This is a genomic window from Micromonospora sp. NBC_00330 (genome assembly GCF_036136635.1).
GTDB lineage: Bacteria > Actinomycetota > Actinomycetes > Mycobacteriales > Micromonosporaceae > Micromonospora > Micromonospora salmantinae.
This window is the reverse complement of the sequence record NZ_CP108012.1, coordinates 6,576,552-6,634,222: the sequence shown is the minus strand read 5'-3', so window position 1 is coordinate 6,634,222 and position 57,671 is coordinate 6,576,552. Positions and strand designations below refer to the sequence as shown.

Genomic DNA, 57,671 nt, shown 5'->3' with positions numbered 1-57,671 from the left:
ACACACCGCCCGCAGCCGCCACGGGGAGGACGAGTGCTTGTGACACGAGAAGTGCGGGTGGGCGGACGCCCGCCGGACCTACCGGGAACCGCAACCTCCACGTCGGCAGAGCTGGTTTTCGACGACTTCTACCACGCCCACTTCCGGGGGCTGGTGGTGCAGTTGACCGCGTACACGGGTGACCGTGGGCAGGCGCAGGAACTGGTTCAGGAGGCGTTCTGTCGGGCGTACGCCCGCTGGGACCAGCTCGTCGGTTACCAGGACCCCCTGGCCTGGGTCCGTCGGGTCGCCTGGAACCTGGGTCACAACCGCTGGCGACGGCTGCGGACCGCCCAGCAGTGGCTGCTGCGGCAACGGGAGACACACGTCGCCGAGCCGAACCCGGACCGGGTCGCCCTCGACGCCGCGTTGGCGAAGCTGCCGCCGAAGCAGCGGCGGGCCGTCGTCCTGCACTACCTCGCCGACCTGACGGTCGCCGAGATCGCCGCCCAGGAACAGGTCGCCGAAGGGACTGTCAAGTCCTGGCTGCACCGGGGCCGCACCGCACTCGCCACACACCTGCGCGACACCAATGAGGAGGTGCGGGATGTCTGAGCAGGAGATTCTTGACCTCGCCGAAGAGTTCGCCCATTACCGCCGTACCGCGCTGGCGGAGGTGGAGGCGCCGGGCCCCGCCGCCGTTCGACGGACCGTACGAGGCCGCGGCCGACGCCGGTTGGCTGCCAGCGCCACGACGGCGCTCGCCCTGTTCGGGGGGTCGGCCGTCGGATACGCGGCGTTGAGCGGCCCGGACCACCGGCCCGGTCCGGTCGACCCGACGCCGAGCATCTCGGCGTCACCGACGCCGACGTCGACGCCGACGAGTCCGACCCCCAGCCCTGCCGGGACCAGTGCCAGCCCGACCACCCCCGCGCCGGACGGCCGGTTCAGCCGGGCCCAACTGTTGGGGGTGCCGGTGACCCTGCCGGCATGGCGGGCCGGGCCAGGCTGCCCGACGTCGCAGACGCGGCTCACCGCCGACGCCCGGGAGGGCGCGAACTGGCTCCTGGCGCTCGACCACGGCGACATCGACGGCGACGGCGCGGTGGAGACCGTGGCTCTCGTGCAGTGCGTGCTCGGCACCCGCGGGCCGATGCAGGTGGTCGCCTTCGACCGCGACAAGGAAGGAAAGGCGACGACCGTCGGCCGGGTGGTCGTGACCACCATCGACAAGCCGGAGTGGCTGTTCGCGCTGGATGTCGTGGGCGACGGCACGGTCCGCGTCCAGGTCGGTGACATCGCTCCCGGCGGTGGCTGGAACGCCAAGTGGTCACAACGGCAGTGGCGGGGCTACCGCTGGAAGGGTGACACCTTCAGCCAGGTCTCCGGGCCGACGAGCTTCGGTCCGAACCCGAACCTGGCGGACGTCGCGGTCACCACTGGCGACCTCGTGCTGAGAACTGCCGACGACGGCTCCCGGACAGGTACGGCCACGGTGCGGATTCGTAACCGGGGCACGGGCCCGGTCGCCCACGTGGTGCTGCGGTTGGGCGTGCCCGCTGTGGTGCGCGCGGACGTCGACGGGTGGAACACGTGCGCGGGCGTCCACGACAGCGTCGAACCGATCACCTGCCGCCTGGGTCAGCTGGCCGCCGGGGCGGAGATGCGGCTGGACCTGGACTTCCGGGTGCTCGAAGGGATCACGCTGAGCACTGACAAGGCGGACGTGGAGGTCCAGCCGATGGACGGCGAACGTGACGTCCTGCCGGACGTCAACAGAACCGACAACCTGGTTCAGATGAGGATGATCTACGGCTGACGGTCACCGGCCGCGTCGTACGCCACGGGGGCGCACGACGCGGCCGGCGCTCGCTCACCACGCGGGCGCTGACCCCGCATCCGACCCCGCTTCGCCACTCAGTCCCCCACACGACAGTCGACCGCAGCGTCGGGCTGCAACCCCGAGGCCCGTTCGAGGCTTCTAAGGGGGTACGGCACGCCGAGCAGCAGCGCCGACAACGGGGAGCACGGGAACGACCCCGACGAGCGAGTGGTACGACCGCCTCGGGTACGGGCCCGAGGCGAACGGGGAGGGGCAGTGACAGTGATGACGGGAGCCCGTGCCAACGAGCCACCGGGGGCGATTGCCGCGATGGCCGGGGAGCGCACCACGACAGTGAGCTTCGACGACTTCTACCACGCGCACTTTCGCAACGTGACCAGCCAACTGGGCGCCTACGTGGGCGACCTCTCACAGGCCCAGGACCTCGCGCAGGAGGCGTTCTGCCGGGCCCTGGCCCGGTGGGACCGGCTGGCCCGGTACGACGACCCCGTCGCCTGGGTCCGGCAGGTCGCCTGGAATCTCGCCCGGAGCCGTTGGCGGCGGCTCCGGACCGCGCGCAACCACCTGCTCCGGCAGCGGCGGGCCGAGGCAACGATGGCCGGGCCGACGCCCGATCGGGTGGCGATCGACGCCGCGCTGGCCCAACTGCCCGCCAACCACCGGCGGGCCGTCATCCTGCACTACCTCGCCGACCTGCCGGTCAACGAGATAGCGAGTCAGGAGGGGGTGGCCGAGGGCACCGTCAAGTCCTGGCTGCACCGCGGCCGGACAGCGCTGGCGGGGCTGCTCGACGAGAGCACCGAGGAGATGGGCAATGTCTGACATCGACCCGCGGCTACGGGAGCGGTTGGCCGCGTACCGTGCCGAGACGATCTCCCAGATCGCCGGTCCGGGACCTGACCAGGCCCGACGTACTCTTCGTCGGCGTCGGCAGGCGAGGGCTGCGGCGGTGGCCGTGACGGCGATCGTCCTGGCTGTCGCACCGATCGTCGCCAACGCCGCCCTGCGAGATGACGGATCGGTTCCGACTCCGGCACAGACCGGCGAGCCGACCACACTGCCGCCGAGTGCTCCCGCACCGACGCCGTCGACCCCGCTGACGCCCAGCACCACCACGACCACGAGTCCGGCCGCGCCGGACGGCCGGATCAGCCGGGCCCAGTTGCTGGCCGCCCGCGTCGACCTGCCGGCCTGGCCCTCGTACGCGTCGCACTGCGCCACCTCGGACGTTCGGCTGCGGCCTTCGGGACGCGACACAGGTGTGTCGACGCTGGCGGACCTGGACCTGGGCTACACCGACCTGGACGGCGATGGCGCGACCGAGACGGTCGCCCTGGTCACCTGCCGGCTCGGCGAGGCCTCGGCGAAACAACTCGTCGCGTTCGACCGCGACGGGCACGGTCGGATCGTGACCATGGCTCGGGTCGTCGGCACGAAGGAAGGGCTCGACGACATCACTGACGCCGCCGTCACCGAGGACGGGAAGGTGCGGGCTCAGGTGGCCGACCTCCAGCCCTGCTGCTCGATGCCGAGTTACTGGGCGCAGAACCAGTGGCGGACGTACCGCTGGGACGACGGCCGGTTCACCCAGAGCGACGGGCCGAGGTCCTTCGGCACTGACCCCCGGCTGACCGACCTGGTGTTGACCGGCGGCAACCTCGTACTCGGGCCGGCCGGCGCCGACGGGAAGCGGCCGGGCACCCTGAACCTGAGCCTGACCAACACGGGGTCGGTGGACGTGGCCCACGTCGGCTTCGCCGAAATTGGCCACATCGGGGCGATGAGCAAGGCCGACTCGTCGATCTGCGTGCCGTGGCGGGGAGGCGACGACTCGGGGGTCACCTGTCGCGCAGCAGGCCTGCGGGCCGGGGAGCGCCGGGCGTACACGTTCCATCTGCTCGTCGATCCCACGGCGCTGAGACAGCCCAGCGTCCGGGTGGTGCACTTCGACGACCAGGACCGGCGCTGGCAGGACCTGACCTTCAAGAACAACTTCGTGGAGGTGCGGGTGAGGCCCTGATCCGGCCGATCGGGCCCGGCCGGCACCGACGGCCGGGCCCGTTGCCGCACGGTCAGCTCGGCGCCCAGCTGGGGCGTTGCAGCAGACTGACGAATTCCACGAGCAACCGCTCGCGCAGCGCCGACGGCGCGGCGTCGAGCAGGGTGTTCACCAGCGCCATCCGCTCCGGCAGCGGTCCCGAGTCCGACCCCGCCTCGCCGCCCAGGCCCAGCCCGGCGGCCAGGCCGACGATCAGGTCCGGGGTCAGCGCCTCGGGGGTCAGCGCGCCGACCAGGGCCGCCAGCTCGGCGGGCAGCCGCACCGGGCCGGCGGCCCTGGCCGCTGCCACCGCGTCGGTCAGGTCCGGCCCGAACTCGGCGACCCGGGGCGCGACCGCGGCGGTCACCGTGAGGTGCACGCTGGCGGGCAGGCCGTCGTACGAGAGCTGGGGTTGGGTGTGCCAGCCCCGCGCGGTCAGCTCGTCGACGAGAACGAACAGGTCGGGGCCGCCGTCGGTGGCGGTGAAGCAGACGACTGTCGACTCCGGCTCGGCCATCAGCCGCAAACCGTCGACGGCCCGGACCGCGTCGGCCAGCCCGGTCACCGCGTCCCGGGTGACGGCGGCCAGCCGCAGGTAACCCTCGTCGCCGAGGTGCCGCACCGTGGCGTACGCGGCGGCGATCGGGCCGCCCGAGCGGGTGGACGCGATCACCGGGTTGATCATCGTGTAGCCGGGCCAGTCGGCGTACGCGAAGTACTGCGGCGCACGGAGGGTGGCGTCGCGGTGCAGCAGCACTGACACCCCCTTCGGCGCGTACGCGTACTTGTGCAGGTCGACAGAGATGGAGGTGACCCCGGGCACCGCGAAGTCGAACGGCGGCACCGGCTCCCCGAGACGGCGCAGGTAGGGCAGGGTCCAGCCGCCGAAGCAGGCGTCCACGTGGCAGCGCACACCGGCCTCGGCCGCGGCGGCCGCGATCTGCGTGACCGGGTCCACCACCCCGTGCGCGTACGACGGCGCGGAGCAGGCGACCAGCACCGTCTCCGGGCGGATCGCGGCGGCCATCGCTGCCGGGTCGGGACGCAGCGTCTCTGGGGAGACGGGCACGACGTCCAGCGCCACCCGTAGGTAGTGCGCCGCCTTGGCGAATGCGGCGTGCGCGCTCGACGGCACCACGATCCGGGGTGCGGAGATCTCCGGGTGGGCGTCCCGGGCGGTCTTGACGGCGAGGATCAGTGACTCGGTGCCGCCGCTGGTGACGCTGCCGACGACGTCCGGGGCGGTGGTCCCGGGGCCGGCGCCCAGCACCCGGCCGGCGGCGCCGACCAGCGCGTTCTCCATTGCCAGCAGGGACGGGAACGCCGTCGGGTCCAACCCGTTGACGTGGGCGCTCTCCCGGTGGGCGGCGGCGGCCAGCTCGTCCAGGCCGGGCACCGCCGGGTCGTAGACGTACGCGAACAGCCGTCCCCCGTGGGTGGGCGCGTCACTCGCCCGCAGCTCCCGCACCTCTTCCAAAACCCGTTCCGCCGGAACCCCGGTGGCGGAAAGCGCCCCAGCCTCAACCCTGTTCTCGTCGATCATGGAGTTACGGTGCCCTTCTCGTGACGGTCAACGGCTTTCGTCCCCCAGCACAACTCCATGATCGACCAGGTCGCTGTGGGCGGTGAGGGTGTACTGGCGGAGCAGGAGGATCGGAGGGGCGATCAGCAGGGCCGGGATCAGCGTGAAGCCGAGGAGCACGCCCAGCCTCGCCGTGTCGGACTGGGCCGCCGCCGAGCCGGTGTCGGAGGACACGTAGCCGGAGAGCTGGAGCACCAGTCCGTAGATGCCGGGGCCGAGCGCCAGGCCGAAGGTCTCCCCGGCGGTCCACAGCCCGGTGAAGACGCCCGCCTGCCGTCGACCGGTACGCGCCGTCTCGTGCGCGATGCAGTCCGGCAACATGGCCAGCGCGAAGACCTGCTGCCCGGCGTACCCCACGCCGATCAGCGCGACCACGAGATAGACGGCCACCGCCGGCAGCACCGGGGCGGCGACCAGGGCGAACGCACCGACGGCGAGGATCAGCGAGGCGACGACCAGCGCGGTGCGCTTGCCCAGCCGGGCACCGAGCCGGCTCCAGATCGGCATCACCAGCAGCGCCGGCCCGACGAAGCAGACGAAGAGCAGTGTCGGCCCGCTCTCCTCGTCGCGCAGGATCTGCCCCGCGAAGTAGTTGACACCGGCCAGGATCGTCGCCACACCGGCGGACTGCACCACGAAGCAGATCAGCAGTGCCCGGAACGGGCGGTTGGCACCGGCCACGGCGAGCTGGGCGCGCAGCGTCGGCTCGCTCTCGCCCACCGTGCCGGTCGGCGCGGACCGGGTGCCCAGGAACGCGCCGAGGGCGCCGAGGGCGATCAGCACCGCCACGAACAGGCCCATCCAGCGGTGCCCGGCCACGCCGTCACCACCGGCGCTCACCACCAGCGGCGCGACGGCGCCGGAGACCAGGATGGCCAGCGCCAGCACCGCGATCCGCCAGGTCATCAACCGGGTGCGCTCGGCGTAGTCGCCGGTCAGCTCTGCCGGCATCGCCACGTACGGCACCTGGAAGAAGGCGAACGCGGTGGCGGTGGCGAGGAACGCGAACGCCACGTACGCCACGGCGGCCGGACCGTTACCGAAGGGCGCCGCGAAGATCGACGCGAACAGGACGGCGAGGGCGAGTCCGGCGACGAGCAGGTACGGCCGGCGGGCGCCCCACCGCGACCGGGTGCGGTCGGAGATCCGCCCGGCGACCGGGTTGACCAGCACGTCCCAGGCCTTGGGCAGCAACACCAGCAGGGCGGCCAGGCCGGCGGCCACGCCCAGGGTGTCGGTCAGGTACGGCAGCAGCAGCAGGCCGGGCACGGTGCCGAATGCTCCGGTCGCCAGGGAACCGAGCGCATAGCCGGCGTGCACCGAGCGGGGCAGCGAGCCGGTGGCTGACGAGCCGGCGCCCGGCGGCGTTTTCATGGGGCCGAATGTTACTCACGTTAGGACGCCGGTCACATCCCCTCATCAGGCGACCAGCCCGCCGCCGCGATGTCCACACCCTCGCCGCGCAGCGGCACTCCCTCGGCCCGCAGTCGGGCCCGCGCCTCCCGCTCGTGCCCCGGCGGCAGTCGACCACTGGCCGCCACCACCCGATGCCAGGGCACCGAGCCGCCGTGCCGGGCCATGATGTTGCCGACCAACCTGGCCGAGGCGCGTCCCGAGCGCTCGGACAGCGCGTCGGCCACCCCGCCGTACGACATGACCCGGCCCTCCGGGATCCGCTCGACCAGGTCGAGAACCGCCTCGACGTACTCGTCTGGAGTCACAATCCGCCACCATATGGGAAGGCCGCCGGGCGGTGCGGCAGTGACCACGCAGAATGGTCGGGTGCGCGACGCAGTCACGACGGCCCGGCGGGTCGTCGTCAAGATCGGATCCTCCTCGTTGACCACCGCCACGGGCGGGTTGGCCGACGAGCGCGTCGACACGCTGGTCGACACCCTCGGTCGGCTCACCGCCGAAGGGCGCGAGGTGGTGCTGGTCTCCTCCGGCGCCATCGCCGCCGGGCTCGCCCCGCTCGGGCTGTCCCGACGCCCGCGCGACCTGGCCACCCAGCAGGCCGCCGCCAGCGTCGGGCAGGGGCTACTGATCGGCAGGTACGCGGCCAGCTTCGCCCGGCACGGCCGCACCGTCGGGCAGGTGCTGCTCACCGTCGACGACGTGACCCGGCGAGCGCACTACCGCAACGCGTACCGGACGCTGCGCAAGCTGCTCGACCTGCGGGCGGTGCCGATCGTCAACGAGAACGACACGGTCGCCACCCAGGAGATCCGGTTCGGCGACAACGATCGGCTGGCCGCCCTGGTGGCCGCGCTGGTGCACGCCGACCTGCTGGTGCTCCTCTCCGACGTGGACGCCCTCTGGACCGGTGACCCCACCAACCCGCGCTCGACCCGGATCGCCGAGGTGCGCGACGACGCGGACCTCGCCGGCATCACCATCGGCGGGGCCGGCCGCTCCGGCGTCGGCACCGGTGGCATGGTGACCAAGGTCGAGGCCGCCCGGATCGCCACCGGCTTCGGCATCCCGGTGGTGCTCACCGCCGCCGACCTGGCCACGCCGGCGCTGGCCGGCGAACCGGTCGGCACGCTCTTCCACCCGCAGCGGCGACGGCCGACGGCCCGGCTGTTCTGGCTGGCCCACGCCACCTCGCCCCGGGGGCGGCTGCACCTCGACCCGGGCGCTGTCGCCGCCGTCGTCGGGCGGCGCAAGTCGCTGCTCCCGGCCGGCATCACCGCCGTGGACGGCACGTTCACTGCCGGCGACCCGGTGGACCTGGTGGACACCGCCGGCGCATCGGTCGCCCGAGGGCTTGTCAACTACGACGCGGTGGAGCTACCCGGGCTACTCGGTCGCTCCACGTCCGAACTCGCCGCGGCGCTCGGCCCGGCGTACGAACGAGAGGTCGTCCACCGCGACGACCTGGTGCTGCTGTGACCCGAGGACTTTCCCACCACCACCGAGGAGTGCTGGCATGAGCGAGCGTCAGCGAGCGAATCATCGATTCAGGGCGCTGGTGCCTCAGGCCGGCACGGAGCGCAGCGGAGTGTCGGCATGAGCGTCGTTGAGCAGGCGCGACGGGCGAGGGACGCCGCCGCGGAGTTGGCGGTGGCCACGCGTACGGTCAAGGACGCCGCGCTGGTGGCGATGGCCGACGCGCTGGTGACGCGTACCCCGGAGATCCTGACCGCGAACGAGACGGACCTGGCGGCCGGCCGTGAGGCCGGGCTGACCGCGGCCGTGCTGGACCGGCTCGCGCTCGACGCGGGTCGGGTGGCCGGCATCGCCGACGCGCTGCGTGAGATGGCCGCGTTGCCCGACCCGGTCGGCGAGGTGGTCCGCGGGTCCACACTGCCCAACGGCCTGGAGCTGCGCCAGATCCGGGTGCCGTTCGGGGTGGTCGGCATCATCTACGAGGCGCGGCCCAACGTGACTGTGGACGCCGCCGGGATCTGCCTCAAGTCCGGCAATGCGGCGCTGCTGCGCGGGTCGTCGTCGGCGGCGCACTCGAATGCCGCGCTGGTCGCTGTGCTGCGCGACGCGGTCGCCGGGGCCGGTCTGCCCGCCGACGCGGTGCAGTTGCTCGACGCCAGCTCCCGTGACTCGGTCAAGGAGCTGATGCGCGCCCGGGGTCTCGTCGACGTGCTCATTCCGCGCGGTGGCGCGTCGCTGATCCGGACCGTGGTCGAGGAGTCGACAGTGCCGGTGATCGAGACCGGGGTGGGCAACTGCCACGTCTACGTCGACGCCGCCGCCGACCTGGCGAAGGCCGTCGCGGTGACGCTGAACGCCAAGACGCAGCGCCTGTCCACCTGCAACACCGCCGAGTCGCTGCTGGTGCACGCGGGCATCGCCGACGCGTTCCTGCCGCCGGTGCTGGCCGCGTTCGCCGAGGCGGGGGTGACAGTGCACGGCTCACCCGAGGTGGCCGCCCACTCCGCCGCCGTGGTTGCGGCGACCGAGGAGGACTACGCCACCGAGTACCTGTCCGCCGACATCTCGGTGGCGGTGGTCGACTCGCTGGACGCGGCGGTCGCGCACATCCGCCGCTTCGGCACCGGGCACACCGAGGCGATCGTCACCGACTCGGCGAGCGCGGCCCGTGACTTCGTCGCGAGGGTGGACGCGGCGGCGGTGATGGTGAACGCGTCGACCCGGTTCACCGACGGGGGCGAGTTCGGTTTCGGTGCGGAGATCGGCATCTCCACCCAGAAGCTGCACGCTCGCGGTCCCATGGGCCTGCCCGAGCTGACCAGCACCAAGTACGTCGTCACCGGCGACGGACACGTGCGCTAGCGACGGGGGCGGCTCAGCCGCGCGGGGTGGGCCGGGCCGCCCGGATCGCGGCCAGCGTGGCGTGCACGTCGAACTGGTGGCCGTCGTCGCTCTCCCAGCCGCCGTCGCTGCGCTGGGTCTCGGTCAGCCGGCGCAGCGCCCGCACCATGATCCAGTCCTGTGGGTCGACGCCGGCGCGGCGCAACGTGGCCGCCAGCCACGCCACGTCCCCGGGGGACATCTTCGGCATCCGCTCGGCGAGCACCACCTGGATCCGGGCGGACTCCTGGAACATCTCCTGCCGGTGCAGCACTGCCGCGCTCAGCCAGCCGGCGGCGAGGTACGACGGCCAGCTACCGTCCGGGCGCAGCCGCGCGGCGAGCGAGTGGGCCGCCGCCTGCACCACCCCGGCGTACGCCCCACCGACCCGATGGTCGAGCGGACCCGAGGCCCGGGCGTCCAGGCCGGCGACGGTGAGCCAGAAGCCGGCGTTTGCCGACACGAGGAACCCGGCCTCCGGGTCGCCGGGACGGGCCCACTCCGGTGCCGAGTCGGCCAGTGACGCGTCCTCTTCCCAACCGCCGTCGGCCTGCTGCCGGGACGCCAGCCAGTCCAGGGCGCGGCGGGCGGCGGGACGGCCGAGCCCGCCCAGGTCGTCCAGCTCGACGAGCCGGAAGCAGGTGGCGTCGATCGAGGCGACCTCGCCGCCCCAGGTGGCCGGCCAACCGCCGTCCGGTGACTGGCCGACCTCGGCCGTCTCCAGCAACTCGGGGGGCACTGCGGTGCCGTTGCGGAGCCAGGAGAGGCGGGCGCGTTCCACCGCATCCCCATGCGCCACGACGAACCCGATCGCGGCTTCCAAGTCGACCACGGCGGAGACGCTACCTGCGCAGACGCGCTGCCGCCTCGGAGAATCGGCCAGCCCGGAATGGCTGCGTCGCTCCGGCCGGACGGCCGCTCGGCGTCATCTGCGTCGATTTGCCGGAACGGTCGCCTGGGCCACCCCGGCGCGGCGGCGTGGCCGCGCCAGGGCCGCCCCGGCGCGATCGGTCAGTACGCGGGCAGCGACGGGTCGATCTGCTTGATCCAGGAGAGCACGCCGCCCTGCACGTGCACGGCGTCCTTGAATCCGGCCGCCTTGAGCGCGGCGAGCGCCTCCGCCGAACGGACGCCGGACTTGCAGTGCAGCACGATCTGCCGGTCCTGCGGCAGCTTCGCGAGGGCCTCACCGGAGATGATGTCGCCCTTGGGGATCAGGGTGGCACCGGGGATCTGGACGATCTCGTACTCGGCCGGCTCGCGTACGTCGACGAGGAAGATGTCCTTGCCGGCGTCCTGCCACTCCTTGAGTTCAAGGGCGGTGATGGTCGAGTCGAGCGTCGCCTCCTGGGCCTCCTCGGAGACCGCGCCGCAGAAGTCCTCGTAGTCTTCGAGCAGGTCGGTGACCGTCGGGTTGTCGCCGCAGAGCGCGCAGTTCGGGTCCTTGCGGACCTTGATCTTGCGGTATTCCATCTCCAGGGCGTCGTAGACCATCAGGCGGCCGACCAGCGGTTCACCGATGCCGGTGAGCAGCTTGATCGCCTCGTTCACCTGGATCGAACCGATCGACGCGCAGAGCACTCCGAGCACGCCGCCCTCGGCGCAGGAGGGGACCATGCCGGGCGGCGGCGGCTCCGGGTAGAGGCAGCGGTAGCAGGGGCCGTGCTCGGCCCAGAACACCGACGCCTGGCCGTCGAAGCGGTAGATCGAGCCCCAGACGTACGGCTTACCCAGCAGCACCGCCGCGTCGTTCACCATGTAGCGGGTGGCGAAGTTGTCGGTGCCGTCGACGATCAGGTCGTACTGGGCGAAGATTTCGCGGACGTTCTCGCGGTCCAGCGCGGTGTTGTGGATCTCCACGTTGACCAGGGGATTGATCTCGCGGATCGACGCGGCGGCGGACTCGGCCTTGGACCGGCCGATGTCGGAGACGCCGTGGATGACCTGGCGCTGGAGGTTCGACTCGTCGACGGTGTCGAAGTCGATGATGCCGAGCGTGCCGACCCCGGCCGCGGCGAGGTACAACAGTGCGGGCGACCCGAGGCCACCGGCGCCGACACAGAGCACCCGGGCGTTCTTCAGCCGCTTCTGGCCGGTCACCCCGACGTCCGGAATGATCAAGTGACGTGAGTAGCGGCGGATCTCGTCTACGGTCAGCTCGGCGGCGGGCTCGACGAGCGGGGGCAACGACACGGTGGACTCCCCGGGATCGGCGGTGTGAACCGCGCCATTGTTGCTCGCGGGAGCCCCCCTCGGCCATGAGGGATGACACGTGGTCCGGTATGCGGGAGCGGGAATAACCGACGACCCGGCAGATCAGGGGACGATGTCCCCCGCGTAACGACGACCGTCGAGGTACGGCCAGGCGTTGGCGACGCAGCCTTGCAGCCCGTACGTCTGCTGCTGCATCACCGGGGCAGGCTCCCCCGGGCCGGGGCACGCCTCGTGCTCCTCGCCGAACTCGTGGCCCACCTCGTGGTTGATGACGTAGGTCCGGTAGGTGTCCAGCGAAGCGCCGTAGTCGGGGACCGCCTCCATCCAGCGGGCCAGGTTGATGATGACCTGACCGGGCAGCCGACAGGAGGTGTAGCGCTCGGTGGTCAACCCGCCCTCGGCGCACATCCGCTCGGACGTGACAGGGGTGGCCAGGTAGATGGTGAAGTCGGCGGCCCCGGCGTCGGCCACCCGTTGCACCCGCAGCTCATCGGACGCGATCCAGCTGCGCGGGTCGGCCAGCACCTCGTCCACACTGGCGGCGAACACGTCGGCGTCCTGGCCGGCGCCTCGTTCGACGACGACCCGGTATCGGTGCAGCGGCCCGTCCGTGCCGTGCACCGGTGTCTCGCCGTCGGCTGCCGTGAAGCGTCCCGCTCCGACCGACGGATAGCCGGTGGGCGGCGGGTGCGCGGCCACCCCACCTCCGTGGCCCATTCCGCCCTGCGTGGTGGCCGGAGGCTCGACCGACGGCTCGCCGCCCCGGCTCACCGTCACCCCGATGGCGGCCGCGAGCACGAGCAGGCCGAGGAGCATGCTGCGACGGCGACGCCGGTGCATCCGGACGAACGCGGGACGCACGCCCCGCAACGCCGGCCCGGGCTCGGGCGGCCGGGGCGGGCCGTAAGGGGACGACGGCGTCATAGGATCAAGCCTGTCAGATTATTCGGGCATTTCTCCGTTTTTATCGCTATTGCCGCAAGACGCCTGATGGAGGGCCCGATGGTCGGCGTGTCGGGCCGATCACCTCACAGGGCGGGACCTGTGTATCGACGCCCGTTCAGGTACGGCCACGGGTTGACCCGGCAGCCGTTGAGGAAGAGCGTCTGCTGCATCATCACCGGCGCCGGCCGGCCCGCACCGGGGCAGCGCTCGTGCCGATGCCCGAGCTGGTGACCCACCTCGTGGTTGACCACGTACGTCCGGTAGACAGTCAACGGCACCTTGGCCGAGACGAAGTGCGGCACCGACAACCGCCACCGATCCAGGTTGATGATCACCTGGCCGGGCGCCCGACAGGACGTGTACGGGCGACCGCCGATCCGGATGTCCACCCCACCGTTCGCGCACATCCGACCCGCGGTGCGGGCGGTGGCCAGGTAGACGGTGAAGTCCCGAGGCGCAGCCCCCGGCACCTGCTGTAGCCGCAACCTGCCGCTGTCGACCCAACTGCCCGGCCCGGCGAGCGCCGCCTCCACCGCCTGGGCGAACTCGGTGACGTCCTCGGCACTGCCCGACTCCACAGCGACCCGGTAACGCCGCAGCTCACCCGCCCGACCCAGCACCGGGCCGGAGCGGACGTCGTAGCCGAACCCGCCAGTGCCGGCGCTCGGAACCACGCCGGGCACCCGCAACACCGGGGGCGGGCTGGACGGAACCGCGTCAGAGGGCGACGGGTCGGGCGGCAGCGGCCCGGCCACCAGCGGCGGCGGGCCGATCTCCTCGGCGGCCAACCGGTCAGCGCCGGGATGCCCACCCGGCCCCTCGGCGATCACTGTCACCGCCGCGCCGACGGCCACCACCACCGCCACCAGTTGGGCGAACAGCGCGAAACGTCGCCGACGGCGAGCAGGATGGCGGGCTGAGCTGGGCATCCACGTCAGCCTGCCAGATCAGACCGCCCCGCGGTGTCCTCCATTTCGGCGAGCAGACCGACCACCGCGCGGGCAACCAGCCGGGGCACCTCCAACTGCGCCACATGGCCGACGCCCTCGAGCATCATCAATCGGCTGTCCGGAATGACCCGGGCGGTCTGCGGCCCGACCCGCACGTCGACCAGACGGTCCTGCAGACCGCCCACCACCAGGGTCGGTGCGCGTACCGCCTCGGCGAGGCGCCACAGCGACCCCGGCCCCGGCAGGTACGACCGCAGGAAGCTGGAGACCAGCCCACGGAACGTCCGGACGTACGCGGCAGCATAGTGCTCGGCCTCGTACCGCACCCGGATCTCCTCCAGCGCCTCGGCCCGGCGCTGATCGCAGATCCGGCTGAGATCGGCGACGCACGCCTCCAACACCTGCTGGGCCATCACCTCGGGAGCGAGCTGGGTGAGGTGCCGGGCGACCAGCCGCTCACCTCGCGGAATGGCGAGCACCGGCAGCATCCGCCCCTGCAACGAGCGCCGGAAATCCAGGAACGGCAGCGCCGGGGAGATCAGGGTGAGGGTGCGGACCAGATCCGGCCGGAGTCCGGCGACCTGGACCGCTACCGCGCCACCCAGCGAGTTGCCGAACAGGTGCACCGGCCCTCGACCGGTCTGCTCGATCCAGCGGACGACCAGATCCGCGAAGGCCGGAATCGTGTAGCTCGGGCCCGGCTCGCTACGGCCGAAGCCGGGCAGGTCGATGGCCTGACCGTCCAGCCGGTCGGCGAGCAACCCGGCCAGGTCGGTCCAGTTCTGCGACGACCCGCCCAACCCGTGCACGTACAGCGCCGGCTCCGCGCCGGCGGCGGTGGCCGGGGTGTCCCGGACGTACGTGACTCGGCCGTCGAGGCGGACTTCCCGGCCCGGCCAGGGCGGCGGAACGCTGTCGTCGGGGAGCAGGTGGTCCGGCCAGAGGGTGGCGCGTCTCATTGCTCCAGTCTGCCTCGAACCACTCAGGACAGCAGCGCCTCCAGCCGACGGTTGACCGCTGCCAGCGTCGCCCGGACCACCGCCTGACGCGGGTCACCCGCGACCAGGGCCGACCCGGCGAGCTGCTCGACCCAGCCCTCACAGACCAGCAGCGCCACCACTGTCGCCACCTCGCAGTTGCCGAACGGCACCACAGCAGCGTGTTCGACGAAACAGCGCCCCCGCTCGGCGTTCTCGGCACCGCGCAGCAACTCGTCCACAGCGGCCGCCGCCGCCACCGCGCAGAGCCGCAACACGTAGCCGTCCACCGCCGGCCCGGTGGCGTACCCGGAGGCGCTGTCGCCCCCGGCCAGCAGCCGGACCTCCACGTTCGCGTCCAGGCCGAAGGTGCTGACCTGCACATGGTCGATCACGACTCGGGGCCCCGGCGTACCGCCGGTCTCCAGCGGCCGGGACGGCGCCGACTCCGTCGTGGTCACCTGACCACCGGAGTACGACGTGCCCAGCGTCGCCGGGCTACCGGTCGCGGCGCCGGTCGGCGCGGACGAAACCGACCCGGGTTCCTCCACGGTCGCGCGCCCCCGGTGCGGAGCGTTCGACCGGCGGCGGCGCGTCGGGTCCGTGCCGGTCCGCTGCTCCGGGCCGGACGGCGGAGAATCGACCCGACCGCCGGACGGGCGGACGACCGTCGGCGACTCGGCCGACCGAACCTCGCCGGGATCGCGCGAAGCCGCGTTTCGAGTCTCCGGGGTACGCCGCTCGGCGGGCTCGGCCGCGCGACGGCGAACCGGTGGTGGTGGCGTGCTGGGCAGGCCGGGCACGTTCTGCGGGGCCGCGGCCAACCCCATCCGCTCCTGGAGCAGCCGGGCCACCTGCCGGCTCACCTCGGCCGGGTCGGCGCCGTCGGCCAGGTCCAGTCGCAGACTGTGCGCCCCCGCCGGCGTACGGCGCAGGGCCGCGTCGCGGACACCGGCCACCTCCCGGACGGCGTCCAGGATGGCGTTGACGTCGAACCCCTCGGGGCGCTCGCGCAGTGGGGCTGGCTCGTCGTCCCGGCGCAGGTGAGTGGCGATGCGGGCGAGTTCCGGGGTTTCGGCGGGTGGATCCACGGCTGGCGGCTCCGGCACGACGGGCACGTCCGGTTCCGCAGGGACGCGCTGCGGCAGCACCACCGCGCTCGCAGCCGACTGCCGGCCGTCGTCGGCCGGCGACGTCGGCTCGGGAGCGGATCGGCGCGCCGCGTAGGCGGAGGCGGAGGTGGACGCCGCGGCGGGCTGATCGCGGCGGCCGGAACCCTTGGTGGCGGTGGGCGGGACCGCTGAGGTGGAGGACGGGGTGGCGTCAGTCGATGGCGAGCCGTTGACCGGCGGGGGCGGCTCGACGGGTGACGGACCGGGCTCGGGTGTCGCCGGCCGGAGCCGGAACGGTCCGGTCGGTCGGACGTCGGGCCGGGACCGGCCGGGCGTGTCGCCTCCGTCGCCCCCACCGGCGCTGGTCGACCGGCTGGCCGGCCACGACGGGCGCTCGACCGGGGTGGCCGGGAGCCGGCCCTCGGACCAGTCCGGCCGCTCGGCCCGGGAACTGCTCGCCGTCGGCGAACCCCCGGTCCAGGACGAGCGCTCCGCGACCAGCGACGGGCCTGCGGGAGCCGGTGGCGCGTCGGTCAGCGTGGGAGGTGGCCCGGCCGGAGCCGGAGGCGGTCCAGCGGGTGCCGGAGGTATCGCCTCGGCCGGTGCGGGCGGGTCGGCCGATGCCGGGCTGGAGGCCCAGGAAGGTCGCGTGGGCGGGGAACTGGCCGGTGCCGGATCGGCACCACCGGCCCAGGACGGCCGCGTCGACGCCGCGCTGGTCGCGGGCGGTTCGGCCCCGCCGGCCCAGGACGGTCGTACCGGCGGCACGCTGGTCGCCGCCTCGGACCCGCCGGCCCAGGACGGCCGCACCGGCGGCACGCTGGTCGGCGTCGGATCGGCCCCCCCGGCCCAGGAGGGCCGCGCGGGCGACGCGCTGGTGGGGTCGGCCCCGCCGGCCCAGGACGGACGGTCGGCGCGAGGGCCGCCGGTCGCCCCGGACCCCGCCCAGGACGGCCGGTCAGCCGGCGGTGCGCTGGTCGGCGACGCACCACCCGCCCAGGACGGCCGGTCAGCGGGCGGACCGCTGGTCGGCGACGCGCCACCGGCCCAGGACGGACGGTCGGCCGGCGGTGCGCTGGTCGGTTCGGCGGGGCGTTCCGGGGTGGACTCGGATTCGACCCGGACGGGTTCGTACGCCCGGGGCGGATCGGCGCGCACCGGCTCGTACGGACGGGGCACCTCGGCGCGCACCGGCTCGTACGGCTGGTGGGGTTCGCCGACCCAGTCCGGCGCCGGCTCGTCCCGTGCCGCCGGGCCAGCCGGCTCGTCGTCCTGGCGGGACCAGGGTGGGGCCCACCCGCCACCCCAGCTCGGACGGTTCCAGCTCGGCCCCGACCAGTCGGGCTCGATGGCCGACGACTCCCCGGCCCGGTGCGTTTCACCGGGACGGTGCGTCTCTCCGCTGCGGTGCGCCTCTCCGGCACGGTGCGTCTCTGCCGGCCGGGAACCCTCGGCAGCGCGACCTGGCTCGCCCTCGTCGGCGGACGCGGCCGGGCCCGGGGTGCGTCCCGAGGACGCCGCGGGCTCGGGTGCGAGCGGGTCCCGCCAGTCGCGCGGCGCTGTCGGACTCTCGTCGGCGGCCAGCCGTTCGCCGGTCGGCGCGTGGAAACCGGGCGGCACCTCGAAACCCGACGCCGCGGTGCCGACGGGCGGCACCTGGACGGCCGGAGGGGCCGAGGTGGGCAACCCGGGCTCGGCCCAGCGGGCACGATGCGCGGCAGCCGGATCGACGGTGGAGTGTGGGGCGGGGCCCGGGTCGGGCTCGACGGCACCCTGCTCGGTCGGCGGTGCGGGACGTTGGGCGGGCACCACGAGCCGCTCGCTGGCCGCCCCGGGGCGAGCCTCGGCGGGCAGCCCGGGCGGGGCGCTCACCGGCGTGGGGCGTCCCGCGGGCGGTTCGAGACCGGGGTGGTGGACGCCGTTGACGTCGTCCGGGTGGTGCACGCCGTTGACGTGGTGGCCGTTGGCGGGGGCCGGCGACTCCGGGTCGCCCGACCGCCCGACCAGCGGGGATGGCAGGTCGCCGTGCCGTGTCGAGGAGGTCCGCCAGCCCGACGCGGGGTCGGGCTGCCAGCGCGGCGCCTCATCCCGGGCGTCCTCGCGGTCGGCGGCTCGGGGCCACCCACCCGCCGGAGGTGCCCACCCACTGACGGAACGGCTCGGGTCGTCGTGCTGACCCGCTCCGTCACCGTGCTCTCCCGGGGTGGCGGCTCCGGGTTGCCCTGTTTCACTCACCGCGCGCTCCTTGGTCGCCCCCGCTGAGGCTACCGTGTGCCGAGAGTGGCGATAAGTTACAGCGGCGGGCCATTTCCACGACCGAGGTCACGGGCCTCGCCCGGTCTGGGGGGAAAATGCCGGCTCGTACGGAGAACTCGGAGGATCCCATGACCGCTGCGGGGAACGGTGCACAGACCGCCGGCCGGCCCACCCGCCTGCCCCGCTCCGCGCGTCGTAAGCAGCTTCTCGCTGCGGCGCAGGAGGTGTTCGTCGCCCAGGGCTACCACGCCGCCGCGATGGACGACATCGCCGAGCGGGCCGGGGTCTCGAAGCCGGTGCTCTACCAACACTTTCCCGGAAAGATGGACCTCTACCTGGCGCTGCTCGACACGCACTGTGACGCCATCGTCGCTCAGGTGCAGGACGCGATGCGCGGCACCAGCGACAACAAGGAGCGGGTCAGCGCGTCGGTACGGGCGTACTTCGACTTCGTCGACCACGAGAGCGAGGCGTTCCGGCTCGTCTTCGAGTCGGATCTGCGCAACGACCCGGCCGTGCGGCAGCGGGTGGAACGGGTCGAGCAGGGCTGCATCGCGGCGATCACCGACACCATCATCTCCGACACCGGGGTGAGCCGGGCGCACGCCGAGCTGCTCGCCTCCGGGCTGGTCGGCGCGGCGGAGACGGCAGCGCAGTTCTGGCTGGCCGGCGGACGGCAGGTGCCCAAGGCCGAGGCCGAGGCGTTGGTGGCCGCGCTGTCGTGGCGGGGCATCGCGAGCTTCCCGCTGCAAGGTGAGTCAGCCTGACCGCCGGCCCCGTGATCGGATAGCCTTCGCAGGGCGGTTCTTTCGCCCCAGTTGAGGAGGCACAGTGGAGGTCAAGATCGGCGTGCAGTACGCGCCACGCGAGCTGGTAGTGGACAGCGCGCAGTCGCCGGCCGAGATCGAGCAGATCGTGACCGACGCCTTCGCCGGCAACGGCGGCACGCTCTCCCTGACCGACGAGAAGGGCCGGCGGGTCATCGTTCCGGTCGAGAAGGTCGCCTACGTCGAGATCGCCGAGGCGTCGTCCCGGGCGGTCGGGTTCACCGTTCGCTGACCGGTTCGGCCATCGCGGCAGGTCGGCACTCGGCCCACCTGCCGCAGGCCGGCGCCGGCCGACGGCCGGTTGGTCAGTTGTTCAGCCCGGCGGCGGCCATCCGCGCGGTGTGCGCGGTGGTGAGCCTGCCGAACAGCCCCGGCACGTCGACCCGGCCGTCTCGTGCGATCAGCGCGGTGAGGGTGGCCCGCTCGGCGGCGACGCGGCCGGCCTGGGACAACGCCTCGCCGACCAGTCGCCGGGCCCACATCGAGAGCCGACCGGCCACCCGGGGGTCGTCGGCGACGGCCACCCGGATCTCCGCCGCGGCGAAGTCCGCGTACCGGGAGTCGTGCAGGACGTCCAGCACCAGGGCCCGGTCCGGTTCCTCCAGCGCGTCGGCGATCTCGCGAACGAAGTCGTCGGTGATCGCGTCGCCCACGTACGCCTTGGTGACCACTTCCGCCCAGTCCCGTGGCTCGGTCGAGTCGTGGTACGCCTGCAACGGCTCGACATAGGGCGCCATCGCATCCTCGGGTGCCACGCCCAACGCGGTGAGCCGGTCGGCGAGGCGCCGGTAGTTGGCGATCTCGGCCGCGGCCATCTCGTTCAGCGCGGCCCGGCGGCGCAGGTCAGGAGCGAGTCGGGCATCGCCCGCCATTCGCTCGAAGGCGAGCAGCTCACCGAAGGCGACAAGACCCAGCAGGTCGGCGTACGCGGAACCGGAGGCGGACACGAGCGGCAGGCTATCGCGTACCGACCCTCCTGCGCGTCCCGCGCACTTCGCACCTCGGCCGAACTCCCCGATCACCGTCGACGGGATGGGCGGCGTGCGATAAGTGTGGCGTAGGTCACATTTGCTTGCCCCGCGTGGCGAGTGGCCGACCGGGAATCGGGACGGGGGCATGCCTGTTCAGGTAACATGGAGCAGTTGCCGTGGGCGCCGATCTGATCGAAGCTCAGCCCGCGGCGCGCGTGCGGCCCGGTCCGGCTCGGCAATCTGCCGCCGACCGTGTGGCCCGCGTCATACCGAACGCGCCCTGAGGACATGACGGGCGCACCCACGAGAGGGCACCCCCACATCCACATGAGCGACCTGACTCAAGATTTGCTGGACGGCCAGGAACTGGCCCCCACCGCCCCGGTTCGACCGGAGGCCCCCACGTTCGCCGCACTCGGCGCCCGCGCCGAGACGGTCGAGGCCCTGGCCTCGGCCGGCATCACCCGCGCCTTCGCCATCCAGGAGTACGCGATCCCGATCGCGCTGCGCGGCGTCGACCTGATCGGTCAGGCGCCCACCGGCACCGGCAAGACCCTCGGCTTCGGTGTACCGCTGCTCGACCGGGTCTTCGCCCCGGGCGAGGGCAGCGACGGCGTCCCCCAGGCGCTGGTCGTCGTCCCCACCCGTGAGCTGGGCATCCAGGTCGCCAAGGATCTGGCCGCCGCCGGCCGGACGCGTGGCGTCCGGGTGCTGCCGATCTACGGCGGCGTGGCGTACGAGCCGCAGATCGACGCGCTGCGCAAGGGCGTCGAGATCCTGGTCGGCACGCCCGGCCGACTGATGGACCTGCAGAAGCAGAAGCACCTCCGGCTCGACCGGGTGCACGCACTCGTCCTCGACGAGGCCGACCGGATGCTCGACCTGGGCTTCCTCGACGACGTCGAGAAGATCCTGGCGATGCTTCCGGAAGACCGGCAGACGATGCTCTTCTCGGCCACCATGCCGGACCCGATCGTCACCCTGTCGCGGCGTTTCCTGCGCCAGCCGATGACGATCCACGCCGGGCACACCGCCGAGACCGGCCCGTCGCCGCAGACCCAGCAGTTGGTCTACCGCACCCACTCGATGAACAAGGTCGAGGTGGTGGCGCGCATCCTCCAGGCGGAGGGGCGTGGGCTGACCATGATCTTCACGCGTACCAAGCGGGCCGCCGACCGGGTCGCCGAGGATCTCGACTTCCGCGGGTTCGCGGTCGCCGCGGTGCATGGTGACCTCGGCCAGGGCGCCCGCGAGCGGGCTCTGCGGGCCTTCCGGGCCGGCAAGATCGACATCCTGGTCGCCACCGACGTGGCGGCCCGTGGGTTGGACGTCACCGGCGTCACCCACGTCATCAACTACGACTGCCCGGAAGACCAGGACACCTACACCCACCGGATCGGTCGTACCGGCCGGGCCGGCGCGACGGGTGTCGCGGTGACCTTCGTCGACTGGGACGACATGCCGCGCTGGCGGATCATCGACAAGACCCTGGGTCTGGAGATGCCGGAGCCGCCGGAGACGTATCACACCTCGCCGCATCTCTACACCGACCTGCACATCTCCACCGAGGTCAGCGGCACGCTGCCCACTGCCGAGCGCACCCGGGCCGGGCTGTCCGCCGAGATCGAAGAGGATCTGGGTGGGACGACCCGCTCCCGTCGGGGCGACAGCGGTGGTCGGGGCCCCCGACGCGGCGAGAGCCGTGGTGAGGGTCGCGGCGAGCGCCGTGGTCGGGGCGATGGCCGCCGCGACCGCTCCGACGCCGGCACGCCGGCCGTCGCCGAGGCACCTGCGGCCGACGCCGCCGACGCCGCCGACGAAGGCACCCGTACTCCCCGTCGCCGGCGTCGCCGCCGGACCGGCGAGGTGGTAGCGGCCGAGGCGACCGCGGTGATCTCCGCCGACGCCGGCCCCTCCGAGCCGGCCACCGCGTCCGACGGCGAGGCGTCCAAGCCGCGCCGCCGACGCCGCCGCCGTGGTGGCGGTTCCGGTGCGGATGCGCCGGCCGAGGCGACAGCGGACTGACCACCAGCCACACCTGACATCCCCCGCACCGCCTCGCGCGGTGCGGGGGATGTTCCCTTCTCCCACCCCACCTGCCGAAGATGGAACGATGCCGCAACCACTGGACGCCGCCCTGACCGAGGTTCGGGCACTGCTGCTCGACCCCGCGCTGACCCGTGCGGTCGCCGCCGGACGTCGACGCGGTCGCCGCCCCACCGTTGAGCGGGCCGAGCTGCGGCCGGTACGGCTCAAGGCCGGGCCGCGGATGCAGATCACCACGTCCGACGGTGCTCGCCCCTACACCCGCAACCTCGCCTCCGGTCCGGAGGCCGCTGCGGCGATCGACGAACTGCTCGCCGAGCCGTTCGGCAACTGGCACGTCGAGACGGCCGACGCGACCCTCCAACTGCGGGTGACCAAGTCCGGCGAGGCGCAGGTGCACAGGGCCGCGACGTCCCGTCCGGCGGCGACGCCCACGGGGAACGACCGGACGAAGGAATACCTGCTCGACCCCGGCGACCCGATCTTCGCGGAGATCGGCGGCTCGGCAGCCAAGCGCCGCCAGGTGGACGCGTTCCTGCGGGCCCTCGCCGCGACCCTGCCCGACGAGCTGACCGGTCCGCTTCGGGTGGTCGACCTGGGCTGCGGCAACGCCTACCTGACGTTCGCCGCGTACCGCTACCTGACGAGCCGGGGGCTCGACGTCCAACTGGTCGGCGTGGACGTCCGGGAGGACCAGCGGCGGCGCAACACCGAGCTGGCGCAGCGGCTGGGCTGGGCCGATCAGGTCAGCTTCGTGGCCGGGACGATCGCCGACGCCGTCGTCGACCCCGCCCCCGACCTGGTGCTGGCGCTGCACGCCTGTGACACCGCCACCGACGAGGCACTGGCCCGCGCGGTGCGCTGGGAGGCCCGCTGGGTGCTGGCCGCGCCGTGCTGCCACCACGATCTGGCGAAGCAGCTCCGCGCCCACCCCGCCCCGGCCCCGTACGAGCTGCTGACCCGGCAGGGCATCCTGCGCGAGCGCTTCGCCGACGTGCTCACCGACGCGCTGCGCGCCGGGTTGCTGCGGGCGCACGGGTACCGGACCGAGGTGGTGGAGTTCGTGGACTCGCAGCACACCCCACGTAACCTGCTGATCCGCGCCCGTCGTACCGGAGCCGAGGCGACCGACCCGCAGCGCGCGGAGTACCGCGAGCTGGTGGACCAGTGGCAGGTCACTCCCCGGCTGGAGACGCTGCTGGCCACCGGAGAGGCGCCTTAGGGCCTGTTTCATAAGGGCGGTCGAGCCGAGGCGGAGTCCGGGCGGCGATCCGGCAAGGCGCGGTTTCGTCCGGATACCGGTGTTGTATCCGGACGAGACCGCAACGCCGCCGGTCGTCGTTCGGGCCCGCCGCAGGCCGGCCAGTTCTTATGAAACAGGCCCTTGCTCCTGGGTGGCTAGCGTCGGCGGTCGCGGCCACCGTTGCGCTCGCCGGCACCACGGTCGAGCACCGACACGCGGTCGGCGGCGGGCCGCTGGGCGGCCCACTCACCGTCGCCCGGGGCGGTCGGGAATGGCACGACCTTGCCCCCGGTCTCGGCGTTGCCGGCCGCCGCGAAGGCGTTCCAGGAGATGTCCACCAACAGCTTCTTCACCTCGGCGTGCCGGATGGCGGCGTTGTGTTGCAACGCCATCCGGGCACCGAGCACCACCGCGACGAGCGTAGTGGTGATGGTGCCGGTGGCGGCCAGCACCTGGAGACCGGTCGCCGAGTCGGTGCGGAGCACCAGGACCAGCAACCAGATCCAGAACGCGGCGGCGAAGACGCCGGCCTTGGCGACGAAGAAGAGGCTCACCGCACCGGGCTGGTACGGCTGGGGGCGGCTCGATTCGGCCATGGTGCTCCTCGGCGGTGGTCCGGTCGGAGGCGGCAGGCGACAGACGCGATGTCGGGACGGGCACCGAGCTTAATAGAAGAACGATGAAGATCGCTCTATGCAATTTTCGTTCTGCACACACGCTTCCAGAGAAAAGTCTCGTCCACGGGACAGTTTGTGCGGTCAGTCAATTGTTTCCGTGCCCTGGCGTACTACCCTCGGAAGGCGCATCGTCCCGGTGCTCCGTCAGGAGGGGAAGACACACAGGGATGGGATCAGCCGACGTATCACCGCAGATGGCCTTCGCCCGCTTCGTCCGGCGCGCCATCGACGACGCTCGCGACGAACGTGGCTGGACCGTGACTGATCTTGCCTCGCACACGGGCGTGGGCCGCTCCACCGTGTTCCGCTGGCTGGCCGGCGACTGGCAGGACTATCCCGAGTTGGCCAAGGTGCGCGGCTTCTGCTCCGCACTGGATCTGCCGGTCGCCGCCGCGTTCCGGGCGCTCGGGCTGCCCGACGCCGGTCCCGCGCCCCGCCGCCGCCACGACGACGGCCCGGTCGAGGCCGACGTCCGGGCCATCCTGGACCGGCTGGCCGACCCCACGGTCCCCGCCGAGGAGAAGCACCACATCCGCGACCTGCTCCGCTACCTGGCCCGCCGCCCCATCCGCCGAGCCAGCTGAACCGCTACCCCTCCCCCTCCCAGGCTGTTGATCATGAAGTTATTGCCCCGACACGCCGTGGCGAGTGGCAATACCTTCATGATCAACGAGAGGGGCAGCGGAGGGGCGGGCCTAGGGGACGGTGAGGGTGAACTCGGCGGTCCGGACTTCGGCGTTCACCTGGAAGTCGAGGTAGAGGCGGTAGCGGCCCGGGCCCGGGGTGGTCAACCAGAACTTGATCTGACCGTCCACCAACTCGGTCTCCGGGTGCACGTGCAGATAACCGAGGTCGCCCTCGCGCAACGCCACCAGATGCCCGTACGCCCCGAGGTACCGCTCCAGCGGGGCTGCGCCGCCGACGCCGTCGACCCGGAAGGTCAGCGGCACTGCCGCCCCGACCTGCACAGTGCCCTGGTAGCCGACGGTGAAGCCGTCCACTGTCGTCGAGGTGGCCGGCCCCGGCAGTGAACGGGGCCGGTAGTCGCCGGGCGCCACCAGGTCCGTACCGAGGGTCACCGCGGTCTGCGCGCCGTTGTCGGCGACCACAGTGAAATCGGCGTACGCGCGCCAGAGGCCGGGCTGCGCGAGTGTCAACGGCACCGACCAGGTGCCGTCCGCCGCCATGGTCGGGTGCAGGTGCTGGTAACCGGTCAGGTCCCGCCGGACGACGATGAGGTGCATCGGCTTGTCGTGCACGATCGCGAACCGGGTGATCGGCTGGCGCTGCGCGTCGCGCACCTGGAAGCGGAGCTGACCCTGACGACCCGCCGCGAACTCGGTGGCCAGGGGCGCCAGGGTGAACCCGGCCGAGCTGACCGCCAGACCTCCCGGCTCGGTGGCCGCGCCCTGATCGGTGGCCGTGGCACTGCCGTGGTTGTGCGGCGCGACGCCCGGTGGGTCGGTGTGCTCGGCGGCCAACGACGGGCTGCCGGTGACGGCACCGTTGGTGTTCAGCCGGCCGAGGCCGAAGCCGAGCAGCACCGCCAGCACCAGCCCGCCGACCACCAGCGCCAGCCGGAGCGTGCTCCGGTCCGGCCCGGCGGACACCTGGTCAGCACCGTCGACGCCGTGCGCGTGGCCGGCATCGTCACCGGCGGCCAGGGCCGTGCCGGCGTGCGCGCGGCGGACGGGCTGCTGGTCGGTCATGCCGCCCACGGTACCGCCGGGCAGGGCCGCTCCAGGCCGACGCCCGGAGGGCGTGGCGACCGTCGCACTCGACACCCCCCGGGAACTTTCCACCCGACCCCGAACGCGGCGGGTCAGCCGGCCACGGCGAGGGCGAGCGGGAGCACGTCGGTCGCGCCGGCTCGGCGCAGGGCCCGGGCCACCAGCGTCATCGTCCAGCCCGAGTCGATCAGGTCGTCGACGAGCAGTACCGGCCCTTCCAGCCCGGCCAGGGCGTCGGCCAGGTCGGTCGGCACGGTGAAGGTGTCGTGCAGCGCGCGTACCCGTTGGGCGCTGTTGCCACGCGGCCCGGCCGGGCCGTCGGGGCCGACCGCGGTGACCTCGCCGAGCAGCGGCAGCCGGCCCACCGTGGCGATCCGCTCGGCCAGCGAGCCGAGCAGCCGGGGCCGCCGCCGGGAACCGACAGCGACCACCGCCACCGGCCGACGGGGCCACGGGTTGTCGCCGTGCGCCCACGCCTTCAGCACCTCCACGACCGCGCCGGCGACGTCGTCGGGCACCGGCGCGTCGGGCGCTTCCGGGCCGACGAGAGCACGCAGCCGGCCACCCCAGCCCAGGTCGGAGAGGCGCCCTACGGCCCGGCCCGGCAGCGCCTGCTCCGCGGGGGCGATCCGGCCCTTGAGGGGTACGCCCACCGCGTCGAGCCCGGTCGGCCAGAGCTTCTTCGGCGCGATCTCCACGCCGGGTCGGCCCAGGAAGGTCTGCGCGGCGGCGAGCGCGGCTGTCGACACGTCAGCGGCGAAGAGTGGGTCGGCACACCTGTCGCATCTGCCGCAGTCAGCCGCCTCGGTGTCGTCCAGGCGTTCCCGTAGATACCGCATCCGGCAGTCGGACGTCGTCGCGTACTCCCGCATGGCCTGTTGCTCGACGGTGCGCGCCTCGGCGACGCGGCGCAACCGGGCCTCGTCGTAGACCCACGGCTCGCCCGTGGCGAGCCAACCACCGCGCACCCGGCGGACCGCGCCGTCCACGTCGAGCACCTTGAGCATCAGCTCCAGTCGGGCCCGGCGCAGGTCGACGAGGGGTTCGAGTGCCTGGGTGGAGAGCGGGCGGTCGGTGTGCAGGGCGGCCAGCACGGCCCGGACCTGCTGCTCCGGCGGGAACGCCAGCGAGGCGAAGTAACGCCAGATCGCGGCGTCCTCGACGCCGGGCAGCAGCAGCACCTCGGCGTGCTCGACGGCGCGGCCGGCGCGGCCGACCTGCTGGTAGTACGCGATCGGCGAGGGTGGCGCGCCGAGGTGGACGACGAAGCCCAGGTCGGGCTTGTCGAAGCCCATGCCGAGGGCGCTGGTGGCGACCAACGCCTTGATCTTGTTGTCGAGCAGGTCCTGTTCGGCGGCGCGCCGGTCGGCGTCGTCGGACTGCCCGCTGTACGAGGCGACCGGGTAACCCCGGGAGCGCAGGAACTCGGCAGTCTCCCCCGCTGCCGCCACTGTCAGCGTGTAGACGATGCCTGAGCCGGGCAGCTGGTCCAGGTGGTCGGCGAGCCAGGCCAGCCGGTGCGCCGGGCTGGGGAGGTCGAGCACCCCGAGGCGCAGCGACTCGCGGTCCAGGGTGCCGCGCAGGATGAGGGCGTCGCCCAGCTGCTCGGCGACGTCCTGGGTGACCCGGGCGTTGGCGGTGGCGGTGGTCGCCAGCACGGGGGTGCGCTCGGGCAGCTCGGCGAGGAACGTCCGCAGCCGCCGGTAGTCCGGCCGGAAGTCGTGCCCCCAGTCGGAGACGCAGTGCGCCTCGTCGACCACCAGCAGGCCGGTGGTCGCTGCCAACTTCGGCAGGACGCCGTCGCGGAAATCCGGGTTGTTGAGGCGTTCCGGGCTGATCAGCAGGACGTCCACAGCGCCGCTCTGGATCTCGGCGGTGATCTCGTCCCACTCGTCGAGGTTCGCCGAGTTGATCGTGCGGGCCCGGATGCCGGCCCGAGCGGCGGCCTCGACCTGGTTGCGCATCAACGCCAGCAGCGGCGAGACGATGACTGTCGGCCCGGCCTGGTGGCCCTGCTCGCGGTCCCGGAGCAGGGCGGTGGCCACGAAGTAGACAGCCGACTTGCCCCAACCGGTGCGCTGGACGCAGAGCACCCGCCGCCGGTCGACGACGAGCGCCTCGATGGCGCGCCACTGATCCTCGCGCAGCCGGGCGTGGTCACCGGCCAGCCGGCGCAGCACCGCCTCGGCCCGCTCGCGTACCGCTGCCCGCTCTGCTGTCTCCACCCGGCATTTCTACCAGCGCCGACCGTCATCCCCCTGTTGATCAAGGGGTTCGCGTCACCATCGGGTCGGATTCTGACGCAAACCTCTTGATCAACAGGGGGATGGCGCGGGGGTGCGGGGGGTGGCGGCGGGGTCAGCGGCCTAGGACTGAGCCGCCGTTGACGCCCAGGATCTGGCCTGTGACGTAGCCGGCCGCCGGGCTGGCCAGATAGCGCACCGCTTCGGCGATGTCGTCCGGCAGCCCGGCGCGTCCGACCAGGGTCGCCGCCACCCGCTTCGCGTGCCCCTCGGCGGTCATCCGGTCACCGAAGAACTCGGTCTCGGCGACGTAGCCGGGGCTCACCACGTTGACGGTGATCTGCTCCGGACCAAGCTGCGCGGCCAGGTCGTACGCCCAACCGTGCAGAGCCGCCTTCGCCGCCGAGTACGGCCCACCGCCGCCGCGCTGGGCGGCGATCGAGCTGACCAGGATCACTCGCCCGCCGGGTCGCCGCAGAGCCGGCCGCAGCGCCTCGGTCAGCAGCACGGCGGTGAGCACGTTGGCGTCCAGGTTGGCCCGCCAGTGCGCGGCGGTTCCGGCCAACGTGCCGGTGTCCCCGGCCAGGTAGCCGCCCGCGTTGTTGACCACCACGTCGACCGGCCGGTCACCAACCGCCGCGAGGACCGTGTCGAGCTGCTCCGGATCGGTCAGATCCGCTGTCACTGTGGTGACCGCGTCCGGCCGCCCGCAGTCCGCGCCGATCTGCTCGGCGGCGGCCGTCAACACGTCCGCCCGCCGCCCGACGATCAGTACGTCGTAACCGTCGCGGGCGAGCACTCCCGCCACGGCCGCCCCGATTCCCGTCCCGCCCCCACTGACTACCGCAACTCGCGAGTCCATCTCCCGACCTCCCGTACGAAGAGCCCCGTCGATCATGAAGTTATCGCCATTCGACACGGCGTGTCATGGCAGTAACTTCATGATCGACGGGGCGAAAGGGACCTCAGCGGCGAGGGCGGAGGGACCGGGTCAGGTGGGACAGGCGGGGGGCGAGGCTGGTCAGGCCACCGGGGAAGAAGTAGACGGCCAGGATGAAGACAGTGCCCAGGACGAACAGCGGCTGGCTCAGCGGACGGCTGAGGACGGCCGGCAGGTTGTCCACCGCGTCGCTCGTGCCGAAGGCGGTGAGCCGGTGATCCAGGTACATGTAGAGGACACCACCGAGCACCGGACCCCATCTGGTGCCCGGCCCGCCGAGCACCACCATGACCAGCAGCGACAGGGTCAACTCGGACGACGTGATGTGCGGCGACGCGCCGCCGACGATCAGGACGTAGACCACCCCGCCCGCCGACGCCAAGCCGCCGGCCAGTGTGAACGCCACCAACTTGTAGCGGTACGGGTCCAACCCGAGCACGCCGATCCGCCGCTCGTCGTCACGCAGCCCGGCGAGCACCCGACCGGTCGGTGACCCGCTCACCCGGTGCACCACGAAGACCACCAGGGTCAGGTACGCCAGCGCCAACCAGTACAGGTTGACAGTGTTCGTCACCCCCACCAGCCCGGCGGGCAGCCCCGACACGTCCAGCGGCAGGCCCTCCTCGCCACCGGTGAGCCCGCCGAAGTCCCGGGCCACCAGGATCGCGCCCACCTGGGCGAAGGCCAACGTGACCATGGCGAACGCGATGCCCACCGTCCGCAGCGCCACAGCGCCGAGCAGCGCGGCGAGGATGGTGCCGCCGGTGATGGTCAGCAGCGCCGCCTGCCACAGCGGCAGACCGGCCCGGGTGATGAGGATGTCGGTGCCGTAGACACCGGCGGCGAAGTACAGCGCGTGCCCGAAGGAGAGCATCCCGGTCCGGCCGAAGAGCAGGTCGTACCCGGCCGCCAGCCCGCCGAAGATCAGGCAGATGGCGAGCAGTTGCAGGGTGCCGGGTGAGTTGACCGGCCCCTCGAAGATCCCCGGCAGGGAGATCGTCGAGTACGGCAGGATCGCCAGCACGACCAGTGCGACGAGCGGCAGGAACGGGCGGACCCGGTGCCACCGCCCCCGCTGCGGACTCAACTCGTCGGGCACCTGCGCGCGAGGCGCGTCGATCACCGTCATGCCGTTGCCACCTTTCCGGCGATGCCCTGCGGGCGCAGCAGCAGCACCACGGCCAGCAGCCCGACCACGCAGATGTCGCCCAGCCCGGACGTGCCGTAGTAGTTGACGAACTGCTGCACCAGCCCGACCACGACCGCCGCGTACGCGGAGCCGACCACCGAGCCCATCCCGCCGATCACCACAACGATGAACGCGAAGATCAGCAGCGAGCCGCCCTGCCCGGGCGAGACGGTGCCGAAGTAGACCCCGCCGAGCGCGCCGGCGAGCGCGGCGGCCGCCCCACCGATCGCGAAGACCAGCGTGAACGCCTTGCGGACGTCGATGCCCAGCGCTGTGACCATCTCCCGGTTCTCCACCCCGGCCCGGATCACCAGGCCGTACCGGGTCCAGCGCAGGAACGCCAGGATCGCGCCGAGCACCAGCACCGCCGCGATGATCAGCAGCAGGCCACCGTTGGGCACCTGCGCGCCGAAGATGCCGGTCACCTGCCGGGTCCAGTCCGGACGCGGGAAGGGCCTTGCGTCCGCACCCCAGGTGGCCTGGAGCAACGCCACCCCGGCCAGCGACAGCCCGACGGTGACCAGCACCTGCTCGATGGTGCGGGAGTACAGCGGGCGGATCAGCACCAGCTCGACCAGGATCGCGACCAGCGTGCCGGCGGCCACCCCGAAGGCGACAGCGAACACGAAGCCGAACCCGTCCGGGCCGGCGCCCGGCAGGTTGCCCGCCGCCCACCAGGTGCCGTACGCGCCGACGCCGAGGAACAGCCCGTGCGCGAAGTTGAGCACGTCGGCCAGGCCGAAGACCAGGGACAGACCGGAGGCGACCAGGAAGTACAGCGCCGCCAGGCCGAGCCCGGTCAACGCCAACAGGATCACGGTGCCCATCAGTGGGACACCTCCGCGGAGCCGACACCGAGCAGCGACTTCGTCAACGCGGTCTCCAACAGCAACTCGTGGGCGTCGCCGGTCCAGGCCACCTTGCCGGCGGCCAGCACTACCGCGTCGCGGGCCAGTCGGCGTACGACTGCCAGGTTCTGCTCGACCAGCAGCACCGGCACCGATTCCGCGACCCGTTCCAACACCTCGGCCACCTCGGTCACCACCTTCGGCGCCAACCCCTTGGTCGGCTCGTCGACGAGCAGCAGCCGGTTGTCGTTGAGCAGCACCCGACCGATGGCGAGCATCTGTTGCTGCCCGCCGGAGAGCGAACCGGCCCGTTGCCGTCCGCGCCGGTCCAGCTCCGGAAAGAGCGCGAAGACCTTGTCGTACGCCGGGGTGGTGCCGCGCCGTTCGGCGAGCCGCAGGTTCTCCGCGACGGTGAGCCCGGCGAACACGCAGCGGTCCTCGGGCACGTAGCCGAGCCCACCGCGGACCAGCCGGTGCGTGGGCCGGGCCAGCAGACTCTGCGCGCCCATCCGGATGGTGCCGCGGACCTCCCCGGCGGGCGGGGTGAGGCCGACGATCGCGCGCAGCGTGGTGGTCTTGCCGACGCCGTTGCGACCGAGCAGGACTGTCACGCCGGTCGGGGCGACAGTGAAGGACACCCCTTGGAGGATGTGCAGCCCGGAGATCCGGACCGACAGCTCCTCCACACTGAGGATCGGTTCCATCCGGGCTGCCTCCGTTCGCGACTGCGGGGCTCGCGAACCCGGCTCACTCCTCGCGCTCACAGCGACTCCCCCAGATAGGCCTCTTGCACAGTGGGGTTGGCCATCACCGTCTCCGGGGTGTCGCAGGCCAGCAGCGCGCCGTGGTGCATGACGGCGATGCGGTCGGCCAGTTCCAGGATGACGTCCATGTGGTGTTCGACCATCAGCACCGCCCGACCGCTGTCGCCGGTCAACGACTTGATGACGGCGACCAGCTCCGGCACGTCCTCGGCGCTGACCCCGGCCATCGGCTCGTCCAGCAGCATCACCCGCGGTTCACCGGCGAGCAGCAGGGCGATCTCCAGCTTGCGCTTCTCGCCGTGGGCCAGGGTGCCGGCGAGGGCCGTACCCCGGTGGGCGAGACCGACCCGGTCGAGCGCCGCGTCGGCGGCGGCGGCGACCTCCCGGTCGGCCGCCGCCCGCCGCCACAGCGCCATCGAGCCCCCGCGGTGCGCCTGCACGGCCAGCCGGACGTTCTCCCGCACGCTCAGCGAGCCGAAGACCGAGGACGCCTGGAAGGTACGGCCCAGACCGAGGCGGGCCCGCCGGTGCGGCGGAAGCGCCCCGATGTCCTGCCCGTCCAGAACGATCCGGCCCTCGGTGGCCCGGCGCAGGCCGGTGATCAGGTTGAACAGTGAGGTCTTACCGGCGCCGTTCGGCCCGATGACGCCCAGGAACTCTCCGGGTGCCAGGTCGAGGTAGACGCTGTCGACGATGGCGACCTCACCGATCCGCCAGGTCAGACCGCGGGTGGCGAGCATGGTCAGCCCTTCATGGCCACGGCCGGCGGCGCGGTCTCGTCACCGGTGAGGCTCTTCTGCGCAGTAGCCGTGAACGCGGTGCCGCTGCCGGTCAGCTTGGCCTGGAACATCGGCTGGAGCAGCGCGTGGTCGGCGGCCCGGATGGTCATCTTGCCCTTGACCCCGTCGAAGCTCCAGCCCTCCAGTGCGGTGACCATCTTGTCGACGTCGTCCCCACCCTCCTGCGCAGCCCGGACCACCATCTGCGCGGCGGCGAAGCCGTCCGGGTGGAACAGGTCGATGGTGTTGACAGTGGCCTTCAGCGCCTTGCTGGCCTCGGTGTCGCTGGCACCGTCGAAGTAGTGCGACAGGAAGGAGATCTTCGCGCCGGCAGCACCGAAGGTCGGCCACGAGGCGCGGATGTCCAGGCCGGTGACGACAGTGGTGGACGAGAGGACGCCCTGCTGGTCGAGGGTCTGCCACATGGCCGGGGCGGTCGTGCCCGCCCACGCCACGAAGAGCAGGTCCGGCTTGGCGGCCTTGATCTGGCTGGCGAACGGGGTGAACTCGGTGGCGCTGGCCGGGGCCCGGACGCTGCTCACTGTCGCGCCCGCACTGCCGATGACGGCCTTGACGGCAGCCTCGTTGGCGTCACCGAACGCGCCGTCCTGGGCGAAGACCACCACCTTCTTTCCGGTGGGGTCGCCGATGAACGACTTGGCGGTCACCACGTCCTGGTACGACTGCCGGCCGGAGCGGAACGTGTACTTGTTCGCGCCGGTCACCGCGTCCGTGGCGGCCGGGCCGGAGATGAACAGCACCTTGTTCTGCGCCGCGATCGGCGCGACCTGGAGCGCCACACCGGAGGCGGTGGAGCCGGCGATGATCTTCGTGCCCTTGCCGATCAGGTCCTTCGCCGCGGAGACCGCCTTGGCCGGGTCGCCGGCGTCGTCGACCTCGGTCAGCTCGATCTTCCGGTCACCGACCTTGCCGGTGCCCTGGGTGGCGAAGTCCAGCCCCGCCTTGAACCCCTCGACGTACTGCTTTCCGTAGCTGGCCAGGGCTCCCGACTGGGAGTACACCAGGCCGACCTTGACCGGCGCGGCACTGTCGCCGCCGCCGGTGGCGGTGTCCTGCGGGCTGCCACAGGCCGTGGCGGCCAGCGCCGCGGCCATCATCGTGGCGGCGGAGAGGAACGCCCGCCGCGTCGTCCGGACCGTCATTGCGACTCCACATGAGGACTCAGAGGGAGAGAACTTCTTCGTGACGGCTCACGCTAGAAGTGACGTCACCCACGAGCTATGTGGCGGAAACACACAAGTAACAGGAATGAGGTGGCCGGAGGTTACAACGGGCCGCACCACCAGCCGGGAGCCCACGCTCTCGATGGCCCGAACCCCCACGGACCACCCGACCCGTGTGTCGTCCCGCGCCATTCGCCCGGTTCGGTCAGGGCTACCCCTTCACGATCGCGCTCGATCCTGGTCGTAGTGGCCTCGGACGGCCGCGACACCACTACTTCCTGGTTCGAGCGCGATCTCGCGGCGGGGGCTGCCCGAACGTGCCGCTGGCCCGCCGTCCGGGTGGCGGAAGGCGGGCCAGCGTGTGGGCCGGGCGTGGTCGGCCCGGTGATCGACTCGGAGCGGATCAGCTCCGAGCCGAGACGTGGGTCAGCGGCCGGCGAGGGCGGCGACGGCAGTGTCCGGGTGGTCGCTGAAGACACCGTCGAGGCCCAGGCCGAGGAAGAGCTCGTACTCGGCGGTGATGTCGCCGCGCGCATTCGGGTCGGCGCCGATCCGGAAGTCCACCGGGAGGAACTGGTTCTCGGCGCGGAACGTCCAGGAGTGCACGAGCAGGTGCTCCCGGTGCGCGTCGCGCACCACGTTGGTGGGGGCGAGCAGGGCGCCGGCGGCGTTCCGCGGGACGAGCAGGTTCTTGTTCGCGCCGATGCCGTCGGCGTACCCGGCGATCCACTTCAGGCCGGCCGGCGTGACCAGATCCTGGTAGGTGCGGGCGTCACCGGCGACGGTGAAGTCGTACGGACGGCCGGCGGCGTCGAGCAGTTGGACCAGCTTCACGTCGGTCCGGCGGCTCAGCTTGCGCAGGTTGGCCGTCTCGAACGACTGGATGAAGACCGGCGAATTCTTCCGGTCCAACTTGTTCTGCCGCAGCACCCGCAGCAGCGGCTCCTCCAACGGCAGTTTGATCGAGGCGAAGTAGCTCGGGTGCTTGGTCTCCGGGTAGATGCCGATGGTGCGGCCCCGTGCCCGCCCCTCGGTCCGGGCCAGGTCGATGACCTCCTGGAGGGTGGGCACCTCGAAGCGGCCGTCGAAGGCGGTGTTCGCCACGCGTACCTGCGGCAGCCGCTCCTTGGCCCGCAGCGTCTTCAGCTCGGCGAGGGTGAAGTCCTCGGTGAACCACCCGGTCACCGCGACACCGTCGATGGTCTTCGTCACCTTGCGGGCCGCGAACTCCGGGCGGGTCGACACGTCGGTGGTGCCGGAGATCTCGTTCTCGTGCCGGGCGACCAGCACGCCGTCGGAGGTGGAGACCAGATCCGGCTCGATGTAGTCGGCACCCATCCGGATCGCCAACCGGTACGCCTCCAGCGTGTGCTCCGGCCGGTAGCCGCTGGCGCCACGGTGACCGATCACGATTGGTCGATCGGTGGCCCGGGAGCGGTCCGCGCTGGCAGTTGGTTCGGCCGCGGCCATTGTCGGCAGGGCCACGGCGGCGGCGAGCAGAACGCCGGCCACGCCGAGGGTCGAGAGGGTACGTCGCAACGCCGTCTCCTGTCATCGATGGTCCGGGTAAGCAGACCGCCCGTGACTTGCCAGGAGTTGGTCGATGGCTGGCCGGCAGATGAATCTCCGGAATGCCCGTTCCCACTCCAGGGCCGCGGGCGGACAGGAAGATTGTCTGGTGCGCCGGTTCTTCCGCAATCCCGTGCGGCTGGTGCCGTTCGCGTTCCTGGTGCCGATCCTGCTCGGCACCCTGTTGCTCATGGCGCGCTGGGCGACCGCCGAACACGTACGCCCACCCGTTGTCACAGCGCTCTTCACCGCCACCTCGGCCGTGTCGGTCACCGGCATGGCGATCACCGACACGCCGAACTACTGGTCCGGCTGGGGACTGCTGGTGATCACCCTGCTCACCCAGCTCGGCGGCCTCGGCATCCTCACCGTCGCGGCGTTGGTCATCCTGGTGGTCTCCAGTCAGCTCGGACTGCGCAACCGGTTGCTGGTTCAGGCCGAGACGGCGGAGTTCGGCATCGGTGACGTGGGACGGCTGCTTCGCCGGATCGCGCTGACCGTCTTCGCCTGCGAGGCGGTGATGACAGTGGTGGTCGCCGGTCGGCTCTGGCTGACCTACGACTACCCCTTCGGGCAGGCTCTCTGGTCGGGCGTCTTCCACGCCGTGCAGGCGTTCAACAACGGTGGCTTCGCGCTCTACACCGAGGGCCTGCTGGCGTTCAGCCGTGACCCGTGGGTGTCGCTGCCCCTGGCGATCGGCGCGATCATCGGCGGTCTCGGGTTTCCCGCGCTCTTCGAGGCGGTCCGGGAGTGGCGGCAGCCCACCCGCTGGGCGGTGGCGACGAAGTTGACGATCTGGGGCAGCGCGGTGCTGCTGCTGGTCGGCTTCGCCGGCCTGCTCGCCGCCGAGTGGACCAACGCGAGCACGATCGGCCAGTACGACGTACCCGGGAAGATCCTCGCGTCGTTCACCCAGATCGCGCTGAGCCGCACCGGCGGCTTCAGCGTCCTGGACATCGCCGCACTTCAGGAGGAGAGCTATCCCCTGCTGATCGTGCTGATGTTCATCGGCGGCGGCAGCGCCAGCACTGCCGGTGGCATCAAGGTCTCCACGTTCTTCCTGCTGGCGTTCACCATCTGGGCCGAGTTGCGGGGCGAACCCGACGTGACGATCGGGCACCGGCGGGTGGCCACCGCGAGCCAGCGACAGGCCCTCACAGTGGCGCTACTCAGCGTCGCGTTGGTGACGGCCGGGACCATGCTGTTGCTGCTGCTCACCGAGGGCGTCCGCTTCGTCGCGGCCCTGTTCGACGTCACCTCGGCGTTCAGCACCACCGGTCTGACCATCGGTCTGGCCGCCGAACTGCCGGCCGGCGGCCAACTGGTGCTGACCGTGCTGATGTTCATCGGCCGGGTCGGGACGCTCACCCTGGGGTCGGCGATCGCCCTGAACACCCGACGCCGGCTCTACCGCTACCCCCAGGAGCAACCCATTGTCGGCTAGGGCGTGTTTCATAAGGGCGGTCGAGCCGAGGCGGAGTCCGGGCGGCGATCCGGCAAGGCGCGGTTTCGTCCGGATACCGGTGTCGTATCCGGACGAAACCGCAACGCCGCCGGTCGTCGTCCGGGCCCGCCGCAGGCCGGCCAGTTCTTATGAAACACGCCCTACGGCGTGTTTCGGAAGTGTCGGCCGGCCCGCACGTCGGGTACGCGCCAGTGGAAGCAGGGAGGGCCGAGGTGTCGGCTAGACGGGCGGACAGCGGCGGCATCGTGGTGATCGGGCTGGGTCGATTCGGTTGCCACCTGGCCGGGTCGCTGACCCGGATGGACCGCGAGGTGCTGGCCATCGACCGCAGCCCGGCGACTGTGCAGCGCTGGTCGGCGCAGCTCGACCGGGTGGTCCAGGCCGACGCGACCGAGGAGGGGGCGCTGCGGCAGTTGGGCATCACCGGTTTCGGGCGGGCGGTGGTGGCCATCGGGGCTTCGGTGGAGGCGAGTGTGCTCACCGTGTTGGCGCTGGTCGAGCTGGGTGTGCCCCAGATCTGGGCGCGGGCCACCTCGCAGAAGCACGCCAAGATCCTGGCGTCGGTGGGCGCGCACCACGTGATATTTCCGGAGGCGGAGACCGGGGACCGGGTCGCGCACCTGATCGTCAGCCGGTTGCTCGACTTCATCGAGTTCGACGACGACTTCGCCATCGCCACCGTCCGGGTGCCGGAGTCCCTGGTCGGGCGCACAGTGCTCGACCTGAAACCGGAGGAGCGCTTCGGGGTACGCGTGGTCGGCGCCAAGCTGCCGGGCGAACGGTTCCGGTACACCTCCGACGACACCACGCTTCTCCAGGGAGGGGTGCTCATCGTCGAGGGTGGGATCGACCAGGTGCAGCGATTCGCGGGGATGCGCTGACCTGCTCCACACGCCGAGATCGATCGGGGCCGTCGGACCAGTTGGTCCGACGGCCCCGAAGCACCGCGACGCGGTGTGGCCTGCTCACTTCCGGTGACCACGCGGCCCCTTGGTCACCTTTCCGCTTTTCCCGGACCACCACCGTTAGCCTTCGCGGGCTTCGCCGGGGCCTTCGCAGGCTTCGGCGGCTTGGCCTTCGACGCGCCGCCGCCCGAACCGGAGCCGCTGGACCCCTTTGCTGCCTTGGGCGGGGCCTTCGTCGTGGCGGCCTTGCTCGGCGGGGCCGTGGACGGCGCGCTGCCGGCGACGCCGGACACCCGAACCCCGCAGGTCGCCTCGCCGAGCCGGAACTCCACAGGCAACGGGTTCGCCCCGCTGTACTTACCCGTGAGGGTCACCTTCTCGGCCGCACCAGGGGCCAGCGTGGTGCGCTGGGCCGCCGGTCGGATCAGCACAGTGCTCCCCTGCTGGTGCACCGGCGCAGGCTCCGCCTTCGTCACCGTCTGCTGCCCGGGGAAGGTGAAGCTCATCGCCCAGTCCCGCAACTCACGGCCACCGGTGTTGGTCAAAGTCAGCTCGGCGGAGAACTCGGTGCCGGAGTCGGTGCGCAAGGCGTACGCCACCTCGCAGGGCGCCGCCGCCGGCAGACCCATCCGAGCCTCGGTCGTCGGCCGGTCCCCGCCGCTGGCCGGGCTGCGCGACGTGAACCCCCACATCGCCCCGGTGACAGCGATCAGCCCGACGGCTGCCACTCCGGCCTCCACCCGCCGACGCCGGGTCACCCGCTGCTGGCTCCGACGGTCCCGGTTGCGGGTCCGCGACAGCGGCAACGCGTCGGTCGCCGCCGACCAGGGCAGGATCGTGGTACGCGCACTGCCGAGCATCGCCGCGTCCAGTGGCCCGGCGGCCGGGGAGACCGGCACCGCCGCGAGCATGCCGGCCGCCTCGGCGAGCGTCCGGGTCAGCTCGGCTGTCGCCGGCCGGTCGGCGGGCCGCTTCGCCAGGCAGCGTCCGACCAGCTCGGCGACCCCGTCGGGCAGCCCCGGGACGGTGGGCATCGGCTCCGGGTCGCTGTACATGTGGGCGCGCAGCATCTGGGTGGTAGTGCTGGCCTGCCACGGCAGTCGGCCGGTGAGCATCCGGTAGAGCAACAGCCCCACGGCGTACACGTCGGTGGCCGGGGAGACCTGGCCGTTGTCCAGCCGCTCCGGGGCGAGGTACGCGGGAGTGCCCAACAGTGTGCCGTCCGGGCCCTTCTCGCTCTCCCCGACGAGCGCGGAAATGCCGAAGTCGACCACCTTGACCCCGGTCGAGGTGAGCATGACGTTGCCCGGGGTGACGTCGCGGTGCACGACCCCGCGAGCGTGCGCGGTGGCCAGCGCCGAGCTGACCTCGGCGCCGATGGTCACCGCCTCCCGCCACGGCAGTTGGCTCTCCCGGCCCAAGCGGCTGGCCAGCGACGCGCCGTCGACCAGCTCCATCACCACGTACGGCACTGTCAGACCGACCTGCTCGGACTCGCCGTAGTCGTACACGTTGGTGATGTTGGGGTGGCAGAGCCGCGCGGCGGCCTGCGCCTCGATCCGGATGCGGTGGCGGAAGGCCCTGTCGCTGGCCAGCCGGGACGCCAACACCTTCACCGCGACCTGGCGGCCGAGCACCTCGTCGTAGCCACGCCAGACCACCGACATGCCGCCCGCGCCGAGCTGCTCGATCAGCCGGTACCGCTCATCGAGCAGCTGCGCGCTGTTTCGGTCCCCACCACCCATGGTGAGCGATGTTGCCCAGGAACGGCCCGCCTACACCTGGAGTATCGGAATCGGTCAGGATTGTCACCCGATCAGGCGGTGGCCAGCAGTTGGTCCACCGGGGCGTAGTCGTCGGTCAACACCATCGCCTCGCCGACGAAGTCCGTCAGCGCCGCATCGGACAGCAGGCTGACCTTGGGGTCCACCTCGGCCAGCCGGGCCCGGACGGCTTCCAGCGGCAACGGCGCGTCGGAGCCGACGATGAGGAAGTTGGAGCCCTGCTCCTGGGCGAGCGCTTCCGGCGGCGCGATCAACGCGACGTGCCCGAACTCGGCGGCCACAGTGGCCAACTCGGCGCGGATGAACCGCAGCGGCGGGTAGTCGATGACGTTCTGGACGTACACGCCGCCGGGGCGGGTCACCCGCCGGACGTCGGCGGCCATCTCCCGGGTGGCCAGGTGCCAGGGCACCACCAGGTGCCCGAACGCGTCGCCGACCACCAGGTCACGGCTGTCGGTCGGCTCGCCGGCAACCAGCATCCGGGCGTCACCCACCACCGCCCGCAGGTCCGGCCCCGGCCGTACGCCCAGCTCCTGCTCACCCAGGTCGACCAGCCCGCCGTCGATCTCGAACACCAGGTTGTCGGTGCCCGGTCGGGTCGCGGTCAGGTAGCGCGGCACTGTGAACCCACCGCCACCCAGGTGCAGTGCGTCCAGGCGCTGACCGGCCGGCGCGGCGACGTCAGCGACCGCGCCGATCCACTTCGTGTACGCGTACTCCAGGTGTTTCGGGTCGGCGAGATCCACGTACGAGTGCTGGGCGGAGTTGAGCAGCAGTGTCCGCCCGCTGGGCCGTGCGGGGTCCGCGGTGACCCGGGCGCAGTGGTACGCCGTCTCGATGTCGCACGGGTTGGGCGCCACGGTGGTCAGCCCCGCCCCGGCCAGGCCGAGCACTGCCAGCGCGGCCCGGGCCCGGGCCGGACCGGGCAGCTCGGTGGGCTCCTGCCGGCGCAGGTACCAGCCGAGGCCGATGCCGACCAGCCCGAGCGCGAGCGACAGGGCCAGCAGGATGACTGTGCTGCGCAGCGCGGCGACCAGCACGAACCCGGTCAGCAGGGTTGCGGTGATGCCGCCGAGGGTGCCGATCCCGGAGAGTCGACCGACCACCTGGCCGGTGCGGCGCAGGTCGGCGAGCTGGAGTTTCACGACCAGCGGGGTGACGGCGGCCAGCAGCGCGGCCGGCACGAACACCGCCAACGCGACAAGCAGCAGGATGCCGCTGGCCGCACCACCGCGCAGCACCTCACCGGCGTACCGGACGACGGGCAGGGTGATCGCGGTGGCGATGCCGGCCAGCACCAACGCCGGCGCCAGCAGGCCCCGCGGGTTGCGCCGGTCGGCCAGCCAGCCGCCGGACCACGCCCCGTACGCGATCGCGGCCAGCGCGATGCCGATCACCGAGCTGGTCACCTGAAGGGTCACCCCGACGTAGGGGCCGACCAGGCGCAGCGCGACGGTCTCCAGCACCAGCACGGCGCCGCTGGAGAAGAAGACCAGGAAGGCGGCCAGGCCGTTGGGCAGCGCCCGGCCGGTGACCGGCACGGGCGGGGCCGGGGGTGCCGGCAGGGCCGCTACGTCGGACGGTGGGGAACTCATCGTCGCGATGGTACGCAGCGAAGCTGGTGCAATGGGTCAGTACATCGAGAGATGAACATGGTTCGTGTGCGACGCCGCCGGAGAGCCGCTGCCGCTGTACGAGCGCCAACCGGTGCCGGGATGCCAGATCTGCCGGTACCAGATCACGTAGAGCACGCCCAGCCGGTCGGCGTTTCGCACGTGCCAGGCGGCCAGGCTGTCCCCGTACGACTTGTCACCGCCGGTAGCGTTCTTGTCCTCGAAACCGTTCGTGGCGGCCGAGAAGTCGCAGGCCCGGCCCTTCGGATGCTCGCCGCCGCCACCGCTGCGCTTGCAGGAGACGTGCCGCTTGTAGCCGGCCGCCTGGGTCTGCTTGAGCGCGTTGAGGGTCCGCGGAGTGATGCACCCGGAGGTGGTCGGGTCCTTCACCGAGCAGGATTCCGACGGCCAGGACCCGTCGGAGTTACGCGGCGCCGGCTTCGCCGAGGCGGAGCTGCCGCCGCTGAAACCGTTGCTGCCGCCAGAGCTGACCTCGGCGAGCGCCTCCTCGGCTTCTTTCTTCTTCTTCGCCATCACGGCGAGTTGCTTCTGCTGCTCGCGGACCTCGGCGTCGATGGCGACCTTGGCCTGCTGGGCCTGCTGCCGGGCGTCGGTGAGGTCACGCAGCCGCTTGCTGTCCCGCTGGGCCATCAGGTCGAGGTCGCCCGCGCGTTGCAGGAACGCCTCCGGCGTTGCGGTGTTGAGCAGCATCGAGACGGCGCTCAGCCGCCCCACCCGGTACGACTGGGCGGCCACCTCGCCCACCTGGCTGCTGAGCCCGACCAGCCGACCCTCCAGCGTCGTCAGCTCGCCGGTCAGCGCCGTCTGGCGACGCTTGGAGTTGTCCAGCTTGGCCTTGGCCTCGATGTGGCCCTTGGCGGTCAGCTCCAGCGCGTCCTGCAACTTCTTGCTGCCGCCCTCGCCAGGCTCCGCGTACGCGGGCACTGCGGCACCGCCGAGCACCAGCGCGACGGCGGCGAGCACGGCGAACAGAGCGCGGCGAGCGAGCCGCGGGCTGAGCCTGGTCCTGGGCACGAAAGCGTCCTTCCGTCGACCGCCGGCCTCCGATGAACACTGCACTGCGGCGCCGGTCGGCGGCCTGCTGGCGGAGACCGCCGGTCACGATACCGGATCGTGGGCCGGTGACCAGCCTGCTGACCCTCGGGCTGCCTCGATGTCGACGGAGCGTCCCGACGTGGTCGCGCAGCGCGCGGATCAGGTGCTGAGGAGCGCGTCGCGCACCTCGGCCCAGACCTGTTCGTTGGCCGCGACGAGCAGACCGCGGCCGTCGTCGGCGGGGTGGTAGTCGACGCCGTCGAACCGGCGGGCGACACCCCCGGCGGCACGGACCAGCACGGTGCCCGGGGCGTGGTCCCAGGGCAGGGTGCGCCAGAAGAGGGTGAACTGCTGCTCGCCGGTGAGGATGTCCAGGTACTCCCGACCGGCGCAGTGCAGGCCGGGCAGCAGCTCGCCGAGCCGCCGCCCGCCGGCGCGGACCCGGTCGCGGGTCTCCGGCGGCAGGAACTTGGTCATCGCCGCGCCGCGCAGCTCGCCGAGCGGCGGCACCGTGCCGGTGCCGTCCACCGGTCGACCGTTGAGCAGTGTGCCCCCGTCCGCCGAGCCGGCGGCGAGAGTGCCGGCGAGCGGGTCCAGGATCCAGCCGGCGGTCGGCCGCCCGTCGGTCAGCAGCGACACCATCAGGGCGAACGGCCGGCGACCGGCGGCGAAGTTGGCGGTCCCGTCGACCGGGTCGACCAGCCAGACGTCCCCGCTGTCGCGTAGGTGCCGCAGCAACCCCGGATCGTCGGCGACGCCCTCCTCGCCGACCACCATCGAGCCCGGCCGCAGCCGGCGCAGCCCCGCCGAGAGCAGCTCCTCGGCCCGGCGGTCGGCGACGGTGACCACCTCGCCGGGCGCCTTCTCCGACACGTCGGCGTCGTCGAGCTTGCGGAACAGTGGCAGCACGACCTGGTCGGCGGCCTCCCACAGCAGGCCGCCGACGTCGTCCAGCAGGGTGTCAGCCACGCGGCGGCAGCTTGACCACGCTGACGAAGAACTCGTCGATCTGACGGACCACCGAGATGAAGCGCTCGAAGTCCACCGGCTTGGTCACGTAGGCGTTGGCGTGCAGCTGGTAGCTGCGCAGGATGTCCTCGTCGGCCTGCGAGGTGGTGAGCACCACCACCGGGATCCGGCGCAGGTTCTCGTCCTTCTTGATCTCTTCCAGCACCTCCCGGCCGTCGCGCCGGGGCAGGTTGAGGTCGAGCAGGATCAGGTCGGGTGCCACCGCGTCGGTGTACTGACCCTCCCGGCGCAGGTAGGCGAGCGCCTCGGCCCCGTCGGAGACGACGGTCAGCCGGTTACGCAGCTTGTGTTCCTCGAACGCCTCCTGGGTCATCAGCACGTCACCCGGGTCGTCCTCGACGAGCAGGACCTCGATCGGGCTCTTGCCATCCGCCGGCGCGGTCATCCCACCGTCTCCCTCATGTCACCCGTTCTACCGCTTTCCAGCGTCTCGTCGGCCCGGTCCGGCTGGTCCGGCCCGTCGGCCTGCTCCGTCAGCGCTGCCGGAGCCTCGGTCGAGGGCGTCGTGTCGCCCACGGTCGGGGCGTTCGGCTCCCCCTCGGAGTCGGCGGCGGCAGCCGCCGCGACGTCGTCGGGAAGTGCCGGCAGGGTGAACCGGATCGCGGTGCCCTCCGGCACGTCGGTGTCCACCCAGACGCGGCCGCCGTGGTACTCGACGATCTTCTTGACGATCGCCAACCCGATGCCGGTGCCCGGGTACGCGTCCTTCGAGTGCAGCCGCTGGAAGATCACGAAGATCTTGTCGGCGAACTCCGGCTCGATCCCGATGCCGTTGTCCTGGCAGGTGATCTCCCACTCGGCGCCCACCAACCGGGCCGAGACGTGCACCTTCGACGGCACGTCCGGGCGGCGGAACTTGATCGAGTTGCTGACCAGGTTGGCCAGCAGGTTGGTGAGCAGCGGTTCCTCACCCGAGATCACCGGCAGCTCGGTCCAGGTCAACTCGGCGTCCGCGTACTGCCGGGCGGCCTCGGTCTGGCCGGCCACGTCGCCCATCACCTTGTTGAGGTCGACCTCGACGAAGCCGGTGGTGAGCCGCCCGATCCGGGAGAACGCGAGCAGGTCGTTGATCAGGCGCTGCATCCGTTGCGCGCCGTCCACGGCGAACGCGATGTACTGGTCGGCCCGCTCGTCGAGCTGGCCGGCGTAACGGCGCTGGAGCAGCTGGCAGAAGCTGGCGACCTTGCGCAGCGGCTCCTGGAGGTCGTGCGAGGCCACGTACGCGAACTGCTCCAGGTCACGGTTGGACCGGGTCAGCTCCTCGGCCTGCTTCTGGAGCTGACTGTTGACCCACTCGATGCGCTCGCGGGCGGCCCGGACCTCGGCCAGGTCGGCGGCGATCTTCTGCCGCATCGCGTCCACGTCCTCGCCGAGTTGGATGAACTCCGGCGGACCGACGGTGGCGATGCGGTGCTGGTAGTCGCCCTCGGCGACCTCACGGACCTGGGTGGCGAGGCCGGTCAGCGGCCGGACCACCATCCGGTCCAGCGAGAGCAGCAGCACCGCCCCGGCGACGACCACCACCAACGCAGCGACGATCAGGAGGACAACCAGAATGTTGCTGCTGGTACGCACGTCGGTGGCGGTCTGCTCCCGGGCGGCCAGGACCTCCTCCTGGAGGTCGTTCACCGCCGAGCGCACCTCGTCGAACTGTTGCCGGGCCGCTTCGGTGACCAACGCCTGGCCGGCGCTGGTGCCGCTCTGCTCGGTCGTGGCTATCACCGGCTCCGCGACCGACCGTCGCCACTGGGTGACACGCTCCTCGACGGTCCGCAGCTCCTGGCTGATCTCCGGATAGTCGTCGAGCAGCGTCCGCATCGAGGCGGTGACGCTCTGCTCCTGGGCGAGCCCTTCCCGGTAGGGGTTCAGGTCGTCCTGGTCGCCGCTGACCGCGTACCCGCGGATCGCCGTCTCCTGGTCGAGCAGCGCGTTGAGCAGTTCCTGGGACTGCACCCGCAACGGGCCGGTCTCGTTCAGGACCGCGTCGATCTGGGTGCGGTTGCGGGCGGCCATCGCCGCTTCCGCGCTGGCCAGCCCGATCAACAGGAAGCCCACGACGGTGAGCAGGGTGATGACCCGGCGGCGCAGACTCCAGCCGCCGACGACCGGCTTCACCGGCCACCACCCCGGCTGACCAGCAGCATGGCCACGTCGTCGGCGAGCGGGCCGCCGTTGAGCCGCTCGGCCCGCCCGACCAGCCACGCGGGCAGCTCGGGCAGCGACACCGAACGGTTGGCCGGCTCGTCCAGCAAGCCGCTGAGGCCGGGCACGTCGAGCCGTTCGTTGCCGGCGCCCACCCGCCCCTCGATCAGGCCGTCGGTGTACATCAACAGGGACCAGTCATCGGTGTCGAACTCCAGGTCGTAGGCGATCGGCCGGCGGGGTCGTACGCCCAGCAGCAGGCCGCCGGGCGCGGGCACCGGGGCGACCCGGCCGCCGGAGAGCAGTAGTGGTGGCGGATGCCCGGCCAGTCGGACGGTGGCCCGGTTGGCGTCCAGGTCCAGGCGGACGGTGGCCACCGTCGCGAAGATCTCCTGGAGGCGGCGCTCGCTCATCAGCACCTGCTCCAGGGCGGGCAGCACCTCGTCGTCCGGCACCCGGGCGAGCACCAGGGCGCGCCAGGCCACCCGCAGCTCGACCCCGAGCGCGGCCTCGTCCACCCCGTGCCCACAGACGTCGCCGACGATCAGGTCGAGGCGGTCCGGGTGGGTCTGCACCACGTCGAAGAAGTCTCCGCCGATCAACGCGGCGTGCCGGCCCGGCCGGTAGAAGGTGTGCACAGCGACCTGGTCGGTCGTCATCAGCGGTTGGGGCAGCAGGCCGCGTTCGAGTCGGGCCGACTCGGCCTGGCGCAGCTCGACCTCGCGCAGCCGGCGGGCATTCTCGTCGGCGCGCTTACGCTCCACGGCGTAGCGCAGCGCCCGGGTCAGCAGCACCCCGTCGACCTGGCCCTTGACCAGGTAGTCCTGGGCACCCTCGGCGACCGCCACGACGCCCAGGTGCTCGTCCGTGCGGCCGGTCAGCACGCAGACCGCGGCGCCGCTGGACATCTCCAACACCTGGCGCAGCCCGTCCAGCCCCTGCGCGTCGGGCAGGCCCAGGTCGAGCAGGACGCAGTCGACGTCGTTGATCCGCTGCCGCGCCTCCCGAAGGCTGGTGGCGACCAACAGGTCGATCATCGAGTTCGTCTCGGCGAGCAGCTCACCGACCAGGAAGGCGTCGCCCTCGTCGTCCTCCACCAGCAGCACGCGCAACCGCTCACCCGGCGGCAGGTTGGCGTGCCGCGCCAGGCCACCGTGCGGGTACGGCACAACTGGGGAACCGGCCAAGCCGGCCCCCCGGTGCGGCCGGGTCACCGCCGCGAGACGCGGGAGTTCGCTGGTGATGTCGGGCTCCTTCCGAGTGCCCTGCTGATCCTGTATTAGACAACGGTCGCACACAACACGATGCCTGCGGCGCGGGCGGGGATGGGGCGCATCACTGCCCGGCCGTGGACAAACCGGGCGGCTGACGGACGCGGGACGTACCGGCCATCCCATCCGCAGCCCCCGACGGGCAGGATGATCCCACCCCAGGCCCCACCACCCCCCGAGGAGTTCCCGTGGGCGCACCCACCACCCCGGCCACGACGGGCACGCCGCCCCGTCCGATTCCGGGCGTACCCCCTGCCAGCCGTGCGCTGACCCGGCCGCGTCGGCGGTTCGTGGCCGCCGCGGCGGCGCTGGTCGCGCTGGCCGCGGTCGGCGCCGGCAGTCTGCTCGACCTGCGCACCCCGGCACCGAAGTCGGCCGCCGCGCCGGTTGGCGAGTTCAGCGCCGGCCGCGCGTACGAGGACGTCCAGGTGATCGCCGCCCGATCGCACGTCGCCGGCAGCCCGGCCAACGAGCAGGTCCGCGCGCACCTGGAGCAGAAGTTGCGGGGGCTGGGCCTGGAGACCGAGGTGCAGGACACCGTGGCACCGGAGGCCGGTCAGCTCAGCGGGGCGGCGGGCGGGGCGACACTGGCCCGGGTCCGCAACGTGGTGGCCCGGCTGCCCGGCACCGCCTCGACGGGTCGGGTCTTCCTGGTCTCCCACTACGACTCGGTGCAGACCGGGCCGGGCGGCAACGACGATGCGGCCGGCACGTCGACAATCCTGGAGGTGGCCCGCGCGCTGACCACCGGCCCCCGGCCGCGCAACGACATCGTCTTCGTGCTGACCGACGCCGAGGAGGCGTGCCTCTGCGGCGCGGCCGCGTTCGCCGCCAGCCACCCGCTGGCCGCCGACGGCGGTGTGGTGCTCAACCTGGAGGCCCGGGGCTCCACCGGGCCGGTGATCATGTTCGAGACGTCCCGGAACAACGCGAAGCTGGTGGACGTCTTCGGCCGGGCAGCCCCACACCCGGTCGGCACCTCGTTCGCTGTGGAGATCTACCGCGCGCTGCCCAACGACACCGACTTCACCGCCTTCCTCGATCAGAAGTTCGTCGGGCTGAACTCGGCGTACATCGACGGGGGCGCGATCTACCACACACCGTTGGACGCCCCTGCCGCCATGGACCGGGGCAGCCTCCAGCAGCACGGGGACAACGCGTTGGGCCTGGCCCGGGAGTTCGGTGGCACCGACCTGACCGACCTGCGCTCCGGACACGACGCCACCTACTTCCCCGTCCCCGGCGGGCTGGTCCGCTACCCGGGCTGGCTCACCCTCCCGCTGGCCCTGCTCGCGGTGGCACTGGTTGGCGTACTGGGCTGGCTGACCCGCCGGAGCGGCCGGGCCAGCACCGGCCGGCTGGCCGCCGGCTTCGCGCTGGCCCTGGTGCCGATCGTCGCCGCGCCGGTCGCCGCCCAACTGCTCTGGCTGGCCATCACCACGATCCGACCGGGGTACGCGGAGCTGCTCGACCCGTACCGGCCGATCTGGTACCGGCTGGCCGTCCTGGCGCTCGCCACCGCCATCCTGTTCACCTGGTACGCGCTGACCCGCCGCCGGATCGGCCCGGCCGCGCTCGCCGTCGGCGGGCTGGCCTGGCTGGCCCTGCTCGGGGTGCTGCTCGCCGTGGCGGTGCCGGGTGGGGCGTACCTCACCACGGTGCCGGCGCTGGCCGGCGCCCTCGGCGGGCTGGTCGCGCTGCGTACCCGGCAGACCGGACCGTGGCCGGTGGTGGCGGTGACGGCCGCCGCGGCCGTGGGTGTGGTCATCCTGCTGCCCACTGTGGTGCTGCTCTTCCCCGCGCTGGGGATGGCCATGGGCGGGGTGGCCGCGCTGGTCGCGGTGCTGCTCGGCCTGGTCGCCCTGCCCGTGGTCGACCTGCTGCACCCGCAGGCCGGCGGCCAGCGCGGTCTGCTCGCGCTGCGGGCCCGGCGGCTCGCGGTGCTGCCGGCCGGTGCCGCCGCGGTGGCGACGGTGGTGCTCGCCGGGGTCGGCCTGGGTGTCGACCGCTTCGACGCCGCCCACCCCGCACCCACCCACCTGATGTACGCGATGGACGCCGGCACCGGCCAGGCCCGCTGGCTCAGCCACGAGAGCGACCCGCAGCCGTGGACGGACGGCTACGTGGACGGGGTCACCGACGTCGGCGACGACTTCCCCGGGCTTGGCGACGGCCAGCTGCGGGCTGGCCCGGCGCAGTCGGCGAACCTGCCGGCACCGAAGCTGGAGGTGGTGGCCGACGCCACTGCGGGTGGCGAGCGCACGCTGCGGCTGCGGCTCACCCCGCAACGTGCGGCCCGGCTCGCCACCCTGCACGTCGACACGTCGACCGCCACCGTGCTGCGCGCCGACGTGGCGGGGCGGTCGGTGCCGGTGGAGCCCCGCGCGGGGAAGTGGGGCTTCGGGCTGGTGTTCCACGCCCCGCCAGCGGAGGGCGTCGAGGTCACGTTGACAGTGCGCCCGATCGCCGGACAGGTCACGCTGCGGGCCATGGACGCCAGTGACGGGCTGGACGCGCTGCCCGGCTTCCGCCCCCGTCCGCCGGCTGTCGGCGTCGTCGGGTCGCACAGCTCGGAGATGTTGGCGGTCGCCCGCACCTATCCCATCTGAGGTGAAACGGTGGTCCGGCGGAGTGGCTTTACGCCGGACCACCGTTTTCTCTCTTCGGTCAGCCCACCGGTTCGGGTTGGCCGGCACCTACCCGGTGCCAGCGATTACCGTCGTGGTCGGTGAAGGTGAGGTCCACCAGAACGGTGTCGGCCGAGCGGAGCCGGTGCTCCGCCGCGACGGTGACGAAGAGGTCGTGCACGTCGTGGCCGGGGATCCGACGGACCTGTTTCGCCGCGGCCAGCCCGACCGGCGGGGCGTCCGGATCGTCGGGCGGGACGAGTCGCGCCAGCACCACCACGTCCAGCACCGGGGCGTCGCTCTCGTTGGCCACGGCGACCCGCAGCACCGAGGTGCCGCGAATCTCGACCACCGCCGAGACCAACCGCGCCTGGGTGGCCCGGACCCGCAGATCGTCGTTGCGACGGGCACGGATTTCCCGCCGCAGTCCGAGGTAGACGAAGAGCACGCTGGCGATGGAGCCGACCGCGCCGAACCAGTCCGGCACGGAACCCCAGTCGACGACGTCCTGGATTGGCGACCAGTTCATAAGTCCATCGTGGATGCCCGTGTCGAGTGCCACGCACGGCGGATCGGCCGGAATCAGCAGCGAATTGGGAATTCCGACACTGATTTTGGTCAGCCGGGCGGCCTGAACGGAGAGTGTGCAACCCGGTACGGGGGTGGATACGCTTGCGGTCGACATGGTGCGCGTGGCAATCCCTCCGACTGTCCACCAGATGGACAGGATCAAAACGCCGCCGCCCCATTGTGAATTCGCCACCGAAGGGGGACCGCATTGACTGCGGACGTTCCACCCGAGGATGTCGGCGTGCCTCGGCCTGCGTACGACAGGCCGAGTCGGGTCTCCGTCGATCCACCGCTCGGACGACTGGACAGCCCACTGCACGGGCGCGACGACCTGATCGACGAGATCGTCCAGCCGGGGGAAATCGCCCGGGGTCGGCCTGCGGTGCACATCCTGTGCGGCATGGGCGGCTCCGGCAAGAGCCACGTCGCGCTGGAGATCGCCCGTCGGGCCCGGGCCGACGGCCGGACGGTCTGGTGGGTGCAGGCCGGGCGGCTCAACTCCGGGATGCGGGAGGTGGTCAGTCAACTCGGCGCGTCGGAGACCCAGGTCGACCAGGCCTGGGCCGGGATGATCAGCGCCACCGACCTGGTGTGGCGCTACCTCAACCAGGCCGCGCAGCCCTGGTTGTTGATCTTCGATAGTGCGGACGAGCCCGCCAGTCTGGGCCCCACCGACGGAGTGCTCGCCGACGGCACCGGCTGGCTACGCAGCCCGGAGGCCGACGACGGCACTGTCATCGTGACCAGCCGGGACGGCAACCGGGCCACCTGGGGCACCTGGTCGGTGCTGCACCAGGTGCGCCCGCTCGACGCCGACGCCGGCGCAAAGGTGCTCATCGACCGGGCCGGCGCCCAGGCCGGCGGCCTGGCCGACGCCCGGGAGCTGGCCCGGGAGTTGGGCGGGCTGCCCCTCGCCCTGCGCGCCGCCGGCAACTACCTGCGGTCGGTCAACGCCAGCCCGGTCTGGCGCGGCTCATCCACGATCACCACCTTCGCCCACTACCGGACTGCCGTGCAGCGTCGGTTCCGCTCACCGCGCGACGCCGCCGACGTCGACCTCGACGAGTCCCTCGGCCTGGAGATCGTCCGCGAGGTCGACGACATCTCACTGGACCTGCTGGCCCGCCGCCAGCTCCAACAGAGCCGGCCACTGCTCAACGTGCTGGCCTGCCTGAGCATCTCCCCGGTGCCCTACGAGGTGGTGCTCAAGCCGGCCATCCTGGCCGAGTCGCCGCTCTTCAAGGGGCTCACCGGCCGGCAGCGGGTGAAGGTGCTGGAGGGCATCGGCAACCTGGCCCTTGTCGACTTCGACGTGCAGGAGGAGGTCACCGACCCGGCGTTCGCGCACGTGCTCTCGCTGCACCCACTGGTGCACGCGATGTTCCGCGACCGCGACGAGGTGCGTGAGCAGATCGCCGAATACCACGGGCTGGTCATGAAGCTGCTGCTCGCCGCCACCGAGGGGCAGAACCCGGACGACTCGGCGGCCTGGACCAACTGGGACGTGCTGGTGCCGCACCTGGTCGAGGCCGTGCGGGAGTACCTCGTGCCGCAGAAACACAAGCACGACCCCGAGACGGTACGCCGCGCGCTGGAGCTGACCCGACTCACCGCCCGCTACCTCATCGCGGTCGGCCTACCCGGCTCGGCCTTCGACATCCTCGACCCGATCGTGCGCGGTTGCGCCGCGTACGACCACGACCTGGACCGGCCGCAGGTGCTGGCGCTGCGCCACGAACTGGGCCGCACCTGGCTGGAGCGCAACCAGCCGGAGATGGCCGACCGGGTGCTCCGCGAGGTGATCGCGGACCGCACCAGGGTGCTGGGCAGCGACGACGCCGACACCCTCGCCAGCCGGCACAAGCTCACCAAGGCGATCATGGCGCAGCGCCAGTGGCCGGAGGCCGAGCTGGAGCTGCGGCAGATCGTCGCCGCCGAAGACCAGGTACGCGGCCCGGAACACTGGGACACCATGATCGTGCGGCACAGCCTGGCGCTGGCGGTGCTTGCCCAGCAACGGGCGCCCGAGGCCGAGGAGATGCTGCACGCCATCCTGGAGGTCCGCTACCGGTTGTGGCCGCTCAACCAACCGGAGACCTGGCAGGCCCGGCACACGCTGGCCCGCTGCATGCAGGCGCAGGACCGGCTCGCCGAGGCGGAGGCCGAGCTGCGGGCCACCCTGGCCACAGTGGAACCCCGGCATGCCGACCGCAGCGAGGTGCTCGCCATCCGATCCACCCTGGCCCTGGTGCTGCTGCTCGAGGAGCAGGTCGACGCGGCAATCGAGGTGTACGAGCAGTTGCTGGCCGACCGTCGGCGACTCCTCGGCGACACCCACCTGGACACCCTCCAGGTGGAGCACGCGCTGCGCCGGCTACGCGACGGCGACTGACCGGTCAGTGCGGCGCCGCCGGGCCCAGGTCACTCGGGTCGGTGTTGCCACCACAGATGATCACTGCCACCCGCTCCCCCGGCTGCGGCACGTACGCGCCGCCCACCAGCGCGGCCAGCGCGGCGGCACCACCCAACTCGGCAGCGACCCGCAGCTCCGACCAGAGCAACCGGCGCGCCCGCACCAGGTCCTCGTCGCGGACCAGCACTGACACCACCTCGGTCCGGCGGGCGGTGTCGAAGGCGATCTCGCCGATCCGCCGGGCACCCAGCGAATCGGTGGCGATGCCACCCACCTCGATGTCGACCGGCCGACCCGCCTTGAGGGCCGAGTGCAGGGTGGGGATCTGCTCCGGCTCGACCGCCACGACCCGTACCGAGCCACCGAACCAACTGGCGATACCGGACACCAACCCGCCGCCACCGACCGCCACCAGCACCGTGTCGATCCCGTCCACCTGCCGCTCCAACTCCCGGCCGACGGTGCCCTGACCGGCCACCACCTCCGGCTGGTCGTACGCGTGCACCACCAGCGCGCCGGTCTCCCCGGCCCGCTGGGTGCTCGCCGCCAACGCCTCGGCGTAGTGCTGGCCCACCTGGCGCACCTGCGCGCCCAACCCGGCCAACCGCTGCACCTTCACCGGCGAGGCGGTGACCGGCACGAAGACCTCCGCCGGCACGCCCAACGACCGGGCCGCGTACGCGACGGCGAGGCCATGGTTGCCACCCGACGCGGCGATCACCCCGGCCGAGGGCAACGACCCCTGGAGCATCCGGTTGAACGCGCCACGCGGCTTGAACGAGCCGGTGTGCTGGTGCAACTCCAACTTGAGGCTGAGCTGCCCGGGCACACCAAGATCGGCGCCGTCGACGGCGATGACCGGGGTTTCCCGGACCCGCCCCTCGACAAGGGCCGCGGCCGCCTCGACGTCGCTTCTGTCCACCATGGGGAAACGCCCTTCACTACGACCAGAGGGCCAGTCGACCATCGTCGGTGAGCCCGACGAAACATCCTATGGAGATCCGTCGGCCATCCGACGCCTGACGCACCGTGTGATAGTGCCGCGGATCAAACAGAAAGCCCTCCCCGAGCGTGGGGCGCAACGTCAACGACTGCGTGTCGGTGGCCACCGCCTCCTGGAAGCCGTACCCGCCGGGGATCCGCAACGGCTCGTCGTCCGGCTGCCAGCGCCGCCGCCACAGCACCGTCTCACCACCGGCGGGTGGCACCCGGATGTAGATGTTGAACGCCAACTGGGCCACCACCTCGCTGTCGAGCAGCCGGCCCGCGTACTCCCGTACCGCGTCGTCGAAGTGCACCTGGAGCCCCGCGTTGATCTCACGGACGATGCCGACGTGCATCTCCCGACCCTGCCGCCGCCCGGGTGCCACGTCCGGCCAGGCACCGCGGAACGCGGCCAGGCACAGGTCCCGGGGCGAGTCCGACAGGCCCAGCGTGGACCAGCTCTTCTCGGCCGCGCGAGCCGCGTCCCAGTAGTCCTCGCGGAGTGCGCCGGCGGACCGGTGGTCGTTGATGGCCGGACCGAACTTCGCGACGACGGGAAAGACCCGGCTCTCGTCGTACCGGTCCATCGGCGCGTTGGCGAGGGCGGCGGTGATCGCCTGGCAGCGTGCCGCGGAGAGCAACCCCGGCACCCGAACGGCGGCCAGCCGCCCCGCGATGAGCCCGGCGACATCCGCTCGGGTGATCGATTCTGATTCGACGGCGACGAACAAGGGATCGGTAGTGCTCGAATGCTGCACGGCGGTCCTCCCGTAACGAAGATCCCTCACCGGACTTGTCGCGCCCCCCGACCCGCGCACCGTGCAATGTACAAACCGCAGGCAAGACGCGGTAACCGCAGTTCCGGGCGGCGTGGCGCGGCCACCGCTACCATCGGCGCAACCGGGGTAGGTGACACCGAACCGTACGGCGGAAGCTTTCCACCGATCGGGGAATGGTGACGATTCTCGGCGTGACGCATGATGCGACTAGTTCGAACGCTGACAAGGAGTTCGAGATGGCAGGCGCCGGCCCGACGGATCTTGACATGCACGTCGACCGCCTGGAAATGGCGCGTCGAATAGCCCGGGAAATGATCGAGTCCGACCATCAGGCTCTGGAGCTCGCCGTCCGGCAGCGTCCACAGTGCTGGTCCCGACGCCCCACCGGCCACGGCACCCGCGCCGACGCCCTCACGGGCTGACCCTCCACACAGCTACCCCCGGCACCCCGACAGCGCTGTTAGCCTGGCGCGTCGCGACAGCCAGCACGGGGATGCAGCATGAATTGCTCGACTTGCGGGAGCCAGCTCGACCATCCTGGGCAGGGGCACACCTGCCTCGGCGACGCCACACCGCCTCCCCAGCCACCCGCGTACTGGCACGCGGCCCAGTGGGCGCTGGTGACGCTCGCGGTGCTCTTCGCCGGACTCTCGTTGGTCCGAGCTGCGATCACCGCCGACCTGCTGACGCCGCCGGGCGGGAAGGTCATCAGCGTCCTGTCGATCGCCGGGCCGCTGGCCCTCTTCGCCGCCTTCCTCACCTGGTCGAACGTCACCAAGCGCGTCATCGACGCGCGGGCGATCGCTGCGGCGTCGATCCGGCACTGGGCGGTCGGAGCGGGTGCTCTGCTCTTCCTCCTGTCGTACCTCCTGCCGGTGAAGACCCCGACCGCCTTCCACGTCGTCCGGGCGGCCGCCGCGATCCTCCTCGGCGTCGGCGCCCTGATCACCCACCGCAGAGCCGCGCGCCGGCTCGCCGACCCGGCCACCCCCGCAGACCAGAACGACGCCACCGGTACGGGCACCGCGCCACTGCGCAGGGAAGAAGCTCGGCCAGGACAGGCGGCGAACCAGCCCGCCCGGTTGGCGCTCGACATCGAGACGCAGCCGGAGGACTGGAACGCGTCCCTGTGGGATCCCGAGGTCCAGCGCGACATCGAGCGCCGGCGCCGCCAGCAAGCGCCACCCGCCTGACGCTCCAGCTGGGACTGGCTATTCGTAGGTCGCGACCGCCTGGGCGATGCGGTTCAGGAACGGACGCCCGAAGGCCGACGTGCCGTCGACGGTGATCACCGCTAGATAGCCGAAGAGGCGCCAGAGCTCCCGCCGATGCCGGAACTCCGGGTCGATCGGCGTGATCTCGGTGTAGGCGTCGAAGACCGCGCTGGGGACCGGCTCGAAGTAGTCGATCAGGGCAAGGTCGATCTCGGGGTGCCCGAAGTACGGGGCCGCGTCGAGCAGGATCGCCTGGGTGGCGGTGGTGAGGAAGTTGTTCTGCTGAGCGTCGCCGTGCAGCAGCGTGGGCCGGGTCTCCGGCCCACAGAGGACGGGCAGTCGGTTGATGAGCCGTTCGACGCCGACAGCCAGCCCCAGAGGCAGGTGACCGCTGTCGACCGCCGACTTCAACCGTGGCAGCAGGCGGCGCTCACCGTAGAAGTCGACCCACAGGTTCGAGGCCACCGGGCGGTTGTCCTGTCGCAGCGGGCCGAAGAAGCCGTCGAACTGCTCAAGACCGAACCGCTCCTCGTGAACCTGGTGCAGGCTGGCCAGGGCATGTCCGATGGACCGCCACTGGTTCACCGAGCGCGCCTCGGCGGGAACCTCCGGGATCGCCTCCAACAGCAGCAGGGAGCCGGTGCTCGAGTCGATCACCCCTGCCGCGACGGGCGCGGGCGTCACGACGGCGGCTCGCTGGCGGAGCAGGTTGAGGCCGCGCAGTTCGGCGTCGAACTGCTCGTGTCCCTCAGCCGAGACGTCAAGCTTCGCGAAGACCGAGAACGCGTCGCCGTGCAGGAGCCCGCACGGATGGGACGCGCGGTCGTTCAGGTCGGTGAAACCGGACGCCGCCCACGCTCGTCCGAGGTGAACCGACGCTGCCCGCTCGATCTCACGAACGATCGGCGCGCGCACGAGCGGATGAGTCGTCAGCACCAGCGAGATCCTAGGGCGGTCGCCTCTCAGGCGTTCACAGCCCAAGCGCGAGGGGTTGGGTTGGTACTCCGTCAACGATCAATGCGGTCAACGGCGTGGCGAGGTCCCGTGGCGAGAACAGTTCCGGACCGCGGTGTTCCCTGATCTCTGGCAGCGACCACCAACGCCAGCCGATGACGTGCTCGGCTGCGAGTTCCGCATCGCTCATCGCACCGCGCGGCGTGAACGACGCGGTCCGAACGAGGAAATAGTCGTTCACGACACCATCGTGGCCGGGTGCGAACCCGGCTTCGACTATCTCCTGGCGCCAGACCTGAGGCGGGTCGACATCGACAGCGAGTCCGACCTCTTCCCGCAACTCTCGCCGCAGGGCGGCCAGTGGCGTCTCGCCGTCTTCGACGCCACCCCCGGGAGTGATCCAAACGGCGATCGTGCCAGCCGGATCGGGAATGGCGAGTCGGAGCAGCAGTACGTGGTCTTCTTCATCGACGACGACCGCACGCGCCGATCGCCGCAGGTTCACCGTCGACATCAGGACACCCTACGGGTCAACGATCACTGTCGACGCCCTACACGGCACCGAGAGCCTGCGACAGTGATAAAGCCGAATGTCCAATGCGCCCTGTCCTGAAATCAGGCCGCCCGGAAGCGCGTCTGGTGTGGGAGGAAACCGTGGGCTACAAGGAACGACGTGCCAAGATGATCGCCACGCGGGCGGCACCGCACTTGGAGCCCGGCGAGCAGATCCAGACGGGCTTCGTCACGCTAGCCGGTTCGGGGATCTTCACCGTGCCGGCGGAGACGTTCGTGGTCACCGATCGCGCGATTCTCGTTCTGGGCAGCAGCGAGGTACAGCGTCTCTCGCGCGATTTCTGGTTCGGCAAGCCGACCGGGCTCTACTACAAGTTCGAGCTCGACCACACGTACAAGGTGCACCGGCAGTGGTACCCGGAGCTCATCGCCGCCGACGAGGCGCTGCGCGAGATGCAAGCCCAAGACGATCCGGCGGTCGGCGAACACTGAATCAGGACCGGCAGGCTTCGTGCACCGGCAGTGGTTCCCGGATCGCCCGGAAACGCAGGTCAGAGGCCGTGTGGGCTCTACTTCCAGCGGTATTGATCTAGGAACGCTGTTGGTTCTCGTTCGACGGCCTGAAAACGGCATGATCTTGGAGAGCCTCAGAGCCGCTTGATGGCGCGCCATCGGAGGTGCCGGCCGGTCAAGCCTTGTGGAATCCTGCGCGGGTGGCGTGTGAGATATGCGGACGTGAGCTGGTTCTCAACGGCGTGACCAACCTCCATGGACGTGGGCCAACCGGGTGGTACTCGTGCTCTCACTGCCCAGCGCAGTTCTACCAGGTCGAGAAGACCGGTGAGTCCTTCTATGGGCCGCGCGCCCCGATAGACCAGCAATGGGCGGCCGGTTACCCAGCCACCGCAGACTCGTCGGACCCGAGTGCCAAGCTTCACGCCGTGGGCGACGGGACCCTATGCGGTCTTCCACGAGACCAGGTGACGGTATATCGGCTTCACTTCGATCCGTCACGGCCCAACGCATGTGCCGCCTGTGTGGCTGCGGCCCAGGAAGTCGATGCCCGCTGGCCGGCAGAGAAGCGGTGACCCTCCCGGTCGTCGCCAGGTAGTTGCCCGCCGCATCTCCCCGGCTGCGCCTCCTAGCCATCCCGGAGCGCCTGAGCGCCCCGCCGGAG

50 protein-coding genes are annotated in these 57,671 nt (G+C 71.9%); 18 read left to right on the top strand and 32 right to left on the bottom strand.

The features are described from left to right. The first annotated feature begins 57 nt into the window (after positions 1-57). The 4 genes from OG598_RS30250 (at position 58) to OG598_RS30235 (ending at position 3,842) form a co-directional block, all read left to right on the top strand. Entirely contained in the window at positions 58-594 is a 537-nt protein-coding gene (locus tag OG598_RS30250; RefSeq protein ID WP_328652084.1) for an RNA polymerase sigma factor, read from the top strand. Further along, entirely contained in the window at positions 587-1,798 is a 1,212-nt protein-coding gene (locus OG598_RS30245) for a hypothetical protein (protein ID WP_328652083.1), read from the top strand. Before OG598_RS30250 ends, OG598_RS30245 begins: the two co-directional genes overlap by 8 nt. A gap of 288 nt (positions 1,799-2,086) precedes the next feature. Then, entirely contained in the window at positions 2,087-2,644 is a 558-nt protein-coding gene (locus tag OG598_RS30240; protein WP_442931412.1) for an RNA polymerase sigma factor, read from the top strand. After that, positions 2,637-3,842, top strand: a complete 1,206-nt coding sequence (locus tag OG598_RS30235; protein WP_328652082.1) for a hypothetical protein — start codon at positions 2,637-2,639, stop codon at positions 3,840-3,842. The genes OG598_RS30240 and OG598_RS30235 overlap by 8 nt, the downstream gene beginning before the upstream one ends. A gap of 52 nt (positions 3,843-3,894) precedes the next feature. Here the strand turns inward: OG598_RS30235 and OG598_RS30230 are convergent, their stop codons facing one another. From OG598_RS30230 to OG598_RS30220, 3 genes are read right to left on the bottom strand one after another with little or no spacing between them, the layout of a single operon-like run. Further along, entirely contained in the window at positions 3,895-5,403 is a 1,509-nt protein-coding gene (locus OG598_RS30230; RefSeq protein WP_328652081.1) for a pyridoxal phosphate-dependent decarboxylase family protein, read from the bottom strand. A gap of 27 nt (positions 5,404-5,430) precedes the next feature. Then, complete coding sequence (locus OG598_RS30225) at positions 5,431-6,816, bottom strand: MFS transporter (RefSeq protein WP_328652080.1); 1,386 nt, start codon at positions 6,814-6,816, stop codon at positions 5,431-5,433. A gap of 32 nt (positions 6,817-6,848) precedes the next feature. After that, positions 6,849-7,163, bottom strand: coding sequence for an MGMT family protein (locus OG598_RS30220; RefSeq protein ID WP_328652079.1), 315 nt, complete (start codon positions 7,161-7,163; stop codon positions 6,849-6,851). A 61-nt stretch (positions 7,164-7,224) separates the two neighbouring features. On the opposite strand from OG598_RS30220, the gene proB reads away from it, so the two are divergent. Further along, positions 7,225-8,334, top strand: coding sequence for a glutamate 5-kinase (gene proB, locus OG598_RS30215; protein ID WP_238684582.1), 1,110 nt, complete (start codon positions 7,225-7,227; stop codon positions 8,332-8,334). A gap of 117 nt (positions 8,335-8,451) precedes the next feature. After that, entirely contained in the window at positions 8,452-9,693 is a 1,242-nt protein-coding gene (locus OG598_RS30210) for a glutamate-5-semialdehyde dehydrogenase (protein ID WP_328652078.1), read from the top strand. 13 nt (positions 9,694-9,706) lie between these two features. Here the strand turns inward: OG598_RS30210 and OG598_RS30205 are convergent, their stop codons facing one another. The 6 genes from OG598_RS30205 to OG598_RS30180 form a co-directional block, all read right to left on the bottom strand. Beyond that, a complete protein-coding gene (locus OG598_RS30205) occupies positions 9,707-10,594 on the bottom strand; it encodes a prenyltransferase/squalene oxidase repeat-containing protein (protein WP_328655481.1) in 888 nt (295 codons plus the stop codon). Between the two features lie 128 nt (positions 10,595-10,722). Next, positions 10,723-11,904, bottom strand: a complete 1,182-nt coding sequence (moeZ, locus tag OG598_RS30200) for an adenylyltransferase/sulfurtransferase MoeZ (RefSeq protein ID WP_112584748.1) — start codon at positions 11,902-11,904, stop codon at positions 10,723-10,725. A 123-nt stretch (positions 11,905-12,027) separates the two neighbouring features. Continuing rightward, positions 12,028-12,849, bottom strand: coding sequence for a DUF3152 domain-containing protein (locus OG598_RS30195; protein ID WP_328652077.1), 822 nt, complete (start codon positions 12,847-12,849; stop codon positions 12,028-12,030). A 104-nt stretch (positions 12,850-12,953) separates the two neighbouring features. Further along, positions 12,954-13,799: a DUF3152 domain-containing protein gene (locus OG598_RS30190; protein WP_328652076.1), complete on the bottom strand. Its 846-nt coding sequence runs from the start codon at positions 13,797-13,799 to the stop codon at positions 12,954-12,956. A gap of 5 nt (positions 13,800-13,804) precedes the next feature. Beyond that, positions 13,805-14,779: an alpha/beta fold hydrolase gene (locus tag OG598_RS30185; RefSeq protein WP_328652075.1), complete on the bottom strand. Its 975-nt coding sequence runs from the start codon at positions 14,777-14,779 to the stop codon at positions 13,805-13,807. A gap of 23 nt (positions 14,780-14,802) precedes the next feature. Next, positions 14,803-16,677 carry a hypothetical protein gene (locus OG598_RS30180; protein WP_442931542.1) on the bottom strand — a complete coding sequence of 625 codons (1,875 nt, stop codon included), beginning with the start codon at positions 16,675-16,677 and terminating at the stop codon, positions 14,803-14,805. Positions 16,678-18,293: 1,616 nt separating this feature from the next. Between OG598_RS30180 and OG598_RS30175 the strand changes: the two genes are divergently transcribed. Continuing rightward, positions 18,294-18,932, top strand: coding sequence for a TetR/AcrR family transcriptional regulator (locus OG598_RS30175; protein ID WP_030489514.1), 639 nt, complete (start codon positions 18,294-18,296; stop codon positions 18,930-18,932). A 64-nt stretch (positions 18,933-18,996) separates the two neighbouring features. Beyond that, on the top strand, positions 18,997-19,224 hold the full coding sequence (locus tag OG598_RS30170; RefSeq protein WP_088950288.1) for a DUF3107 domain-containing protein: 228 nt from the start codon (positions 18,997-18,999) through the stop codon (positions 19,222-19,224). A 73-nt stretch (positions 19,225-19,297) separates the two neighbouring features. Here OG598_RS30170 and OG598_RS30165 read toward each other — a convergent pair whose 3' ends face one another. Then, positions 19,298-19,939, bottom strand: a complete 642-nt coding sequence (locus tag OG598_RS30165; RefSeq protein WP_328652074.1) for a ferritin-like fold-containing protein — start codon at positions 19,937-19,939, stop codon at positions 19,298-19,300. 351 nt (positions 19,940-20,290) lie between these two features. On the opposite strand from OG598_RS30165, the gene OG598_RS30160 reads away from it, so the two are divergent. After that, on the top strand, positions 20,291-21,988 hold the full coding sequence (locus OG598_RS30160) for a DEAD/DEAH box helicase (RefSeq protein ID WP_328652073.1): 1,698 nt from the start codon (positions 20,291-20,293) through the stop codon (positions 21,986-21,988). An 88-nt stretch (positions 21,989-22,076) separates the two neighbouring features. Beyond that, on the top strand, positions 22,077-23,231 hold the full coding sequence (locus OG598_RS30155; RefSeq protein WP_328652072.1) for a class I SAM-dependent methyltransferase: 1,155 nt from the start codon (positions 22,077-22,079) through the stop codon (positions 23,229-23,231). Between the two features lie 176 nt (positions 23,232-23,407). On the opposite strand, the gene OG598_RS30150 is transcribed toward OG598_RS30155, so the two are convergent. Then, positions 23,408-23,848: a hypothetical protein gene (locus OG598_RS30150; RefSeq protein WP_328652071.1), complete on the bottom strand. Its 441-nt coding sequence runs from the start codon at positions 23,846-23,848 to the stop codon at positions 23,408-23,410. 248 nt (positions 23,849-24,096) lie between these two features. On the opposite strand from OG598_RS30150, the gene OG598_RS30145 reads away from it, so the two are divergent. After that, positions 24,097-24,513: a helix-turn-helix domain-containing protein gene (locus tag OG598_RS30145; RefSeq protein ID WP_328652070.1), complete on the top strand. Its 417-nt coding sequence runs from the start codon at positions 24,097-24,099 to the stop codon at positions 24,511-24,513. A gap of 111 nt (positions 24,514-24,624) precedes the next feature. On the opposite strand, the gene OG598_RS30140 is transcribed toward OG598_RS30145, so the two are convergent. The 9 genes from OG598_RS30140 to OG598_RS30100 all read right to left on the bottom strand — a co-directional run bounded on the left by OG598_RS30140 (position 24,625) and on the right by OG598_RS30100 (position 35,145). Then, positions 24,625-25,638, bottom strand: a complete 1,014-nt coding sequence (locus OG598_RS30140; RefSeq protein WP_328652069.1) for a hypothetical protein — start codon at positions 25,636-25,638, stop codon at positions 24,625-24,627. A gap of 113 nt (positions 25,639-25,751) precedes the next feature. Continuing rightward, entirely contained in the window at positions 25,752-27,884 is a 2,133-nt protein-coding gene (locus OG598_RS30135; RefSeq protein ID WP_328652068.1) for a DEAD/DEAH box helicase, read from the bottom strand. A 133-nt stretch (positions 27,885-28,017) separates the two neighbouring features. Then, a complete protein-coding gene (locus OG598_RS30130; RefSeq protein WP_328652067.1) occupies positions 28,018-28,764 on the bottom strand; it encodes an SDR family NAD(P)-dependent oxidoreductase in 747 nt (248 codons plus the stop codon). 103 nt (positions 28,765-28,867) lie between these two features. Beyond that, positions 28,868-29,971: a branched-chain amino acid ABC transporter permease gene (locus tag OG598_RS30125; RefSeq protein WP_328652066.1), complete on the bottom strand. Its 1,104-nt coding sequence runs from the start codon at positions 29,969-29,971 to the stop codon at positions 28,868-28,870. Beyond that, positions 29,968-30,858: a branched-chain amino acid ABC transporter permease gene (locus OG598_RS30120; RefSeq protein ID WP_091402581.1), complete on the bottom strand. Its 891-nt coding sequence runs from the start codon at positions 30,856-30,858 to the stop codon at positions 29,968-29,970. Before OG598_RS30120 ends, OG598_RS30125 begins: the two co-directional genes overlap by 4 nt. Then, entirely contained in the window at positions 30,858-31,583 is a 726-nt protein-coding gene (locus tag OG598_RS30115) for an ABC transporter ATP-binding protein (RefSeq protein ID WP_181548751.1), read from the bottom strand. Before OG598_RS30115 ends, OG598_RS30120 begins: the two co-directional genes overlap by 1 nt. Before the next feature lie 56 nt (positions 31,584-31,639). After that, entirely contained in the window at positions 31,640-32,383 is a 744-nt protein-coding gene (locus OG598_RS30110; protein WP_112584733.1) for an ABC transporter ATP-binding protein, read from the bottom strand. Between the two features lie 2 nt (positions 32,384-32,385). After that, entirely contained in the window at positions 32,386-33,585 is a 1,200-nt protein-coding gene (locus OG598_RS30105) for a substrate-binding domain-containing protein (RefSeq protein WP_328652065.1), read from the bottom strand. A 447-nt stretch (positions 33,586-34,032) separates the two neighbouring features. After that, on the bottom strand, positions 34,033-35,145 hold the full coding sequence (locus OG598_RS30100; protein WP_328652064.1) for a glycerophosphodiester phosphodiesterase: 1,113 nt from the start codon (positions 35,143-35,145) through the stop codon (positions 34,033-34,035). Between the two features lie 139 nt (positions 35,146-35,284). Between OG598_RS30100 and OG598_RS30095 the strand changes: the two genes are divergently transcribed. Beyond that, on the top strand, positions 35,285-36,619 hold the full coding sequence (locus OG598_RS30095; protein WP_328652063.1) for a TrkH family potassium uptake protein: 1,335 nt from the start codon (positions 35,285-35,287) through the stop codon (positions 36,617-36,619). A 233-nt stretch (positions 36,620-36,852) separates the two neighbouring features. Further along, a complete protein-coding gene (locus OG598_RS30090; RefSeq protein WP_328652062.1) occupies positions 36,853-37,521 on the top strand; it encodes a potassium channel family protein in 669 nt (222 codons plus the stop codon). Between the two features lie 113 nt (positions 37,522-37,634). On the opposite strand, the gene OG598_RS30085 is transcribed toward OG598_RS30090, so the two are convergent. The 7 genes from OG598_RS30085 to OG598_RS30055 form a co-directional block, all read right to left on the bottom strand. Then, positions 37,635-39,290 carry a serine/threonine-protein kinase gene (locus tag OG598_RS30085; RefSeq protein ID WP_328652061.1) on the bottom strand — a complete coding sequence of 552 codons (1,656 nt, stop codon included), beginning with the start codon at positions 39,288-39,290 and terminating at the stop codon, positions 37,635-37,637. 71 nt (positions 39,291-39,361) lie between these two features. Then, positions 39,362-40,924 (bottom strand): fused MFS/spermidine synthase, encoded by a 1,563-nt coding sequence (locus tag OG598_RS30080; RefSeq protein ID WP_328652060.1) that lies wholly within the window; start codon positions 40,922-40,924, stop codon positions 39,362-39,364. 36 nt (positions 40,925-40,960) lie between these two features. Beyond that, the gene (locus OG598_RS30075) at positions 40,961-41,977 is read right to left on the bottom strand and encodes a coiled-coil domain-containing protein (protein WP_328652059.1); all 1,017 of its coding nucleotides are present in this window, start codon (positions 41,975-41,977) and stop codon (positions 40,961-40,963) included. A 180-nt stretch (positions 41,978-42,157) separates the two neighbouring features. Continuing rightward, positions 42,158-42,967 (bottom strand): inositol monophosphatase family protein, encoded by an 810-nt coding sequence (locus OG598_RS30070; RefSeq protein ID WP_328652058.1) that lies wholly within the window; start codon positions 42,965-42,967, stop codon positions 42,158-42,160. Then, entirely contained in the window at positions 42,960-43,412 is a 453-nt protein-coding gene (locus OG598_RS30065; protein ID WP_328652057.1) for a response regulator, read from the bottom strand. Before OG598_RS30065 ends, OG598_RS30070 begins: the two co-directional genes overlap by 8 nt. Beyond that, positions 43,409-45,142: a sensor histidine kinase gene (locus OG598_RS30060; protein ID WP_328652056.1), complete on the bottom strand. Its 1,734-nt coding sequence runs from the start codon at positions 45,140-45,142 to the stop codon at positions 43,409-43,411. Before OG598_RS30060 ends, OG598_RS30065 begins: the two co-directional genes overlap by 4 nt. Then, a complete protein-coding gene (locus tag OG598_RS30055) occupies positions 45,139-46,338 on the bottom strand; it encodes a PP2C family protein-serine/threonine phosphatase (protein WP_328652055.1) in 1,200 nt (399 codons plus the stop codon). The genes OG598_RS30060 and OG598_RS30055 overlap by 4 nt, the downstream gene beginning before the upstream one ends. 290 nt (positions 46,339-46,628) lie before the next feature. Here OG598_RS30055 and OG598_RS30050 point away from each other — a divergent pair, with 290 nt between their 5' ends. Continuing rightward, the gene (locus OG598_RS30050) at positions 46,629-49,049 is read left to right on the top strand and encodes a M28 family peptidase (protein ID WP_442931411.1); all 2,421 of its coding nucleotides are present in this window, start codon (positions 46,629-46,631) and stop codon (positions 49,047-49,049) included. Positions 49,050-49,107: 58 nt separating this feature from the next. On the opposite strand, the gene OG598_RS30045 is transcribed toward OG598_RS30050, so the two are convergent. Continuing rightward, positions 49,108-49,596, bottom strand: a complete 489-nt coding sequence (locus OG598_RS30045) for a hypothetical protein (RefSeq protein WP_328652054.1) — start codon at positions 49,594-49,596, stop codon at positions 49,108-49,110. Between the two features lie 282 nt (positions 49,597-49,878). Here OG598_RS30045 and OG598_RS30040 point away from each other — a divergent pair, with 282 nt between their 5' ends. Next, the gene (locus tag OG598_RS30040; RefSeq protein WP_328652053.1) at positions 49,879-52,029 is read left to right on the top strand and encodes a tetratricopeptide repeat protein; all 2,151 of its coding nucleotides are present in this window, start codon (positions 49,879-49,881) and stop codon (positions 52,027-52,029) included. Positions 52,030-52,033: 4 nt separating this feature from the next. Here the strand turns inward: OG598_RS30040 and OG598_RS30035 are convergent, their stop codons facing one another. Continuing rightward, positions 52,034-52,975 (bottom strand): threonine/serine dehydratase, encoded by a 942-nt coding sequence (locus tag OG598_RS30035; RefSeq protein ID WP_196919894.1) that lies wholly within the window; start codon positions 52,973-52,975, stop codon positions 52,034-52,036. Between the two features lie 16 nt (positions 52,976-52,991). Next, on the bottom strand, positions 52,992-53,792 hold the full coding sequence (locus OG598_RS30030) for a 2OG-Fe(II)-dependent halogenase WelO5 family protein (RefSeq protein ID WP_328652052.1): 801 nt from the start codon (positions 53,790-53,792) through the stop codon (positions 52,992-52,994). Between the two features lie 194 nt (positions 53,793-53,986). Between OG598_RS30030 and OG598_RS30025 the strand changes: the two genes are divergently transcribed. Further along, positions 53,987-54,235, top strand: coding sequence for a hypothetical protein (locus OG598_RS30025; protein ID WP_238666906.1), 249 nt, complete (start codon positions 53,987-53,989; stop codon positions 54,233-54,235). A gap of 78 nt (positions 54,236-54,313) precedes the next feature. Beyond that, complete coding sequence (locus OG598_RS30020; RefSeq protein WP_328652051.1) at positions 54,314-55,006, top strand: hypothetical protein; 693 nt, start codon at positions 54,314-54,316, stop codon at positions 55,004-55,006. An 18-nt stretch (positions 55,007-55,024) separates the two neighbouring features. Here the strand turns inward: OG598_RS30020 and OG598_RS30015 are convergent, their stop codons facing one another. Next, positions 55,025-55,963, bottom strand: coding sequence for a fructosamine kinase family protein (locus tag OG598_RS30015; protein ID WP_328652050.1), 939 nt, complete (start codon positions 55,961-55,963; stop codon positions 55,025-55,027). A 34-nt stretch (positions 55,964-55,997) separates the two neighbouring features. Beyond that, the gene (locus OG598_RS30010; RefSeq protein ID WP_328652049.1) at positions 55,998-56,495 is read right to left on the bottom strand and encodes an NUDIX hydrolase; all 498 of its coding nucleotides are present in this window, start codon (positions 56,493-56,495) and stop codon (positions 55,998-56,000) included. 140 nt (positions 56,496-56,635) lie between these two features. Between OG598_RS30010 and OG598_RS30005 the strand changes: the two genes are divergently transcribed. Further along, on the top strand, positions 56,636-56,986 hold the full coding sequence (locus OG598_RS30005; protein WP_328652048.1) for a hypothetical protein: 351 nt from the start codon (positions 56,636-56,638) through the stop codon (positions 56,984-56,986). Positions 56,987-57,671: the final 685 nt, after the last annotated feature.

Bases quoted from the DNA above. Each gene is read 5' to 3' on its own strand.
- OG598_RS30245 (WP_328652083.1), top strand. From the start codon at position 587: ATGTCTGAGCAGGAGATTCTTGACCTCGCCGAAGAGTTCGCCCATTAC.
- OG598_RS30085 (WP_328652061.1), bottom strand. From the start codon at position 39,290: ATGGGTGGTGGGGACCGAAACAGCGCGCAGCTGCTCGATGAGCGGTAC.
- OG598_RS30160 (WP_328652073.1), top strand. From the start codon at position 20,291: ATGAGCGACCTGACTCAAGATTTGCTGGACGGCCAGGAACTGGCCCCC.
- OG598_RS30045 (WP_328652054.1), bottom strand. From the start codon at position 49,596: ATGAACTGGTCGCCAATCCAGGACGTCGTCGACTGGGGTTCCGTGCCG.
- OG598_RS30020 (WP_328652051.1), top strand. From the start codon at position 54,314: ATGAATTGCTCGACTTGCGGGAGCCAGCTCGACCATCCTGGGCAGGGG.
- OG598_RS30010 (WP_328652049.1), bottom strand. From the start codon at position 56,495: ATGTCGACGGTGAACCTGCGGCGATCGGCGCGTGCGGTCGTCGTCGAT.
- OG598_RS30035 (WP_196919894.1), bottom strand. From the start codon at position 52,975: ATGGTGGACAGAAGCGACGTCGAGGCGGCCGCGGCCCTTGTCGAGGGG.
- OG598_RS30025 (WP_238666906.1), top strand. From the start codon at position 53,987: ATGGTGACGATTCTCGGCGTGACGCATGATGCGACTAGTTCGAACGCT.
- OG598_RS30130 (WP_328652067.1), bottom strand. From the start codon at position 28,764: ATGGACTCGCGAGTTGCGGTAGTCAGTGGGGGCGGGACGGGAATCGGG.
- OG598_RS30225 (WP_328652080.1), bottom strand. From the start codon at position 6,816: ATGAAAACGCCGCCGGGCGCCGGCTCGTCAGCCACCGGCTCGCTGCCC.
- OG598_RS30210 (WP_328652078.1), top strand. From the start codon at position 8,452: ATGAGCGTCGTTGAGCAGGCGCGACGGGCGAGGGACGCCGCCGCGGAG.
- OG598_RS30185 (WP_328652075.1), bottom strand. From the start codon at position 14,779: ATGAGACGCGCCACCCTCTGGCCGGACCACCTGCTCCCCGACGACAGC.
- OG598_RS30150 (WP_328652071.1), bottom strand. From the start codon at position 23,848: ATGGCCGAATCGAGCCGCCCCCAGCCGTACCAGCCCGGTGCGGTGAGC.
- OG598_RS30190 (WP_328652076.1), bottom strand. From the start codon at position 13,799: ATGCCCAGCTCAGCCCGCCATCCTGCTCGCCGTCGGCGACGTTTCGCG.
- OG598_RS30140 (WP_328652069.1), bottom strand. From the start codon at position 25,638: ATGACCGACCAGCAGCCCGTCCGCCGCGCGCACGCCGGCACGGCCCTG.
- OG598_RS30145 (WP_328652070.1), top strand. From the start codon at position 24,097: ATGGGATCAGCCGACGTATCACCGCAGATGGCCTTCGCCCGCTTCGTC.
- OG598_RS30110 (WP_112584733.1), bottom strand. From the start codon at position 32,383: ATGCTCGCCACCCGCGGTCTGACCTGGCGGATCGGTGAGGTCGCCATC.
- OG598_RS30235 (WP_328652082.1), top strand. From the start codon at position 2,637: ATGTCTGACATCGACCCGCGGCTACGGGAGCGGTTGGCCGCGTACCGT.
- OG598_RS30080 (WP_328652060.1), bottom strand. From the start codon at position 40,924: ATGAGTTCCCCACCGTCCGACGTAGCGGCCCTGCCGGCACCCCCGGCC.
- OG598_RS30175 (WP_030489514.1), top strand. From the start codon at position 18,294: ATGACCGCTGCGGGGAACGGTGCACAGACCGCCGGCCGGCCCACCCGC.
- OG598_RS30240 (WP_442931412.1), top strand. From the start codon at position 2,087: ATGACGGGAGCCCGTGCCAACGAGCCACCGGGGGCGATTGCCGCGATG.
- OG598_RS30155 (WP_328652072.1), top strand. From the start codon at position 22,077: ATGCCGCAACCACTGGACGCCGCCCTGACCGAGGTTCGGGCACTGCTG.
- OG598_RS30105 (WP_328652065.1), bottom strand. From the start codon at position 33,585: ATGACGGTCCGGACGACGCGGCGGGCGTTCCTCTCCGCCGCCACGATG.
- OG598_RS30115 (WP_181548751.1), bottom strand. From the start codon at position 31,583: ATGGAACCGATCCTCAGTGTGGAGGAGCTGTCGGTCCGGATCTCCGGG.
- OG598_RS30120 (WP_091402581.1), bottom strand. From the start codon at position 30,858: ATGGGCACCGTGATCCTGTTGGCGTTGACCGGGCTCGGCCTGGCGGCG.
- OG598_RS30065 (WP_328652057.1), bottom strand. From the start codon at position 43,412: ATGACCGCGCCGGCGGATGGCAAGAGCCCGATCGAGGTCCTGCTCGTC.
- OG598_RS30230 (WP_328652081.1), bottom strand. From the start codon at position 5,403: ATGATCGACGAGAACAGGGTTGAGGCTGGGGCGCTTTCCGCCACCGGG.
- OG598_RS30195 (WP_328652077.1), bottom strand. From the start codon at position 12,849: ATGACGCCGTCGTCCCCTTACGGCCCGCCCCGGCCGCCCGAGCCCGGG.
- OG598_RS30125 (WP_328652066.1), bottom strand. From the start codon at position 29,971: ATGACGGTGATCGACGCGCCTCGCGCGCAGGTGCCCGACGAGTTGAGT.